The 57,671-nt window shown below is 37.8% G+C and carries 58 protein-coding genes, 1 rRNA gene and 1 pseudogene (1 of these 60 running past the window's edge); 35 read left to right on the top strand and 25 right to left on the bottom strand.

Annotated elements, in window-relative coordinates:
• The 4 genes and pseudogenes from LIX50_RS03890 to LIX50_RS03875 all read left to right on the top strand — a co-directional run.
• Window positions 1-296, top strand: the 3' end of a protein-coding gene (locus tag LIX50_RS03890) for a type I restriction endonuclease subunit R (protein WP_048953773.1). It extends 2,800 nt beyond the left edge of the window; the window shows 296 of its 3,096 coding nt (coding positions 2,801-3,096); the start codon falls outside the window, past its left edge; the stop codon is at window positions 294-296.
• A 57-nt stretch (window positions 297-353) separates the two neighbouring features.
• A pseudogene (locus tag LIX50_RS03885) lies at window positions 354-473 on the top strand (IS1595 family transposase); the annotation flags it as partial.
• Window positions 474-729: 256 nt separating this feature from the next.
• Window positions 730-1,431 carry an MOSC domain-containing protein gene (locus tag LIX50_RS03880; RefSeq protein ID WP_048953771.1) on the top strand — a complete coding sequence of 234 codons (702 nt, stop codon included), beginning with the start codon at window positions 730-732 and terminating at the stop codon, window positions 1,429-1,431.
• Between the two features lie 77 nt (window positions 1,432-1,508).
• A complete protein-coding gene (locus LIX50_RS03875) occupies window positions 1,509-1,652 on the top strand; it encodes a hypothetical protein (protein ID WP_048953769.1) in 144 nt (47 codons plus the stop codon).
• A 79-nt stretch (window positions 1,653-1,731) separates the two neighbouring features.
• Here LIX50_RS03875 and LIX50_RS03870 read toward each other — a convergent pair whose 3' ends face one another.
• The 5 genes from LIX50_RS03870 to LIX50_RS03850 form a co-directional block, all read right to left on the bottom strand.
• Window positions 1,732-2,586 (bottom strand): cysteine ABC transporter substrate-binding protein, encoded by an 855-nt coding sequence (locus LIX50_RS03870; RefSeq protein ID WP_048953767.1) that lies wholly within the window; start codon window positions 2,584-2,586, stop codon window positions 1,732-1,734.
• Window positions 2,570-3,334, bottom strand: a complete 765-nt coding sequence (locus LIX50_RS03865; protein ID WP_046939250.1) for an amino acid ABC transporter ATP-binding protein — start codon at window positions 3,332-3,334, stop codon at window positions 2,570-2,572. Before LIX50_RS03865 ends, LIX50_RS03870 begins: the two co-directional genes overlap by 17 nt.
• Before the next feature lie 9 nt (window positions 3,335-3,343).
• Complete coding sequence (locus LIX50_RS03860) at window positions 3,344-4,012, bottom strand: amino acid ABC transporter permease (RefSeq protein ID WP_226385897.1); 669 nt, start codon at window positions 4,010-4,012, stop codon at window positions 3,344-3,346.
• On the bottom strand, window positions 4,002-4,661 hold the full coding sequence (locus tag LIX50_RS03855; protein ID WP_226385896.1) for an amino acid ABC transporter permease: 660 nt from the start codon (window positions 4,659-4,661) through the stop codon (window positions 4,002-4,004). The genes LIX50_RS03860 and LIX50_RS03855 overlap by 11 nt, the downstream gene beginning before the upstream one ends.
• A gap of 142 nt (window positions 4,662-4,803) precedes the next feature.
• A complete protein-coding gene (locus tag LIX50_RS03850) occupies window positions 4,804-5,835 on the bottom strand; it encodes a branched-chain amino acid aminotransferase (RefSeq protein WP_048953761.1) in 1,032 nt (343 codons plus the stop codon).
• Between the two features lie 475 nt (window positions 5,836-6,310).
• Between LIX50_RS03850 and LIX50_RS03845 the strand changes: the two genes are divergently transcribed.
• The 7 genes from LIX50_RS03845 (at window position 6,311) to cysB (ending at window position 13,224) form a co-directional block, all read left to right on the top strand.
• Window positions 6,311-7,204 (top strand): transcriptional regulator GcvA, encoded by an 894-nt coding sequence (locus tag LIX50_RS03845; RefSeq protein ID WP_005638709.1) that lies wholly within the window; start codon window positions 6,311-6,313, stop codon window positions 7,202-7,204.
• Complete coding sequence (gene rlmM, locus LIX50_RS03840; protein ID WP_048953759.1) at window positions 7,197-8,288, top strand: 23S rRNA (cytidine(2498)-2'-O)-methyltransferase RlmM; 1,092 nt, start codon at window positions 7,197-7,199, stop codon at window positions 8,286-8,288. Before LIX50_RS03845 ends, rlmM begins: the two co-directional genes overlap by 8 nt.
• Before the next feature lie 35 nt (window positions 8,289-8,323).
• Window positions 8,324-9,493, top strand: coding sequence for an ADP-forming succinate--CoA ligase subunit beta (gene sucC, locus LIX50_RS03835; RefSeq protein ID WP_048953758.1), 1,170 nt, complete (start codon window positions 8,324-8,326; stop codon window positions 9,491-9,493).
• Entirely contained in the window at window positions 9,493-10,362 is an 870-nt protein-coding gene (gene sucD, locus LIX50_RS03830; RefSeq protein WP_226385895.1) for a succinate--CoA ligase subunit alpha, read from the top strand. The genes sucC and sucD overlap by 1 nt, the downstream gene beginning before the upstream one ends.
• A gap of 134 nt (window positions 10,363-10,496) precedes the next feature.
• Window positions 10,497-11,120, top strand: a complete 624-nt coding sequence (locus tag LIX50_RS03825; protein WP_048953756.1) for an L-threonylcarbamoyladenylate synthase — start codon at window positions 10,497-10,499, stop codon at window positions 11,118-11,120.
• 47 nt (window positions 11,121-11,167) lie between these two features.
• Window positions 11,168-12,241: a 23S rRNA pseudouridine(2605) synthase RluB gene (rluB, locus tag LIX50_RS03820; protein WP_048953754.1), complete on the top strand. Its 1,074-nt coding sequence runs from the start codon at window positions 11,168-11,170 to the stop codon at window positions 12,239-12,241.
• 11 nt (window positions 12,242-12,252) lie between these two features.
• Window positions 12,253-13,224, top strand: a complete 972-nt coding sequence (gene cysB, locus LIX50_RS03815) for an HTH-type transcriptional regulator CysB (protein ID WP_048953752.1) — start codon at window positions 12,253-12,255, stop codon at window positions 13,222-13,224.
• Window positions 13,225-13,283: 59 nt separating this feature from the next.
• On the opposite strand, the gene LIX50_RS03810 is transcribed toward cysB, so the two are convergent.
• Both LIX50_RS03810 and prmB read right to left on the bottom strand, forming a co-directional pair.
• On the bottom strand, window positions 13,284-14,348 hold the full coding sequence (locus LIX50_RS03810; RefSeq protein ID WP_048953749.1) for an MFS transporter: 1,065 nt from the start codon (window positions 14,346-14,348) through the stop codon (window positions 13,284-13,286).
• Between the two features lie 103 nt (window positions 14,349-14,451).
• Window positions 14,452-15,396, bottom strand: coding sequence for a 50S ribosomal protein L3 N(5)-glutamine methyltransferase (prmB, locus tag LIX50_RS03805; protein ID WP_048953747.1), 945 nt, complete (start codon window positions 15,394-15,396; stop codon window positions 14,452-14,454).
• Window positions 15,397-15,525: 129 nt separating this feature from the next.
• Between prmB and smrB the strand changes: the two genes are divergently transcribed.
• On the top strand, window positions 15,526-16,029 hold the full coding sequence (smrB, locus tag LIX50_RS03800) for an endonuclease SmrB (RefSeq protein ID WP_048953745.1): 504 nt from the start codon (window positions 15,526-15,528) through the stop codon (window positions 16,027-16,029).
• A gap of 80 nt (window positions 16,030-16,109) precedes the next feature.
• Here smrB and tpx read toward each other — a convergent pair whose 3' ends face one another.
• The 3 genes from tpx to serC form a co-directional block, all read right to left on the bottom strand.
• On the bottom strand, window positions 16,110-16,607 hold the full coding sequence (gene tpx / locus LIX50_RS03795; RefSeq protein WP_048953743.1) for a thiol peroxidase: 498 nt from the start codon (window positions 16,605-16,607) through the stop codon (window positions 16,110-16,112).
• 8 nt (window positions 16,608-16,615) lie between these two features.
• Window positions 16,616-17,725, bottom strand: coding sequence for a histidinol-phosphate transaminase (gene hisC / locus LIX50_RS03790; RefSeq protein ID WP_048953741.1), 1,110 nt, complete (start codon window positions 17,723-17,725; stop codon window positions 16,616-16,618).
• Window positions 17,726-17,790: 65 nt separating this feature from the next.
• Complete coding sequence (serC, locus tag LIX50_RS03785) at window positions 17,791-18,873, bottom strand: 3-phosphoserine/phosphohydroxythreonine transaminase (protein ID WP_048953739.1); 1,083 nt, start codon at window positions 18,871-18,873, stop codon at window positions 17,791-17,793.
• Window positions 18,874-19,062: 189 nt separating this feature from the next.
• On the opposite strand from serC, the gene LIX50_RS03780 reads away from it, so the two are divergent.
• Complete coding sequence (locus LIX50_RS03780; RefSeq protein WP_048953738.1) at window positions 19,063-19,410, top strand: DUF496 family protein; 348 nt, start codon at window positions 19,063-19,065, stop codon at window positions 19,408-19,410.
• 41 nt (window positions 19,411-19,451) lie between these two features.
• Here LIX50_RS03780 and LIX50_RS03775 read toward each other — a convergent pair whose 3' ends face one another.
• Window positions 19,452-19,778 (bottom strand): zinc ribbon domain-containing protein YjdM, encoded by a 327-nt coding sequence (locus tag LIX50_RS03775; RefSeq protein WP_048953736.1) that lies wholly within the window; start codon window positions 19,776-19,778, stop codon window positions 19,452-19,454.
• Between the two features lie 115 nt (window positions 19,779-19,893).
• Between LIX50_RS03775 and LIX50_RS03770 the strand changes: the two genes are divergently transcribed.
• Window positions 19,894-20,451, top strand: coding sequence for a YtfJ family protein (locus LIX50_RS03770; RefSeq protein WP_080351569.1), 558 nt, complete (start codon window positions 19,894-19,896; stop codon window positions 20,449-20,451).
• 33 nt (window positions 20,452-20,484) lie between these two features.
• Here the strand turns inward: LIX50_RS03770 and rsmC are convergent, their stop codons facing one another.
• Complete coding sequence (gene rsmC, locus LIX50_RS03765) at window positions 20,485-21,477, bottom strand: 16S rRNA (guanine(1207)-N(2))-methyltransferase RsmC (protein WP_048953734.1); 993 nt, start codon at window positions 21,475-21,477, stop codon at window positions 20,485-20,487.
• Window positions 21,478-21,571: 94 nt separating this feature from the next.
• Between rsmC and LIX50_RS03760 the strand changes: the two genes are divergently transcribed.
• From LIX50_RS03760 to rimI, 3 genes are read left to right on the top strand one after another with little or no spacing between them, the layout of a single operon-like run.
• Complete coding sequence (locus LIX50_RS03760) at window positions 21,572-22,159, top strand: lipoprotein (RefSeq protein ID WP_048953733.1); 588 nt, start codon at window positions 21,572-21,574, stop codon at window positions 22,157-22,159.
• Between the two features lies 1 nt (window position 22,160).
• Entirely contained in the window at window positions 22,161-22,565 is a 405-nt protein-coding gene (gene holD / locus LIX50_RS03755; RefSeq protein WP_048953732.1) for a DNA polymerase III subunit psi, read from the top strand.
• A 2-nt stretch (window positions 22,566-22,567) separates the two neighbouring features.
• Window positions 22,568-23,008: a ribosomal protein S18-alanine N-acetyltransferase gene (gene rimI, locus LIX50_RS03750; RefSeq protein ID WP_048953730.1), complete on the top strand. Its 441-nt coding sequence runs from the start codon at window positions 22,568-22,570 to the stop codon at window positions 23,006-23,008.
• 45 nt (window positions 23,009-23,053) lie between these two features.
• Here the strand turns inward: rimI and fdhE are convergent, their stop codons facing one another.
• The 4 genes from fdhE to fdnG all read right to left on the bottom strand — a co-directional run bounded on the left by fdhE (window position 23,054) and on the right by fdnG (window position 28,764).
• Window positions 23,054-23,962, bottom strand: a complete 909-nt coding sequence (fdhE, locus tag LIX50_RS03745; RefSeq protein WP_048953727.1) for a formate dehydrogenase accessory protein FdhE — start codon at window positions 23,960-23,962, stop codon at window positions 23,054-23,056.
• A 66-nt stretch (window positions 23,963-24,028) separates the two neighbouring features.
• On the bottom strand, window positions 24,029-24,745 hold the full coding sequence (locus tag LIX50_RS03740) for a formate dehydrogenase subunit gamma (RefSeq protein ID WP_048953726.1): 717 nt from the start codon (window positions 24,743-24,745) through the stop codon (window positions 24,029-24,031).
• A complete protein-coding gene (gene fdxH, locus LIX50_RS03735) occupies window positions 24,738-25,676 on the bottom strand; it encodes a formate dehydrogenase subunit beta (protein ID WP_048953725.1) in 939 nt (312 codons plus the stop codon). Before fdxH ends, LIX50_RS03740 begins: the two co-directional genes overlap by 8 nt.
• A gap of 1 nt (window position 25,677) precedes the next feature.
• Window positions 25,678-28,764, bottom strand: a complete 3,087-nt coding sequence (gene fdnG / locus LIX50_RS03730) for a formate dehydrogenase-N subunit alpha (protein WP_152683495.1) — start codon at window positions 28,762-28,764, stop codon at window positions 25,678-25,680.
• A gap of 286 nt (window positions 28,765-29,050) precedes the next feature.
• On the opposite strand from fdnG, the gene fdhD reads away from it, so the two are divergent.
• On the top strand, window positions 29,051-29,863 hold the full coding sequence (gene fdhD / locus LIX50_RS03725) for a formate dehydrogenase accessory sulfurtransferase FdhD (RefSeq protein WP_048953722.1): 813 nt from the start codon (window positions 29,051-29,053) through the stop codon (window positions 29,861-29,863).
• A 62-nt stretch (window positions 29,864-29,925) separates the two neighbouring features.
• Here fdhD and LIX50_RS03720 read toward each other — a convergent pair whose 3' ends face one another.
• The 3 genes from LIX50_RS03720 to LIX50_RS03710 all read right to left on the bottom strand — a co-directional run bounded on the left by LIX50_RS03720 (window position 29,926) and on the right by LIX50_RS03710 (window position 32,608).
• Window positions 29,926-30,963, bottom strand: a complete 1,038-nt coding sequence (locus LIX50_RS03720) for an ABC transporter substrate-binding protein (protein WP_048953720.1) — start codon at window positions 30,961-30,963, stop codon at window positions 29,926-29,928.
• A 92-nt stretch (window positions 30,964-31,055) separates the two neighbouring features.
• Complete coding sequence (locus LIX50_RS03715) at window positions 31,056-31,622, bottom strand: aminotransferase class IV family protein (RefSeq protein WP_048953718.1); 567 nt, start codon at window positions 31,620-31,622, stop codon at window positions 31,056-31,058.
• The gene (locus tag LIX50_RS03710; protein ID WP_005637736.1) at window positions 31,622-32,608 is read right to left on the bottom strand and encodes an aminodeoxychorismate synthase component I; all 987 of its coding nucleotides are present in this window, start codon (window positions 32,606-32,608) and stop codon (window positions 31,622-31,624) included. The genes LIX50_RS03715 and LIX50_RS03710 overlap by 1 nt, the downstream gene beginning before the upstream one ends.
• Window positions 32,609-32,649: 41 nt before the next feature.
• Here LIX50_RS03710 and LIX50_RS03705 point away from each other — a divergent pair, with 41 nt between their 5' ends.
• The 8 genes from LIX50_RS03705 (at window position 32,650) to LIX50_RS03670 (ending at window position 39,970) form a co-directional block, all read left to right on the top strand.
• Window positions 32,650-33,231, top strand: a complete 582-nt coding sequence (locus LIX50_RS03705) for an anthranilate synthase component II (RefSeq protein ID WP_048953717.1) — start codon at window positions 32,650-32,652, stop codon at window positions 33,229-33,231.
• Between the two features lie 83 nt (window positions 33,232-33,314).
• Window positions 33,315-34,469: a methionine adenosyltransferase gene (metK, locus tag LIX50_RS03700; RefSeq protein ID WP_005627231.1), complete on the top strand. Its 1,155-nt coding sequence runs from the start codon at window positions 33,315-33,317 to the stop codon at window positions 34,467-34,469.
• Between the two features lie 65 nt (window positions 34,470-34,534).
• Window positions 34,535-35,050, top strand: a complete 516-nt coding sequence (locus LIX50_RS03695; protein ID WP_048953716.1) for a SprT family zinc-dependent metalloprotease — start codon at window positions 34,535-34,537, stop codon at window positions 35,048-35,050.
• Window positions 35,051-35,100: 50 nt separating this feature from the next.
• Window positions 35,101-35,613 carry an OmpW family outer membrane protein gene (locus LIX50_RS03690; RefSeq protein ID WP_048953715.1) on the top strand — a complete coding sequence of 171 codons (513 nt, stop codon included), beginning with the start codon at window positions 35,101-35,103 and terminating at the stop codon, window positions 35,611-35,613.
• A 211-nt stretch (window positions 35,614-35,824) separates the two neighbouring features.
• A complete protein-coding gene (gene htpG / locus LIX50_RS03685) occupies window positions 35,825-37,705 on the top strand; it encodes a molecular chaperone HtpG (RefSeq protein ID WP_048953713.1) in 1,881 nt (626 codons plus the stop codon).
• A gap of 78 nt (window positions 37,706-37,783) precedes the next feature.
• A complete protein-coding gene (locus LIX50_RS03680) occupies window positions 37,784-38,128 on the top strand; it encodes an ArsC family reductase (protein WP_048953711.1) in 345 nt (114 codons plus the stop codon).
• Between the two features lie 26 nt (window positions 38,129-38,154).
• Window positions 38,155-39,288: a succinyl-diaminopimelate desuccinylase gene (gene dapE, locus LIX50_RS03675; RefSeq protein WP_048953709.1), complete on the top strand. Its 1,134-nt coding sequence runs from the start codon at window positions 38,155-38,157 to the stop codon at window positions 39,286-39,288.
• 1 nt (window position 39,289) lies between these two features.
• Entirely contained in the window at window positions 39,290-39,970 is a 681-nt protein-coding gene (locus tag LIX50_RS03670; RefSeq protein ID WP_048953707.1) for a M15 family metallopeptidase, read from the top strand.
• Between the two features lie 35 nt (window positions 39,971-40,005).
• Here LIX50_RS03670 and fbpC read toward each other — a convergent pair whose 3' ends face one another.
• The 4 genes from fbpC to LIX50_RS03650 form a co-directional block, all read right to left on the bottom strand.
• The gene (gene fbpC, locus LIX50_RS03665) at window positions 40,006-41,076 is read right to left on the bottom strand and encodes a Fe(3+) ABC transporter ATP-binding protein FbpC (protein ID WP_048953705.1); all 1,071 of its coding nucleotides are present in this window, start codon (window positions 41,074-41,076) and stop codon (window positions 40,006-40,008) included.
• Window positions 41,063-42,583 carry an ABC transporter permease gene (locus tag LIX50_RS03660; protein WP_048953704.1) on the bottom strand — a complete coding sequence of 507 codons (1,521 nt, stop codon included), beginning with the start codon at window positions 42,581-42,583 and terminating at the stop codon, window positions 41,063-41,065. The genes fbpC and LIX50_RS03660 overlap by 14 nt, the downstream gene beginning before the upstream one ends.
• A gap of 70 nt (window positions 42,584-42,653) precedes the next feature.
• A complete protein-coding gene (locus tag LIX50_RS03655) occupies window positions 42,654-43,652 on the bottom strand; it encodes an iron ABC transporter substrate-binding protein (protein ID WP_048953703.1) in 999 nt (332 codons plus the stop codon).
• A gap of 175 nt (window positions 43,653-43,827) precedes the next feature.
• Window positions 43,828-45,375, bottom strand: a complete 1,548-nt coding sequence (locus tag LIX50_RS03650) for a class I SAM-dependent methyltransferase (protein ID WP_048953701.1) — start codon at window positions 45,373-45,375, stop codon at window positions 43,828-43,830.
• A gap of 134 nt (window positions 45,376-45,509) precedes the next feature.
• Between LIX50_RS03650 and LIX50_RS03645 the strand changes: the two genes are divergently transcribed.
• The 3 genes from LIX50_RS03645 to LIX50_RS03635 are packed head-to-tail and all read left to right on the top strand — an operon-like array spanning window position 45,510 to window position 47,862.
• Window positions 45,510-46,592: a PhoH family protein gene (locus LIX50_RS03645; protein WP_048953699.1), complete on the top strand. Its 1,083-nt coding sequence runs from the start codon at window positions 45,510-45,512 to the stop codon at window positions 46,590-46,592.
• Window position 46,593: 1 nt separating this feature from the next.
• Window positions 46,594-47,058, top strand: a complete 465-nt coding sequence (gene ybeY / locus LIX50_RS03640) for an rRNA maturation RNase YbeY (protein ID WP_048953697.1) — start codon at window positions 46,594-46,596, stop codon at window positions 47,056-47,058.
• A gap of 18 nt (window positions 47,059-47,076) precedes the next feature.
• Window positions 47,077-47,862 (top strand): Cof-type HAD-IIB family hydrolase, encoded by a 786-nt coding sequence (locus LIX50_RS03635; RefSeq protein ID WP_048953696.1) that lies wholly within the window; start codon window positions 47,077-47,079, stop codon window positions 47,860-47,862.
• A gap of 36 nt (window positions 47,863-47,898) precedes the next feature.
• Here LIX50_RS03635 and LIX50_RS03630 read toward each other — a convergent pair whose 3' ends face one another.
• Window positions 47,899-49,707, bottom strand: coding sequence for an AMP-dependent synthetase/ligase (locus tag LIX50_RS03630; RefSeq protein ID WP_048953695.1), 1,809 nt, complete (start codon window positions 49,705-49,707; stop codon window positions 47,899-47,901).
• 194 nt (window positions 49,708-49,901) lie between these two features.
• The gene (gene gap, locus LIX50_RS03625) at window positions 49,902-50,921 is read right to left on the bottom strand and encodes a type I glyceraldehyde-3-phosphate dehydrogenase (RefSeq protein ID WP_005646416.1); all 1,020 of its coding nucleotides are present in this window, start codon (window positions 50,919-50,921) and stop codon (window positions 49,902-49,904) included.
• A 249-nt stretch (window positions 50,922-51,170) separates the two neighbouring features.
• Here gap and gmk point away from each other — a divergent pair, with 249 nt between their 5' ends.
• The 6 genes from gmk to LIX50_RS03595 all read left to right on the top strand — a co-directional run.
• On the top strand, window positions 51,171-51,836 hold the full coding sequence (gmk, locus tag LIX50_RS03620; protein WP_048953694.1) for a guanylate kinase: 666 nt from the start codon (window positions 51,171-51,173) through the stop codon (window positions 51,834-51,836).
• Window positions 51,837-51,859: 23 nt separating this feature from the next.
• Window positions 51,860-52,126 carry a DNA-directed RNA polymerase subunit omega gene (rpoZ, locus tag LIX50_RS03615; protein WP_005625717.1) on the top strand — a complete coding sequence of 89 codons (267 nt, stop codon included), beginning with the start codon at window positions 51,860-51,862 and terminating at the stop codon, window positions 52,124-52,126.
• Window positions 52,127-52,197: 71 nt separating this feature from the next.
• A complete protein-coding gene (spoT, locus tag LIX50_RS03610; RefSeq protein WP_048953693.1) occupies window positions 52,198-54,312 on the top strand; it encodes a bifunctional GTP diphosphokinase/guanosine-3',5'-bis pyrophosphate 3'-pyrophosphohydrolase in 2,115 nt (704 codons plus the stop codon).
• Window positions 54,309-56,390 (top strand): ATP-dependent DNA helicase RecG, encoded by a 2,082-nt coding sequence (recG, locus tag LIX50_RS03605; protein WP_048953692.1) that lies wholly within the window; start codon window positions 54,309-54,311, stop codon window positions 56,388-56,390. The genes spoT and recG overlap by 4 nt, the downstream gene beginning before the upstream one ends.
• Before the next feature lie 29 nt (window positions 56,391-56,419).
• The gene (murI, locus tag LIX50_RS03600; protein ID WP_048953691.1) at window positions 56,420-57,229 is read left to right on the top strand and encodes a glutamate racemase; all 810 of its coding nucleotides are present in this window, start codon (window positions 56,420-56,422) and stop codon (window positions 57,227-57,229) included.
• A 333-nt stretch (window positions 57,230-57,562) separates the two neighbouring features.
• A 16S ribosomal RNA gene (locus LIX50_RS03595) occupies window positions 57,563-57,671 on the top strand; the annotation flags it as partial.

Raw genomic sequence — 57,671 nt, 5'->3', positions numbered from 1 at the left:
ATAACATTGCCGATAAAGCTGGCATTATTGAGTCATTCTTCCAATTTGCCCAAAAAGAGCAACAACAAGAAGCCAATGAATTGATAAATACCGAAGGACTTAATATTGAAGATGCCAAACGTTATATTAACGTGTCATTACAACGTGGATATGCAAGTGAACAAGGTACAGATTTAAATGAGGCGCTTCCTAAAATGAGCCCACTTAATCCACAATACCTCACTAAAAAACAGAGTGTTTTCCAAAAAATATCCGCATTTGTTGAAAAATTTAAAGGTATTGGGGGAAAAGTTTAAATTTAAGGGGTTGTCCTAGATAACGACTAAAAACTCTATTTAGGCTAAGATAGCCAAATGAGAAAAAGTCTCCTAAGTCAGCATAAACAAAATAAACTTATTGATCTATTTGTGGTAGATATGACAGCTCGAACCGCAATTGTGTTAGCAAATATAAATAAAGCCACTTTAGCTTATGTAAAGGACAAAAGCGCATCAAAAATAGTTTCAACATTATCTTCACTTTCTGTGGTATCGGTATTTTAGTAAAAAAGATACGATGGTTGGTTCAGCATACGGATACCAATGGTAATCAAATAACAATAATAAATCTCTAAAGTAAGTGAAGCGCCCGGCAAATGCTGGGCGCTTTTTTATCCGCAATATGTTAAAGAAATGATAGTTCATGATAAAATTTGGGAATAAGGCTTAGATAAAACTTGGAGTAATATAAATGAGCAAAATTTTAGCCGTGAAAGCCGCCAAAGCGAGCGTGCTCACATTATCTGATGGTAAACAAATTACAACGGCTATTCGTAAACATTCGGTATCGCACATTCGGGTTGAGCGTTTGGGCCCTGTTGGGGATGAAGTCGCGAACGTTAAACATCATGGTGGGGTTGATAAAGCTATTTTTTTCAATGGGCAGAAAAGTTTAGAAAAACTGACCGCACTTTTGGCTTTATCGTATGATTATTTACAAGATTCACGTTTTGGTGAAAATTTTGTGGTGTCTGATTTGGATGAAAATAATGTTTGTATTGGTGATCAGTTTCGTATTGGCGAAGCGTTAATTGAAGTTTGCCAACCTCGCAAGCCGTGTAATACGTTATCTCAAAATACGAACGTACCAGAAACACGAAAAGTGGTGGTGGAAACGGGGTTGGTGGGATGGTATGCGCGTGTATTAGAGGCAGGTGAAATTCATCAAGATGATGAACTAGTATTGGTTAAGCGTCCTTATCCAGCATTAACTGTGATGGCAGTGCATGAACTGCTTTCAAAACCAGCCAATACTTTAAATAAAACCTTTTTAGAACAAACCTTACAGTGCAATGTGTTAGCGGAGGGTTATAAAATCACTTTGCGTAAGCAAGCAGATAAACTGGCTCAAGATTCTTCACAAAGTGCCTTTTTTAATACACCTGAATTTTAATGAGGGTAGAAAGTCAGGCAAAGTTTAAATTTATGCTATAATTTTTCCATCATTCAATTTTCAATAAAGGATAAATCATGAAAAAATGGTTGTTAGTGGTCGCGGCTGCATTGGTTGTTTCAGCTTGTGCGAATAAAGATGTATATTTTAATGGGGCGGAAGGTTCGCATTCTGGAATCAAATTTGATAAAAACACACGTCATTGGGGAATGAATCCATAAAGTGCGGTAGGTTTTAGTCCTATTTTCATTCATAAAAAATAAGCGCTGGTTTCCCAGCGCTTATTTTTATTTGCATTTATTATTTATATTGAACCGCAATATCGCTTTCGCTGACGCTATCACCATAAACTGGCAATAATGTTTTTTCATAGGCTTGTTTTAATACGCCTTCTTTAGAAAGTTTTACAATTTCAGTATTTAACCAATTGAGTAAATCTGGCGCATCTTTGCGTACTGCTGGGGCAATAACATCTTGATCGCCAAAACTTTTTACGCCTACTGTGTAGCCTGGATTTTGTTTTGCCCAAGCAAATAAGAAGGTGTTGTCATTAGAAAGTGCATCACCACGTCCGTCACGTAATGCTTCAAAGGTTTCGGTATTTTGTTCAAATTTAAGTAATTTGATGTTGGGATAATTTTTGGTAAAGAAAATATCCGCGGTAGTCCCTTTATCCACAATCAGGGTTTTATCTTTTAATTGTTCAAGGTTTGTGATGACTTCACCATTTTTAGACACCACGCCAAGTGCAACTTTCATATAAGGGTTCGCAAAATCGACCACTTCTTTACGTGCTGCGGTGACAGTAAAATTCGCTAGAATAATATCTACTTTTTTGGAAAGTAAATATTCAGCGCGATTTGCCGCATCTACAAGCACAAATTCCACTTTATTTTCATCGCCTAATAGATCCTTCGTAATCGCTTTACCGATTTCTACATCAAACCCTTGGCTTTTTCCCTGGGCATCCACATAGCCAAATGGCGGTTTATCACTGAATACGCCAATGCGTACTTTGCCTGCTTGTTTGATTTGTTCAATTGCAGAAGCTTGTTTCGTTTCTTTGACCTGTTCTTTATCGTTACAGGCCGATAATCCAAAAGCAAGTGCTGCCGTGGCAAAAAGTGCGGTTAATTTTTTAAATGTTTTCTTCATAGTTTGTCCCTCTTGGTTCATAGTTTAAGATGTTTAAGAATGTTTTCGCCCGATCCGTGGTCGGATTCGTAAAGAAATCTTCAGGCTTGGCTTGTTCGATGATTTGACCTTTATCCATAAATACAATGCGATGTGCAACTTGACGTGCAAAATTCATTTCATGTGTCACAATCAACATTGTCATGCCATCTTTGGCTAGACCTAAAATAACATCGAGTACTTCGCGTACCATTTCTGGATCCAATGCAGCGGTCACTTCATCAAATAGAATAATTTCAGGATTCATACATAGGGTACGCACAATGGCTATGCGTTGCTTTTGACCACCTGAAAGCTCGCGTGGATAGGCATTTTTACGCTCATATAATCCCACTCGTTTGAGTAATTCATCTGCTTGTTTTTCTGCTTCAGCACGATCGCGTTTTTGTACTTTTAATGGTCCAAGTAGAATGTTGTCGATCACTGATAAATGAGCAAATAATTCATAACTTTGAAACACCATACCAATACGTTGGCGCGCTTTTACCCAACTGATGTCTTTGCCAAGTATGCCTGCATTTTGCAGTAATAATTGACCGCTCTTTATTGGTTCTAAGCCATTTAGTGTGCGTAAAAAAGTGCTTTTCCCACAGCCAGATGGCCCTAAAATTACGACAACTTCCCCTTTTTCAACAGAAAGACTTATTCCTTTTAACGCTTCTACATCGCCATAATTTTTAACAAGATTTTTGATTTCTAATAATGCCATTTTGGTTCCTTAATTTTCCCAACGCGCTTCTAAATAACGAGAAAATAATGAAAGTGGATAACAAATTACAAAATATAAACAGAAAATTACACCGTATATCCAAAGGGCAGCGGACTGATTAGTGAAAAGAGAATGTTCAATAATTTGTTGGCCAACTTTGATAACTTCAACCACACCAATTAACATGGCAAGTGAACTGGTTTTTATCATACGTGTGAATAAGTTAATCATACTTGGTGTCACTCGTTTTAGGCTTTGAGGAAGTAAAATATAAATGAACGTTTGCAAGGGCGTTAAGCCTAGGGCGTAAGCCGATTCAATTTGGTGCTTTTCAATGGAGGTGAGCGCACCACGCACGAGATCCCCCATTTCTGCAGTTTCCCAAAAAATAAAGACAAGAATACAGACGGTGACACTATCTAAATGGATATCAAACCATTTTGCTAATCCAAAATAGGCAAGAAACAACAACACTAATAATGGAATAAGGCGTATAAATTCAAGATAAAAGCCTGTAATTGCTTTGATAATTTTATTTTTACTTGTCATCAGTACGCCTAAAATAATCCCGAAGAAGCAAGCAAAAAATACTGAAATAAATGCAATTTCAGCGGTAATCCAAAGCCCATGGAGTAAGCGGTTTAATTGGTTACCTTGGAATAATAATTCAAGCCCCATATTTTGCTCTCCGAGTACGTTTTTCTAAATAGCGAATCAAAATTGACATCGGTAATAAAATAATTAGATAAAATACAACCAATAAAAATAAGGACTCATTTGTTTTGTAATCCATACCAATGATTTCTTTTGCAATAAACATTAATTCTGCGACAGCAACTGCGCTGATAACGGAGGTTTCTTTCATTAAAAATAAACAGTTTGCTCCAATAGCTGGTATAGAAATGGCAAAGGCTTGAGGTAAAATCACATAGCGGAAAGCTTGAAAAGGTGTTAAACCGATGCTGAGTGCAGATTCTATTTGCCCTTTTGAGACTGCTTCTAATCCCCCGCGAATGGCCTCAGCCATATAGCTCCCACCTAAAAAAGCCAATCCAATTACACCACAAGTGAACCCATCTAATTTAATGCCAACTTTAGATAAGCCGAAATAAAGGAAAAACACTTGAATTAAAAGTGGGGTATTACGAGAAAGCTCAATGTAGCTTTTAACTAGCCAACTTAATGATTTTACTTGGTAAGTACTTATCACTGCACAAATAGTGCCGATAATCAGCGAAAGTAAGATTCCCAAAAAGGAGAGAGCAAGTGTCATTAATGTTGCATCTACAAATCGCGGAAAAACGTTAATGATATAATCCCAGTTCATTTTCTTTTTATGCAAGCATTGTTTGTAAAAAGATAATAAAAGAGATTTTTTATGTTGAGAAAGAATTGAAATGAATGATTTATAGCGAAATGGAATAAGATGAGATAAAGAAAATGCGGTGAAAAGTCACCGCACTTATTTATTATTCTACTTTCACAATCCAGCCTTCAGGCGCTTCGACATCACCGAACTGGATGCCTGTGAGCTCTTCATAAAGGCGACGTGTTATTGGGCCAACTTCAGTTTCAGAATAGAACACATGGAATTTGCCTTTATGTTGGATTCCTCCAACTGGTGAAATGACTGCTGCAGTACCACAGGCACCAGCTTCAGCAAATTGATCTAGCTGATCGATATAAACATCGCCTTCAATTGCTTCCATACCTAAACGCTCTTTTGCGATATGTAAAAGAGAGTATTTGGTGATACTAGGTAAAATAGATTCTGATTTTGGTGTGATGAATTTATTGTCTTTTGTGATCCCAAAGAAGTTTGCCGCACCGACTTCTTCAATTTTAGTGTGAGTCTTTGGATCTAAATAAATGGCATCAGCAAATTTACGTTCTGGCGTACCTTGTTCTGCCGCTAATACGTGTGGAAGAAGGCTTGCAGCGTAGTTACCACCCACTTTTACGCCACCGGTTCCCATAGGCGCTGCACGATCGTATTCGGTGGTAATAAAGTTAGATGGTGTTAAACCACCTTTGAAATAGGCACCAACTGGGCAGCAGAATACAGAGAAAATAAATTCTGGCGCAGCTTTTACACCAATATTTTCACCCACACCAATTAAGAATGGGCGTAAGTATAGAGTTGCACCAGAACCGTAAGGTCCGACCCATTCTTCGTTTGCTTTCACTACTTCTTTACATGCATGGATGAATAATTCTGTTGGCACTTGTGGCATGAGTAAACGATCTGAAGTATGCTGCATGCGTTTTGCATTTTCTTGCGGGCGGAATAAGTTGATTGAGCCGTCTTTGCAACGGTAAGCTTTTAAGCCTTCAAAGCATTGTTGACCATAGTGCAATGCGGTAGAACCTTCGTGAATATGCAACGTATTGTCTGTGGTGAGTTTGCCTTCGTCCCATTTTCCATCTTTCCAGTGAGCGATGAAACGGTAATCTGTTTTGATATAACTAAAACCAAGGTTATTCCAGTCTAAGTCTTTCATTTTGCTTCCTTAATTTATTTTTATGAATGAAATGGGGGTTAATCTACATCATTATTATGGGAATTTGAATCTTAAATTTTCAAAATTGGTTAATTTTTAGAAAATTAACTAATAATTGTGAAATTTGTGAAGTCGATCAGAAAATCAAGATGTAACTGTGATAGAATCAGGAAGAAAAAAACGCCACTCAAGAAGAGTAGCGTTTAACCAATAAGGTTTAAATATACAGGAAGTAAATGAGTAACTTGATTTTGTTACTCAAGTTCGGTTACCCGAACTATATGCAAACACAACATCATACTTAAGTCCGAAACTCATTAACTAGTAAGGAATTACCAATCATTAAGTATGGTTGTATTGTAAGGAAAAAGGGTAGGAAAGGACAAATGACGTTTTTTTATTTGAAGTATTAGAAAAACTAATCCGAATTAAATCTTGTCTATTATAGACAAAAATTTTATGAATGGAAATACTTATGTATAAACGTTTGCCACCGTTGAATTCGCTAAAAGCTTTTGAGTCAGCTGCTCGCTATTTAAGTTTTACTAAAGCGGCAGATGAGCTTTGTGTGACACAAGCAGCAGTTAGTCATCAAATTAAATTATTAGAAGAGTTCTTAGGAATTGAATTATTTAAGCGAAAGAATCGTTCTTTAGAATTAACAGAGCTTGGAAAAGCTTATTTTGTTGATATTAACAAAATTCTGCGCCGCTTAAATGAAGCTACAGAGCGATTATTAACGTTAAAAACGGATCCTCATTTAAATATTAGCGTACCACAAACTTTTGGTATCCAATGGCTCGTGCCACATTTAAGTGAATTTAATCAGCTTTATCCGCAAATTGAGGTTCGTTTAACTGGTGTGGATCAAGATGAAGGCTTGTTAAATAAAGAAATTGATCTTGCTATTTATTATGGTTTGGGTAATTGGCAGAATCTTCAAGTGGATCGTCTTGGCGGAGAAAATTTATTGATTTTAGCCTCGCCCGAATTGCTAGCGGAAAATCCAATTATTCAGCCTGAAGATTTAAAAAAACACACATTAATTCATATTCATACGCGTGATAATTGGCAAGTGATGGCAAATCATTTACAGTTAGATGATTTAAATATTCAGCAAGGGCCGTTATTTAGCCATACATTTATGGCATTACAGGCGGCTATTCATGGGCAAGGCATTGTATTAGCTAATCGCTTATTAGCCTTGCAAGAAATTGAAAATGGCTCATTAAAAGTGGTATTGCCAACCAATTTGCCTGATCCAAAATCATTTTATGTGGTCAATCATCTTGATCGCCTTGATGACCAAAAAATTCAAGCATTCCGTCAGTGGATTATTAACTCAATTAAGCAAGAAGAAAATGAATAAACTCGCATTATATTGTCGCCCAGGTTTTGAGAAAGAAGTCGCCGCAGAGATCACCGATCAAGCAAGTAATTTAGGTGTATTTGGTTTTACACGAGTACAAGATAATTCGGGCTATGTCATTTTTGAATGTTATCAACCTGATGAGGCAGATCGCCTTGCTCGAGACATTCCTTTTAACCGTTTGATTTTTGCTCGTCAGATGATGGTTATTTCCGATTTATTGGAAGATTTAGATCCCGCTGATCGTATTAGTCCCATTGTGGCGGCGTTTGAAGAATTATCGCAACAAGTTAATTTTGCTCAATCTAGTGAGCTTTTTGTTGAAACTGCAGACACAAATGAAGCGAAAGAGCTTTCCACTTTTTGTCGTAAATTTACCGTTCCTTTACGTCAGGCATTGAAAAAACAAGGTTGGCTTTCGGCAAAGGCGACTCAAAAGTGCGGTCAATTTTTACATTGTTTTTTTGTAAAACCGAATTGCTGCTATGTGGGATATTCTTATGTGGGTAATCATTCCCCCCATTTTATGGGAATCCCTCGTTTAAAATTTCCAGCAGATGCGCCGAGCCGCTCTACGTTAAAACTCGAAGAAGCTATTTTGACTTTTATTCCGCGTAAAGAAGAGAATAAACATTTAAATGAAAATATGATTGGCGTTGATTTAGGGGCTTGTCCTGGCGGTTGGACGTATCAATTAGTCAAACGCGGTTTATTTGTTTATGCAGTTGATCACGGAAAAATGGCGGCGAGTTTGCATGATACGGGGCGCATTGAACATTGCGCGGAAGATGGATTTAAATTTCAGCCTCCCAAAAAGAAAAAAGTGGATTGGTTAGTCTGTGATATGGTGGAACAACCAAGCCGTATTTCGTTATTGATTGGTAAATGGTTGTTGAATGGTTGGTGCCGAGAAACGATCTTCAATTTAAAATTACCCATGAAAAAACGTTATCAAGAAGTGATATTATGTTTAGAAAACTTGGCTGTGATGTTGGCTGAGCAGAATTTAAATTTTGATATTCAAGCAAAACATTTATATCACGATCGTGAAGAAATCACGGTACATATAGCATTAAAACCTTGAGTGAATTGTTTTCATAACCCAAAAGGACGTCGCGAATGAATTTACACGAATACCAAGCAAAACAACTATTTGAGCATTATGGATTACCCGTAAAAAATGGGGCAGTCTGTCAATCTGTTGATGAAGTAGATTTGGTACTGGCTCAACTTTCAGGCGATAAGTGGGCGGCGAAATGCCAAGTTCATGCGGGTGGGCGTGGTAAAGCGGGTGGCGTTAAATTAGTGCACGATGTAGAGGAAGCAAGATCTTTTGCAGAAAAATGGCTAGGACAACGTTTAGTCACTTTTCAAACGGATAAATCGGGTCAGCCAGTAAATCAGATTTATTTTGAAGAAACTTGCGATATTGATAAAGAATTTTACTTAAGTGCCGTTGTTGATCGGGCCTCTCAAAAAGTGGTGTTTATTGCTTCCTCTGCGGGTGGAATGAATATTGAAGAAGTCGCGCAAAATTCACCGCACTTGCTCCACAAAGTCACAATTGATCCTTTATTTGGAGGATTGCCTTATCAAGGGCGTGAATTAGCGTTTAAATTAGGATTAAGTGGTGCGCAAAACAAACAGTTTACCGATATTTTTATGGGATTATCTCAGTTGTTTCTAGAAAAAGATCTATCTTTAGTGGAAGTCAATCCGCTTGTTCTAACTAAACAAGGCAATTTGGTTTGTCTCGATGCCAAAATATCAGTTGATGATAACGCTTTATTTCGTCATAAAGATTTATTGGCACTGCAAGATTTAACTCAAAATGATGCTCGTGAAGCAGAAGCTGAAAAATTCCAGTTAAACTATGTGGCTTTAGAGGGCGACATTGGTTGTATGGTAAACGGGGCAGGGCTTGCAATGGGAACAATGGATATTGTGAAACTCTATGGTGGGAAGCCTGCGAATTTTCTTGATGTCGGTGGTGGTGCAACGAAAGAGCGGGTTGCTGAAGCGTTTAAAATCATTTTAACCGATCCTTCAGTGAAGGTAATTTTAGTAAATATTTTTGGTGGCATTGTTCGTTGTGATTTGATTGCTGAAGGCGTGATTGCTGCAGTAAATGAAGTGGGCGTGAGAGTGCCTGTGGTTGTGCGATTAGAAGGAACAAATGCTGAAATCGGTCGCCAAATTTTAGCGGAAAGCGACGTTAATATTCTTACCGCACACAGTTTACAACAAGCCGCAGAATTAGCTGTGAATGCAGCAAAAGGAGAACACTAATGGCGATTTTAATTGATAAAAATACCAAAGTGATTTGCCAAGGTTTTACTGGTGGACAAGGGACTTTTCATTCTGAACAAGCATTAGCCTACGGAACACAATTAGTTGGTGGCGTATCGCCAAATAAAGGTGGAAGCACTCATCTTGGTTTGCCTGTATTTAATACAGTTCGGGAAGCTGTCGAAAATACGGGGGCAACAGCGACAGTCATTTATGTGCCAGCACCATTTTGTAAAGATGCCATAATTGAAGCCATTGATGCAGGAATTAAGTTAATTGTCTGTATTACTGAGGGCATTCCTACATTGGATATGCTTAAGGTGAAACAAAAATTAAATGAAACAGGCGTTGTAATGATTGGGCCAAATTGCCCAGGTGTGATTACGCCTGATGAGTGTAAAATCGGCATCATGCCCGGACACATACATAAAAAAGGCAAAGTGAGTATTGTTTCTCGTTCTGGTACTTTAACGTATGAAGCGGTAAAACAAACTACAGATGAAGGTTTTGGGCAATCGACTTGTGTGGGTATCGGTGGCGATCCTATTCCAGGTTCTAGTTTTATTGATATTCTCGAAAGATTTCAACAAGATCCTGAAACAGAAGCTATTGTGATGATTGGCGAGATCGGCGGTTCCGCAGAGGAAGACGCGGCAACCTTCATCAAAGATAATGTCACTAAACCCGTGGTAGCCTATATTGCGGGTATCACTGCGCCAAAAGGTAAACGGATGGGACATGCTGGTGCCATTATTAGTGGCGGAAAAGGTACTGCCGCAGAAAAAATTACAACGCTTGAAGCCGCAGGTGTGACCTGTGTAAAAAGTCTCGCTGAAATTGGTGCAGCCTTGAGAAAGGTATTAAAATAATTTCAGAAAATTAACCGCACTTTGGTTTGACAAGGCGTAGATTGACTCTCTACGCCTTTATTTTTATATGCTCGCCATTATAAAGTGAGCGCAAAACTGCTATAATCAGCGCATATTTTTTAAGGAAGAAGCACATGAGCCAATTTTTTTATATCCACTCTGAAAATCCACAAGCGCGCTTGATTAATCAAGCCGTAGAGATTTTACAAAAAGGCGGTGTGGTTGTGTATCCGACGGATTCTGGATATGCCTTGGGTTGTATGATGGGTGATAAACATGCAATGGATCGCATTGTAGCAATTCGTAAATTGCCTGAAGGACATAATTTTACGTTGGTGTGTAGTGATTTATCGGAGCTTTCAACTTACGCAACGGTGAGTAATACCGCTTATCGTTTGATTAAAAATAATACGCCTGGGCGTTATACTTTTATTCTTACTGCAACGAAAGAATTACCGCGCCGTTTAATGACATCAAAACGTAAAACCATTGGTTTACGCGTACCAGATAATAAGATTGCTTTAGATTTACTTTCAGCCTTAGGTGAGCCGATTTTATCTTGTTCGTTAATGTTGCCAGGTGAAGAACATACCACGCAATCTGAGCCTGAGGAAATTCGAGATCGTTTGGAGCACCAAGTCGATTTAATTATTCATGGTGGATATTTAGGACAAGAGCCTACAACAGTGGTGGATTTAACGGAAGAATCGCCAGTGATTTTGCGCGAAGGAAGTGGAAGTACTGCTCCTTTTATTTAACTTATAGACGCTTGTGAAAGCGACCTTTCCATTATTTAAGGAAAACAATGAAACCTAGTCAAAAACAAACTCAAAAACAACCGCACTTTTCCAAAGATTCAGCAAAGAAAAGTGATTTTTCAGCTAAAAATGATGGACGTTCAGTGTCTCGTACTGCTCGCGTAGAAACGGCAAATACGAAAAAAAGTGCGGTTAATTCTGACAATAAATTTTTATCTAAGCCAAAAGCGAAACCTGTTGTAAAAGTTTCGAATCAACCTAAAGCAGAGGGCGAAAAATTACAGAAAGTTTTAGCGCGTGCTGGACAAGGCTCTCGTCGTGAAATTGAAACGATGATTGCCGCTGGCCGAGTGAGCGTAGAGGGGAAAATTGCGACTTTAGGCGATCGTATTGACGTACATTCTGGCGTGAAAGTGCGTATTGATGGCCAAATCATTAATCTTAGCCACGCACAGAAAGAAATTTGCCGTGTGTTAATGTATTACAAACCTGAAGGTGAACTTTGTACTCGTAGTGACCCAGAAGGGCGCGCAACCGTGTTTGATCGTTTGCCGCGTTTAACGGGCTCTCGTTGGATTGCAGTGGGGCGTTTAGATATTAATACATCGGGTTTGTTGCTTTTCACTACTGATGGTGAATTAGCAAATCGCTTAATGCACCCAAGTCGTGAAGTTGAACGTGAATATTCTGTGCGTGTATTTGGTCAAGTGGATGATGCAATGTTAGCGCGTTTACGTAAAGGCGTTCAGCTTGAAGATGGCCCTGCTAATTTTAAAGAAATTAAATTTACAGGCGGTGTGGGTATTAACCAATGGTATGACGTAACTTTGATGGAAGGGCGTAACCGTGAGGTTCGCCGTTTGTGGGAATCACAAGGGATTCAAGTCAGCCGCTTGATTCGTATTCGTTACGGCAATATCAAACTGATGAAAGGTTTACCTCGTGGTGGCTGGGAAGAAATGGATCTTGAAAACGTCAATTACTTGCGTGAACTTGTGGGATTACCGGCTGAAACCGAAACGAAATTAGATATTACACAGCCACGTCGTCGTCCAAAATCAGGACAAATTCGTAAAGCGGTAAAACGTTATTCTGAACTTAGCAAACGTTATAAAAAATAAGGACTTTTTTTATGAAAATGCAGCAACTGCGGTATATTGTTGAGATTGTAAATCAACATTTGAGTGTCACAGAAGCCGCGAATGCGCTTTATACCTCTCAGCCCGGTATAAGTAAGCAAGTGCGTCTGTTAGAGGATGAACTTGGACTTGAGATTTTTGAGCGAAATGGCAAACATATTAAGGCAGTAACACCTGCTGGTAAGAAAATTGTTGCCATTGCGCGTGAATTATTAGTGAAAGCCCAGGGTATTCGTGCGGTAGCAGATGAATATACGCAACCTAATCATGGGGTACTACGTATTGCGACAACGAATACGCAGGCTCGTTATATGCTACCTGCAGTTGTTGAACGTTTTTCTAAACAATATCCAGATGTGAGTTTACATATTCATCAAGGTTCACCAACACAAATTCACGATGCGTTAATGTCCGGTGAGGTGGATCTGGCGATTACAACTGAAGCGCCACATTTGTATGATGATTTAATTCAATTACCTTGTTATTGGTGGAACCGTTCCGTTATTGTAAAACCAGATCACCCTTTAGTTAATGCAGAAAAACTAACGATTGAAGCACTAGGAAAATATCCTCTTGTTACTTACACCTTTGGTTTTACAGGCGTATCCGATCTAGATTATGCTTTTAATAGCGCAGGAATATTGCCTAATATTGTATTTACAGCTACTGATGCGGATGTCATTAAGACCTATGTGCGCTTAGGATTAGGTGTGGGTATTATGGCATCAATGGCGCATACTGAGCTTGATAAAGATCTTATTGCAATTGATGCGAGTCATTTATTTCGTGCCAGTATGACAAATATTGCTTTTAAACATAGTACGTTTTTACGTAATTATATGTATGATTTTATGGAATATTTTTCGCCACACTTAACGCGTCCTGTTGTTGAAAAGGCGGAACATTTGCGTGATAACAATGCCGTGAAGCGATTATTTGAAGGCATTGAATTAGAAGTGAAATAATTTTATTTATATGGTGTAAAGTGCGGTTGAAATTTAATAAGAATTTCAACCGCACTTTTTTATACTAAAAATAGAACTGGAATAAGGTTCATCACACCAACTGTCGAGATGGAAAGCAATAATCTTGATGCGCCAAAAATAAAACCACGATTAGTGCCATTATCAACTTTTACTAATAAGTTTGCCATCGCCGTGAGGGCATATACTTCAATGACGGTAAAAATGACGAGATAGGCATAGGCGGAAAATACGGAAAGATAACGTAAGGTGATAAACCAAGGCACGATAATTCCAATAGCCAACAGAGGCGAAACCCATGCCGTTTGTTTGATTGTTAAATTAATTTTTCGGGAAAAATAGCTTTGTAATAGCACGGTGAGTAAGCCATTACCAAATAATGCTATCGGCGAATGTTCAGGCATGCCAAGTTTATTGTTAAATAAAAATGGGAAAATGACAAAGAAAGAGCTCGCAATGGCAAGAGGTAAAAATAGCATTAAATGCACCATGAGAAATTCTTTTGTAATAATTTCTTTGATTTGAGTAAAACGAAACTTCACCAACGTTTGTAAGGTTTGAATTTGATAGAAAGGCTTCACCATTAAGGCGAATAATACGGCTTCCATTGAAAAACAGACCCAAATGAGCAAGTCGATATGTTCGTATTTAATAAATGGAATGACTAAAAGCGGCGCAAACATGGATGACATGGAGGTCACTTTTAGGTATTTTCCTTGCAAGCGCGTTTTTTCTTTGTATTCATCCCCAGCCAACACAAGTAAGCAGGCTTTGGCGTTGGTTCCAAATAAGCAACTACCTAAACCAAAACAAGTGGTCGCAATAAGGAGCAATAAATAATTATCTGCTGCGAGAAAGAAAATATAAGCTATTACATCTAAAAAACAGCCGAGCAACATCATTTTGGCTAAACCATAACGATCGCCCCAAATACCAGCAAGAATGGAAAGGGCTTGGTTTGAGAAAAAGAGCAGTGATAAGGAAAAGGCGATTTCGCTGTTGCTCAATCCTTTACTTTGTAGATAAATCAGAAATACCGTTTGCACAGAAAAAAATGCAAGGGTGGAAAAGAAACGCCGAGTAAGTAAAAGTTTTTGTAAATTCATAGAGTCAAATGATAAAAAAGAAAAGCACGCATTGAATAACGCGCGCCATGAGTTTTATAAGTGCGGTTAAAATTGATATTAAAATTTTACCGCACTTGAAAGATTAAAACAGATCGTGATATTTCACTAAATCTTTACGCTGAATAGCAAATACGCCTAGTCCGCCATTTTTAAGTTCTACCCATTCAAATGGTACATCTGGATATTGCTCAATTAAGCTCACCATGCTATTGCCCACTTCACACACCAACAAGCCATTTTCAGTTAAGTAATCTGGCGCTTGTTTTAAAATTTGTTTGGTAATGTTTAAGCCATCATGGCCAGAACCTAAGGCTAACTCTGGTTCAAAATGGAATTCTTCCGGCATATCGGCGAGATCTTCTTCGTCCACATAAGGTGGATTGGTCACGATAAGATCGTATTTTTGTCCCAAAATATTTTCAAATAAGTTTGATTGAATCGGGAATACGCGATGTTCTAATTGATGGCGTGAAATATTGATCTCCGCGACATTAAGTGCATCAACCGATAAATCGACAGCATCCACTTCTGCATTCGGGAAAGCATAAGCACAAGCAATGGCAATACAGCCACTGCCTGTGCACAGATCGAGAATATGACTCGGTTCTTGTGAAATTAAATCTTCAAAGCGTTCTTGAATTAAAGCACTAATTGGAGAACGCGGAATAATAGTTCGTTCATCGACATAAAATTCATGACCGCAGAACCAAGCACTATTTGTTAAATATGCCACTGGTACGCGTTGTTCGATTCGGGTTAATACAAGTTGAACTAGGGTTTCTTTTTCAGATGGGGTTAATCGACTGTTAAATAATTCAGTAGGTAAATCAATGGGTAAATGTAAGCCACTTAAAACGAGTTGCAGGCTTTCATCCCAAGGATTATCGTGCCCTTGCCCGAAGTAAATATCAGAACGATTGAGAATGCTATACGTCCAACGCAGAAAATCTTGGATGGTTTGCAGTTCGTTTGCAACATTATCTTCCAAGATAGTTGCAACTAATTCTTGGTTATGTGAGGTTTCCATCGCATTTCTCCATAAAAGTGAGTAGAAAAGTTAGCATAAAATTCGGTATGAAAATTTGGCGTAGTTATACCACAGATGAGAATGTAGAACTATGATATGATACGCAAAATTTGAAATTAATGAGAAAAAATGCAAGACGAATTTGATTTATTCCGTGCGGAAACCAAAGGCATTAAGCCAATGAAACAAGATACTTTTGTTGTCCCCCGCCAAAAACGTGATCAGAAAAAAATAGAATTAAAAGAATTACGAGCGAAAGAAGATACATTGTTCTATTTTTCTGATGAATATGAGCCGTTACTGAATGAGCATGATGGTGTTGTGAAATATTTACGTGATGGGGAGGATTCCCATTTATTAAAACAACTTCGTCGTGGAGATTTTTCGCCAGAATTGTTTTTAGATTTGCACGGTTTAACCCGTGAACAAGCTAAGCAAGAATTAGCCGCGCTTTTACTGGCTTGTGAAAATGAACATATTGATTGTGCCAGCATTATGACGGGCTATGGCACCTTTACATTGAAAAAACAAATTCCACGTTGGCTAGTACAACATCCTAAAGTGCGGGCATTACATCAAGCGCCAAGAGAATGGGGCGGTGAGGCGGCAATTTTGATTTTAGTGGATGTGTAAAATATTAAGAAAATTGACCGCTCTTTTATCATATCCCCTAGTTTTTGCAAATAGGGGATATTTTAATTAGCTAATGTAAGTTATAGCACAGCCAAAGCCGCATCATAATTCGGCTCATTTTTAATTTCAGAGACTAATTCGCTGTGTATGACATTATTATTTTCATCAAGAATAATGACTGCACGCGCAGTTAATCCTGCAATTGGACCTGTAGTGATATTAACGCCTAACGTATCATGTACGGATTTATGGCGGAAGGTTGATAGTGTTTGTACATTTTCAATTCCTTCAGCACCGCAAAAGCGTGCTTGTGCAAAAGGGAGATCTGCTGAAATACAGAGTACGACAGTATTTTCTAATGTGGCTGCTCGTTGATTAAATACTCGTACAGACGTTGCACATACACCGGTATCAATACTTGGGAAAATATTAAGAACTTTACGCTTACCAGAAAAATCCCCTAAACTTACATCAGCTAGATCTTTATTTGTAAAGTGCACGTTTTCTACTTTTTCGCCTTTTTGTGGGAAATGGCCTTTTACTTCAATGGGATTACCCATCATTGTTACTTTTGTCATAAAAGCTCCTATTTTATGAGAGGGAGATGTAGCACCTTAGAAAGTGCGGTGAAAAATCGATCATTTTCTTCTGGTAAACCAATACTTATACGAAGATGATTTGGCATTCCATAGCCTGCTATTGGACGAACAATCACACCTTCATGCAATAAGGCATCATAAATTGGTGCGGCAGGTTGTTTAAAATTAATCGTAATAAAATTTCCTTTTGAAGGAATATATTCTAAGTTGTGCTTTTGGCAGAATGTTTCATAGCGAATCATTTCTGAGCGGTTATTTTCCGCCACTTTTTCAACAAAATGATCATCATTCATCACGGCAACTGCTGCCGTTAATGCTAATGCATTACAGTTAAAAGGTTGACGAACACGATTTAATAAATCGGCAATTTCGGGATTAGATACTGCGTAACCGATACGTAATCCAGCCAATCCATAAGCTTTAGAAAGTGAGCGAGAAACAATAAGATTAGGGTATTTTTTTAAAAGACTAAAAGAATCTATGCGTTCTTCTTTTTGGGTAAATTCTGTGTAAGCCTCATCTAACACAACAATGACAGTTGCAGGAATCTGCGCTAAAAAAGCATCGATTTCTTGCTCAGTTAAAAAGTTACCTGTTGGATTGTTTGGATTCGCAATATAAATAAGCTTCGTTTTATCAGAAAGAGCGGCTAAAAATCCGTTTAAATCATGTCCCCAATTTTTAGCAGGAATTTCTTTTGCTACTGCATTAATTGCTTTAGTGACTAGTGGATACACAATAAAGGCATATTGTGAATAAATGATTTCATCATGTTCACTAGCAAAAGTATGGGCAAAGAGTTCCAATAAATCATTTGATCCGTTTCCAAGCGTAATTTGGTTAGGTTGAACACCAAATTTTTGAGCAATAGTTTGTTTGAGTTCAAAACCATTGGCATCGGGATAACGTGTGAGTTGATTTAGTTGTGCATTTATAGCGCGTTTAGCACTTTCGGGAAAGCCAAATGGATTTTCATTTGAGGCGAGTTTAATAATATTTGAAATGCCGAGCTCACGTTCGAGTTCTTCTATTGGCTTTCCTGCTTGGTAAGGTGAAAGGGATTTCACCCCTTGATTGGCGATGTTAATGTACTGCATTGTTTTTATACGTTTTTTTATTCATATTGTGGATATTATAGAAACAGGCGTTAAGCCTGTTCTGATTAGCTATTTTCTGCTTCAAATTTTTTCATAAATTTAATCAGCGCTTCTACCCCTTCTAATGGCATGGCGTTGTAAATAGATGCACGCATTCCTCCAAGGACTTTGTGTCCTTTTAATGCTTGTAAGCCTGCTGCAGTTGATTCAGCTACAAATTTCGCATCGAGTTCAGCATTACCGGTGATAAAAGTCACATTCATAGTTGAGCGATTTTCTTTTGCAACAACATTTCTATATAGTTTGCTTGAATCAATGTAATTATAAAGCGTTTGTGCTTTTAATGTGTTGCGTTTAGCAATAATGTCTAAGCCACCTATTGATTGAATATGTTTAAATACTAGAGAACATAAATACCATGCAAAGGTTGGTGGCGTATTTATCATTGAATCGGCATCACGCTGCACCGCATAGTTCCAAATAGAGGGTGTGTCTTTGCGGGCATGACCGATTAAATCATCACGAATAATGACTAATGTAATCCCTGCTGGGCCAAGATTTTTTTGTGCACCGGCATAAATCACCCCAAATTTGCTGATATCAATTTGGCGAGAGAGGATATTTGATGACATATCTGCAACTAATACAGCATCTCCTATTTTAGGAATATCAAAAATTTCAACTCCACTAATAGTTTCATTCGGACAATAGTGAACATAGTCATATTTTTCCGCAATATTACTAAAATCGAGTTGAGTAATACACGTTTTGCCTCCGTTTTCTACAATTGTAATTTCATCAATTTCTCCGAAATTACGCGCTTCTTTTGCTGCTGTGGCAGACCAATGTCCACTATTTAAATAAAGTGCTTTCCCTTTTTTCCCGATTAAATTCATTGGGATTGCGGCAAATTGACCACGCGCACCACCTTGTAAGAAAAGGATACGGTAGTTATCAGGAATATGATAAATATTACGCAAATCTTTTTCAGCTTGAGTGATAAGCTCCATAAAGTATTTGCCACGATGACTGACTTCCATGACAGATACCCCTTGATCAAGCCAATTTGTGAGCTCACTTTGTGCTTTATGAAGAACTTCTGGGAAAATCATTGCAGGACCTGCACTAAAATTAAAGACTTGTGACATTGTGTTTCCTTATTTTTATGAATGATATTGGTCTCTTTTTATCACTACAAAAGCGGATAATCAACGCTTTTTAAATAAATCCATCAATTTTGGGGAATGTTGTTAAAAGTTATTGGTAAGGTTTTGACGAATAGATGAAAAAAAGCTAAATTAGTGAAGTTCACTTTGTCTATTTAAAAGAGAGTAATTATGGAAAATGTAAATAAGCAATCTTTCCAGGATGTGTTGGAGTATGTCCGAATGTATCGTTTAAAGAATAAGATTAAACGTGATATGGAAGACAACAACCGTAAAATTCGTGATAACCAAAAACGAGTATTATTGTTAGATAATTTGAATCAATATATTCGTGATGATATGAGCATTGAAGAAGTGCGCGGAATTATTGAAAGTATGCGAGATGATTATGAAGGACGAGTGGATGATTACACTATTCGTAATGCAGAGCTTTCAAAGCAGCGTCGAGAAACAAGTGCTAAGATGAAAGAACAGAAAAAAGCACATGCTGAATTGATGAAATCAGGTGGAATGGCTTAAATGATAAACCGATTCTGAATAAGAATCGGTTTATTTTTTTATTAAGCTTTTTTCAAAAACTCAGATTTAAGCATAATTTTGCCACAATCTACGTTGTGATCGCCATTAACTAGGCGAATATTTTTGAATTTTGTTCCTTTTTTCAATACTTCTGATGAGCCTTTTAATTTTAGATCTTTAATGAGTAGCACATCATCACCATCGGTAAGTAAATTACCATTACTATCTTTGACGATGCGTTGATCATCATCAGTTTCAATTTGTTCATTACTATTCCATTCATTACCACAATCAGGGCATACAAAATTAACCGTGTCGTGATAAACGTATTCACTTTGGCATTTTGGACAAGCAGGCATTTGATCCATTGGGTTTTCCTTCTTGGTTAGCATATAATAGGCGCGCGAGTATAGCAAAAAATGTCAAGTTCGCCAAAATAAACAAAGGTGGGCTTTTTTTCGATAAAGTTTTGGGAGAAATTACGTGAAAAAAAATTTTTTAGTGCTGGGATTGGGGTTAGCGATGTTGAGCAGTTCTACGTTTGCACATAATTTACAAATAGATCAATTGTTACCTGCTGTGAAAGTATCTGATTATGGGGAAATTGTGTTAAATGGAAAGGATATTGTATTCCAATCTTGGACATCTTCTACGCTACCGGGAAAAGTGAGAATCGTGCATCATTTAGCGGGAAGAACTTCAGCAAAAGAGAAAAATCAAGCAATGATTGATGCAATTAAGGCGTCACATTTTAATCCTGCAAAATATCAAACAACAACAATTATTAATGCTGATGATGCTATTGTTGGTACAGGAATGTTTGTGAAAAGTAGTGCGGAGAAAGGCAAGGTAGAGAATCCACATAGCCAAGTCGTGTTAGATGATAAAAGTGCGGTAAAAAATGCATGGGCTTTAAATGCCAAAGAAAGTGCGATTATCGTATTAGATAAAAATGGTAAAGTAAAATTTGTAAAGGAAGGCCAGTTGTCTGCCTCTGATATTCAGACAGTGCTTTCATTAGTAAGAGAATTTACTCATTAATGATAAAGGCGGAAAAATCCGCCTTTATTGTAGTTAATTTCTAACTGAATACACTTTAAATTTTCCTGTTTGAGCAACAACTTCGTAATCACCGAAATGTTGTCTAAGTAATTCGGGATAAGGCAAGAATGCATTGGCGACAATGCGTAATTCTCCACCTTGATTGAGATGCCATTTTGCTTGCGTGATGAGTTCTGTTACTGCTCGATAGGCGGTATCAATGCCATCATGGAATGGAGGATTCGAAATAATCAAATCAAATTTTCCTTCTATATCAGAAAAGACATCACTGGCGTAAACCTCGCCTTGTAATTGATTTTCAGAAAGTGTTTTACGCGCTGATTCCAATGCCATCGCATGAATATCAGTCATGGTAATTTGTGCGTTAGGAGCGCGTTTTTTGATCATAGATCCAATTATTCCCGCCCCACAGCCAAGATCAAGTACTTTTCCTTTTATTTTATTATCAATGGTTGAAAGTAACAGTTCAGTGCCCATATCTAATTCCTCAGCACTAAATACCCCAGGTAAACTATATATAGTTAAGTTTTCAAGTGTTGAATGTTGATAGGTTTTCCAGAAATTTTTAAGTTCAAAGTGCGGTTTATTTTGTAGTAAAAAATGATATAAACCGCAACGACGAGCAGAGTCAATTTTCGCTATTTCACCATAGGGTTCTAATGTTTTTTCTACTGAACGCACGCCACAACGATTTTCTCCAATAATTAATATTTCCTGGCCAATAGGCGCCTGAGCTAATAGTTGAAGGAGTTGGAAATTGACTTCTTGTTTGTTTTTAGTCCAATAATAAACGATTAAATCAGTTTGACCTTGAAATTCAACGGAAAAATTGACCGCACTTTGCGTTCTTGCATAGTCAAAATAGCAACTCCAAATTTGGATTGATTGGCATTTAGAGGCTAATGTTTTAGGAAAATTATCAGAAATACCTCCAGCAAATAATACTGATTTACCATCAAAAAATGAAAGATGTCGTTCTAAAACTTGGCTCTCTAGAGAAATCACGCTTTGAATCCTGTGGGTTATTAGTTAAAATTACGCGCTATTTTAGCAAAATTATTAATAAAAATTGATTAAAACTATTTTAGGAAAATCCTTTATGAAAAAAATTCTCTCTGCAGCCTTAATGGCAACATTACTATCTGGATGTCAAGTTCTCGACCTTGTTCAAGGTACGCCTCAAAAGGCATCTAAAGTATCAAAGCCGGTATTAACGCAAGCTCAAACTGAAGTATTACAAAAGTTAGATGCGCAGTTTCAGCGTATTTCAGCTAAAGGCATCGAAATTGAATTCAATGGCGAGAAATATGTGAAACAAACACAAGCAGTAAAAGGTGATGATCCTCGTTTTGTGAGTCTAGCATTAAGTAAAAATAGCGAGGCACGTAAAGCCATATTAAGTGATACATTCTATTTAACTGATGTTTCTCATGAGAAAGCTATTACCGAACGTTATTTTGCAAAAAATAAAGAGACCTGCCAGTTACAGGCTGTGAAATCAGATATTCATGATTATTATGCTTGTGCCAGTGATAAATTTAAACGTTATGTTGCTTTAGTGCATAAAGATAAAAATATAATTGCTTATCGTAGTTATACGTCATACCAAGTTGAACCTACACAGGCTGAAGAACGTGCGATTATTAAGGCATTAGTCGATTATCCATTTGATAGTATTGCTCGTTAATATGAATAGACGCGATCTTCTTTTACAAGAAATGGGCATTTCCCAGTGGACGTTATATCGCCCAGAGGTGCTACAAGGTTCAGTAGGAATTAGTGTTGCGGAGAATATTCGCTTTATCACTGTTTCTGATGAAAATATAAGTGGCTCGCCTTTGTTGGCGGATGTGCTACTCAGCCTTGATCTTAAAAAAGAAGATTGCTTATGTTTGAATTACGATCAAATCCAGCATATCGAATGTAAGCAGCTTATTTGTTATTGGTTATTATCAGAAAATAGCGACCAAATTGACCGCACTTTACCATTTTGCATGCAGGCTGAGCGTGTTTATCGCTCGCCAAGTTGGCAACAATTTCAATCTAATTACCAAGCCAAACGAGAGTTGTGGCAACAAATTCAGCAGCCTTAATTATGTCTATTATTTCTCAAATTGAAGCCAGTGATTTCGACCGATTGTATGAAATCGAGCAGCAAGCACATCTTGTGCCTTGGTCATTTGGTACGTTAAAAAATAATCAAGGGGATCGTTATCTCAATTTAAAATTAATTGAGAATGATCAGATTATCGGTTTTGCTATTTGCCAAATAGTATTGGATGAAGCAACTTTGTTTAATATTGCTATTTTACCGTCCCATCAAGGTAATGGATTGGGGAAATTATTGTTGAATGAGTTAATCGCTCAGTTGAAAGAAAAAGCTGTTCAGACTTTATGGCTAGAAGTCAGAGAGTCTAACCCCGCTCGTTTCTTGTATGAAAAAATTGGTTTTAATGAAGTCGATATTCGAAAAAATTATTATCCAAAACCCAGTGGTGGACGAGAAAATGCCGTAGTAATGGCCTGTTATTTATAGATACAAATGATATAGCCTAGAATGTTTATCCTAGGCTATATTTTTTTATGCTTCTTCTGCAGGAAAAACAAAGGGATTTAATCCGCTGCGTGCAAGACCTTTTTCTTCCATTTCAATATCTAAGAAAATAGAAGCCAAATCGTCGGCTACTGGTTCTACATGAGGATCTTTTTCTTGGAACATGATTTTCAAGTAACTTTCACAGCTGCCACAGGTTTCGGCACGGACAAGTGCGAGCTCTTCATTTAATGACCACATTTCGAGTTTGTCGTGGCTATTACAGTTGGTGCATTGTGCGCGAACTAAATTCCATTCACTTTCACATAAATTACAATGTAAGTAGCGTAAACCTTGTGATGTACCAATTTGTACAATACTCGCGACAGGTAATGAGCCACAAACAGGGCAGTGATGGAGATTTTCAGTATTTTGCAGTTGGCTATTATGTGGAATTTGTTGAGTGAGTTGTAACCAATAGAGGGACAGGGCTGCCCAAATAAAAACAGACTTATCGCTACTTACTAAGTTAAATTCTTGAGTAAGAAGTTTAGTTGCCATATCTTCTAATTCTGAAGATGATGCTTTTTCAAGCTGTTCAATGGTTGCTAATACTTGTTCATTAGCTTTAGGTTTTATTTCGTGAATAATTTCTGCGAGATATTCTCTCCAAATATTATTTCGTTGAAAAGTTTTTGCATTTAAGGGCTCAATTTCATTTAACTGTTTAAATGGATGAGCAGGTAAAGGATTTTTTTCTAATGTAGAAAGTTGGCTTTCTACAATATCTGCAGCAAAATTTAAGTAATCGCTTAGTGGATGATCTTTCGCTAAATCACGCAGACGTTTTGCACGACGCTGGTAAAGGTTTTTAGGATTCGCAAATAAAACAGGTGGAACATCATAAGCGTTCTTTTTTTGTTTAATTTCATCCTCTGAAAGAATTTTAATACTCATAAGATACTCTTGATTGTCACTAATAAAAAGTGCGGTTATTTAACCGCACTTTTTCATACTAGGGGGTTATTTTCCAAAGCCTTTAAATAATACTTTGGTTTTCCCACCTTTGTCATTTTTTTCGTTAATAAGGTCATTCTCTAGTGCTTCTAACACCTCTTCACGATACCATTTTGGATGGTGTTTTTTCGCCCAGCGAACAGTTACCCATCCTTCAACAATACCACGAATAGAGCCCTTGATCCAAAATGCCATATACATATGTACTAGGATGCCAGTGAATAGCATGAAAGCACTTAATGAGTGAAGCAAAATTGCAATACGCAATACTGGAATTGAGAAGTAATGTGAGAAGTATTGGCGCCACATAATGATGCCTGTTACTAATAATGTCACCATAGCTAAATTTAATGTCCAAAATAACATTTTTTGGCCAAAGTTATATTTACCATTATCAGCTACAGCATGCTCGTTACCTTTTAATACTTCTAATATGCCTTTTGCCCAGCGAATATCATTTTTTTCTGGAATATTGTGATCCCAGTATAATAAAGCTAAGTAAATAAAAGCAAAGAACATTAATATCCCAGTGAACGGGTGAACTGCACGTGCAATTTGTGGTGTTCCCAAAATTTCTGTTAACCACGCAAAATCTGGGAAGAAAAAGGCAACCCCAGTGAACATTGTCATAAAAAAGCAAATTACCAACATCCAGTGGCTGATACGCGCAGGCGTTCTATGGCGGATAACGCGAGTATCGTTGCTAATTTCAATTTTACTCATGGTTTTCCCCCTTAGTTGATTTTTCTTCTTCAAATTCGTGGTGATGATCTTCCACATCTTCTTCTACATTTGGACCAACAGTTAAGTAGTGTGCGATTTCTGCAAGGGCTAACCCCCCCATTGCCACTGCCGCAACTGGTTTTAACACATCTTTCCATAAAGTAACGCTTGGATCAATGCTTGGGTTTTTAGGAAGACCTGAATAAAGTTCCGGTTTATCCGCATGATGTAATACATACATTACATGCGTACCTCCAACACCTTCAGGATCGTAAAGTCCCGCATTTTCATAACCACGTGCTTTTAATTCAGCAATGCGTTGTTCTGCGTATACTTTCATTTCTTCCTTAGAACCGAAACGAATTGCACCAGTTGGACAGGTTTTCACGCAAGCAGGCTCTTGACCTACAGATACGCGATCCACGCAAAGGGTACATTTGTATACTCGATTATCTTCAGGGTTCATTCGAGGAATATTGAATGGACATCCTGCAATACAATAGCCACAACCAATACATTTATCAGATTGGAAATCTACAATACCATTGGCGTATTGGATGATTGCGCCTGGTGATGGACAAGCTTTCAAACAGCCTGGTTCAGCACAGTGCATACAACCATCTTTACGAATTAACCATTCTAAACGATCGTTTTCTTCTACTTCGTTAAAACGCATTACTGTCCATGCTTTTGCATTGAGATCAACAGGGTTATCATAGATCCCTACACACTGAGCATTGACATCAGAGCGGATATCATTCCACTCTGAACAGCCTACCTGACAAGCTTTACAGCCAATACAGGTAGTAACATCGATTAATTTTGCGACTTCAACTTTATGATCTCGCGCGTGTGGTGCAGGTGTTAAGCCTGAAGTTGCGGAGATTTTAATAACGTCTTGCGTTTGAACGCCTTGAGCAGTTCCTGCCATATTATGCCTCCCCAACTTTTTCAATATTCACCAAGAATGTTTTGTATTCTGGTGTTTGCGTGTTTGCTTCACCCCAAGACGGTGTTAAGGTATTAGTAGCAAATCCACGATTACCTTTACCATTTAAGGCTTTCATATTCCAGTGAATTGGAAGACCTACATGGTGTACGGTACGTCCATCAATTTCTAGATCTTTAAGACGTTTTGTAACCACAGCAACAGCTTTAATATAGCCACGACGAGAAGTAATTTTTACCATATCGCCTTTTTGGATGCCTTTTTCTGCCGCTAATTTTTCACCGATTTCCACAAATTGTTGTGGTTGTGCGATGATATTTAATGCAGATTGTGCAGTCCAACTATGGAAGTGTTCCGTTAATCGGTAAGTTGTTGCCACGAATGGGAACTCTTTATTTGAACCGATAAATTCTTTATCTTCAGGATAAATACGTACTGTAGGATCACTTACCACTGCAGCGTGTAATGGGTTAGTATCTATTGGGCTTTCAACTGGCTCATAGTGTTCAGGCATTGGACCATTTGCAATTTTATCAACTGCAAATAAACGACCTACACCTTCAGCAGACATAATAAATGGTCCTGTATCAGAACCTGGTGGTTGTGTACCATAGTCTGCTACATCATGCCAGTTCCAGTTTTTACCATTCCATTTGATTAATTGGCGGTTTTTATCCCAAGGATTACCATTGATATCTAATGATGCACGGCTATAAAGTACACGACGGTTTGCAGGCCATGCAAAGCCCCAACCAATGGTGCAACCTAGACCTGATGGGTCTGAGTTATCACGATTTGCGGTTTGGTTACCTTTTTCAGTCCATTGACCAACGTATAACCAGTTACCTGATGTTGTTGTACCATCATCACGTAAATGTGCAAATCCATTGAGTAATTGGCCTTTTTTGTACATCAAGTTACCGTTTGGATCATAAAGATCTTCAAGCGCATAACCATTTAATTCTTTGGCTAATTCTACCGCACTTGGTGAGTGTGGTTGAGCATAGTCCCAAGTCATTGCTTCAAAGGATTCAATACCGCGACCACCTTCTTTTTGATAAAGATGATGCATTTCTTCACGAATCATTGAAAGAATTTCAACGTCTGGTAATGCTTCACCTGGCTGATCGCAACCCTTCCAGTGCCATTGCGCCCAACGTCCTGAGTTTACAATTGAACCATCTTCTTCTGCGAAACAGGTTGTTGGTAGGCGGAAGACTTCAGTTTGAATTTCTGAAGAATTCACGTTGTTTGATTCACCAAAGTTTTTCCAGAATTCAGAGGATTCAGTTTGAAGCGGATCCATCACGATTAAGAATTTTAACTTACTCATTCCTGCAACAGTTTTGTTTTTGTTCGGTAATGAGTTTAACACGTTAAAGCCTTGTAAAATCCAACCGTGTAATTTGCCGTCATTCATCAATTTAACGTGGGTAATCGGGTCATATAAGCGATCTGCTTTTGGTAAGAAATCAAAACCCCAACCATTTTCTTTGGTTGCTTTATCACCGTAGAAGGTTTTCATCATACTAACAAAGAATTTTGAGGTATGACGATAATAGTTCACTTGGTTTGGAACAATATCTTTTGGTGTAATCGCGTTAATGTATTGCTCGTAAGAGGTATCTTTATCGTTTGGTAAACGCATGTAACCAGGTAAAGACATTGGCAATAGGCCCATATCTGTTGTACCTTGCACATTGGAGTGACCACGTAATGCATTAATACCACCACCAGGCATACCCATATTACCTAAAAGTAATTGGATCATCGCCATTGAACGAATATTTTGTGTACCGATTGAATGCTCGGTAAAGCCTAACGCATATAGATGCGTCATCGTTTTATTTGGTGCAGAGGTTTTACCAATTTCTTCACAGATTTGTAAGAAGAGTTTTTGTTTTACACCTGTAATGCGTTCAACCATTTCCGGGGTATAACGAGAAACATGCTCTTTTAAGATATTAATGACACAACGAGGGTGTTGTAATGTCATATCACGTTTAGCCTGTCCGTTCTCATCAAACTGATAGTTCCATTTAGATTTATCGTAGTTACGTTTTTCTTCGTTGTAACCTACAAATAAACCGTCCTCAAATTTGAAACCTTCATCAATTAAGAATGAGGCATTAGTATAGTGTTTAACGTATTCGTGTTGAATTTGGTTTGTTTCCAATAAGTAACGGATGACACCCATTAAAAATGCGATATCTGAACCAGAACGAATTGGCGCATGTAAATCTGCAACAGAGGCTGTACGGTTAAAGCGTGGATCGATAACGATAAGTTTCGCACCGTTTTTCTTTGCTTCAATTGCCCAACGGAAGCCAACAGGGTGAGCTTCTGCAGGGTTACCGCCTTGAACAATGATAAGGTTGGCATTTTTAATATCAACCCAGTTATTTGTCATCGCACCGCGACCAAATGATGGAGCAAGACTTGCTACCGTTGGTCCGTGTCAAGTATTCGCTTGGTTACACATCGGTACCATACCCAACATCCGCACCCATTTATGAGTCAGTAGTGCGGCTTCGTTGCTTATGGCTGATGCAGTCATAATACCTGTAGTTGTCCAACGGTTCACGGTTTTGCCACTTGCATCTTTTTCAACGAAGTTAGCATCACGATCGTCTTTCAGTAAGCGAGCAATGCGTTTAATTGCATCTTGCCAAGAAATTCGTTCCCATTTATCAGAACCAGGTGCACGATATTGAGGATATAAAGAACGGCTTTCACTATTTACATAGTCTAATGCACCAGCACCTTTAGGGCAAAGTGCACCACGACTTACTGGATGATCTGGATCACCTTCAAGGTGAAATAATTTAGAACGAGTATTTGTGCTGGTGTGGCCACTTAATGTATCAGCAGGTTTTCCAGTGCTATATAACAACATACCGCAGCTTACGGCACAATATGTACAGGTGTTACGAGATTCGAATGCGCGTAATAATTTATATTCACGCGGTGCAGCCAATGCACTTGTAGGCGCAAAGCCCAACATTGCGGCTGAAGTTCCCGCCATACCACCTGCACAGACCTTAAAGAATTTTCTTCTTGAGATCTGCATAATCACTCCTTTACATTAACAGTGAGCGTTAATGTGTTTTAGATTTTTAGATAGTAAAAAATTCGCTTAGATAATTTGATTGATTTCGATAAAATAGCCTTATCGAAAGGTAACATAAAAAGGCGATAGCAAAAAACACCAATTTAAGCGGGCCTAAGGATAACGATTTTTTAACCATAAATCTATAATCAAATTACATTAGATTGCTAAAAATAAGTGATCTAGATCATAAAAATGAAACAAATTTAACAAAATTGTTACATGCGTGTAATGGATATAACAAGAAATGAACTGGCTTTTACGACACTCAATCTATTTGTTTAGAACAAATAAAAAAGAAGAAAAAATTACCGCACTTTTAACCGAGAAAGAGGATGATCTTGCTGTTGAAATCCCCGTTTCTCTTGTTTATAACGATATTTCTCATGCCGTGATGATGTGCTCACCAAAGAATTTAGAAGATTTTGCATTGGGGTTTTCTCTAACAGAGGGAATTATTGATAAACCTTCTGATATTTATGGTATTGACGTGATAGAAGCCTGTAATGGTATAGAAGTTCAAATTGAACTTTCTAGTCGAAAATTTATGGCATTAAAAGAACATCGTCGAAACCTTACTGGGAGAACTGGTTGTGGTATTTGTGGTACAGAGCAGCTTAATCAAGTTTATAAACACTTCCCAAAATTAGAGCAAACCTTTCAGTTTGATATTAATCGGTTAGATAGTTGCTTAACTACATTACAAATTCATCAACAACTTGCTCAACAAACAGGAGCGACACACGCTTGTGCTTTTTTTGATTTACAAGGCAATATGCTTGCAATTCGTGAGGATGTAGGGCGACATGTTGCACTAGATAAGCTACTTGGTTGGTATGCAAAAACTGATAAACCTCAGGGATTTATTTTAGCCTCTAGTCGCGCGAGTTATGAAATGGTTCAAAAAACAATAGCTTGCGGTATAGAGATGTTAATGACAATTTCTGCGGCTACAGATTTGGCGGTGAAAATGGCGAATGAGCATAATTTAACCCTAATTGGGTTTGCGAGAGAAGGGCGGGGGAATATTTACTGTGGTAAAGTGCGGTTGAAATTTTAGTTAATATAAAACAGGAAATAGGGTAATGTACCTCTTCTATTTCCTGTTTTGTTTAGGGATATTTAACCTCTTTCTTTAATGTCTGATATCCATTGTTGAATCAAGCGTTTACCTTCTTTATCAGATCCAAATTTTATAAAATTCATATCTATAAGCTTAAGTTTGTCTGCAGGTGTAAAGCCTGGTGCTGGTTGGGCATAAATATTGGTTGGTAACTGATAAGAATCGCCAAATCGCCAAGGGATTTCTTGAGCTTCTTTGCTTAACACGAAATCAATAAATAATTTTGCATTATCTAAATTACGCGCCCCTTTAATAATGCTTGCAGCCCCTAATGCGTATCCAACACCTTCACAAGGTAAAACACCTTCAACGGGTGCGCCTTTATTCTTTTCTTTAGCATAATTGAGCATGAAACCTATATCAATTGCGACATCACCCGTTGCCAAATAACTAGTTGCGAGCCCACTTTTTGTATATTGGGAAACATTGTGATCCAAGGCTTTTAAGTAATCATTCGTTTTCTCTTCACCCCATAGAGAAATGAGCGTGCTTAATAACGAATAACCGGTTCCTGAAACACGTGGGTCTGCGTATTGAATTTCATTTTTGAATTCAGGTTTGGTTAAATCGGCGAAACATTTTGGTGGCGTAATCCCCAATGAGGCTAGTTTTTTAGTGTTAATGCCAATTCCCATTTCCATTAGGTAAATAACAGATGTGAAATCACCGCGCTGAGCCATTAAGGATTTGAATTTGGGCATAATCTGTTTTTGTATTGGGGAGCGGTATTTTTCAAGCAAGTTCAACTCGGCTGCTTGTAAATGCGGTTCAATAGTGCCCCCATACCAAACATCTGCTTGAGGATTTTCTTTTTCAGACTTGATTTTACCTAAAATGGTCCCTGTGCTATTACGAATGAACTGTGTTTCTATTTGATATTTTTGAGCAAATGCTTTTGTCACTTGTTCACAAGTTGTATTTTGAACACTGCAATAGACGGTAAGTTTACCTGCAGCTTGAGCGGTAGAGGTAGCACTTAGTACAGCTAGTCCAAGAAGTAAAGTGAGTTTTAATGATGTTTGGAGAGGTTGTGCCATATTTTTCCTTATGATTATAGTGTCATGTTAAGCCAAGTCGCTAGGCAATATAAAATTTTAAAAAAATTTTGTAAAGAGAGGTAATACCCGTTTTAGAGCGTATTCATTGCATTAATAATTTTAATTTCATCAAATTTGACAATATCTTCTTGGAATATTGTGCGTTCTTGAATTTTCCCCTCTTGTAATAATTTTTCTCGTTGTGTGCCTAAAAGCAATGGGGTGTCTGGTGTGTACCATTTTTTTCCTTGGCGAAAAATTAAATTACCAATGGAACAATCTGTCACTTTTCCATTTTTGATAATAATAATTTCATCACAAGTGCCTCGTTGAGCAAACAATGTATTAATTAAACTGCGATCAGCATATTTCAAGCAATATTCGATATCGTCATCAATTACAGGTTGAAAAGTCCGGTAAATTTTTCGATGATATTCAAAATATTGAATTTGTGTGGTTTCGGCATTGTAATCAATGCGGCAGCGAACTAATCGATTTTGTAAGGGCGCGGGCAGTTGAATGAGTGAAAAAAGATTAAAAATTTTCACCGCACTTTTGCCATAATATTCACGCAAACTACGTTCATATCGCGCTTGGTGTAAATCGATATTTTGAATTTTCCCGTTTTCAATACAAAGGGTTTCAAATAGAGGATACATTAATCAGCACCTTCAATCGGTAAATAGACTTTTTCTAACAATTCTTCATATTCATCTTGCACATTGCTATGAATGGTAATACCGCCTCCGCTATGAAAATAGAATTTTTCATCTAGTTGGGAAATAAATCGAATTGCCACCGCACTTTGTAGTGTTTTACCATCAAATATGCCAAAGATTCCTGTGTAATAACCGCGTTTTTGTTTTTCTGCTTGCTGAATAATTTGTAGGGTTTTTTCTTTTGGTGCGCCACTAATAGACCCAGCGGGCAAGAGTTTCGCTAAAATATCCCCAATTTGATTTTGCCAGTTTTTATTCAATTTTCCGTAAATTTCAGAACTGGTTTGCAGTATTTCACCTTTTTGTGTTTTGATGCGATCGATATAACGAAATTTTTTTACCTGAATATTTTCTGCCACCATGGATAAATCATTACGCATCAAATCAACAATCGTGTAATGTTCGCGTTGTTCTTTTTCATTTGTGAGTAACTGATTTTCTGCATCGGGAAGAGACGCATTAATTGTCCCTTTCATGGGATAAGTAAAAATGCGGTTGTCATGAATATTGACAAAACATTCTGGTGAGAAGCAAACAAATTGATCTTGTAACCACAATTTATAAGGCGCATTGGTTTGATTAAAAATCTGTTCAAGTGACAGATTACCTGAAATTTCAGTGGGGCAGGTGAGATTCAATAAATAAGAATTGCCTTTTTGCAATTCACTTTGAACAAGTTCAAAACCTTGTTGATAATGCGAGAAGGGCATTGGATGTTTGGTAAAATTAAGAGGGAGAGATTGTGGATAAATTGTGCAATTTCTTTTCCCTAAAATATCAAAGTAAATGCCTTGTTGTGTAGAATTTTCGAGAGGACAAATCAATGGTTTTTCTTTTTCAAAATCAATGAGAAAGAAAAATGGCATGCGTTGTTTGCCATAATTATTAGCCTGTTCAATAAAATGTTGCATTGTGCTTTGTGTCATTTTGCGTAAAATTGCCCGATTATAACGAATGCCGAGCGGTTATGAAATTACTCATCATTAATAATCACGATTCTTTTACTTTTAACTTGGTGGATTTAATTCGAAAATTAAATGTGCCTTATGATGTTTTAAATGTGGAAGATTTAAAAGAAAGTACAGCGGAAAAATATAGTCATATATTGATTTCACCGGGGCCAGATGTACCACAAGTTTATCCACAACTTTTTTCCATGTTGGAAAAATATCATCAGAAAAAATCTATTTTAGGTGTGTGTTTAGGGCATCAAACCTTATGTGAATTTTTTGGTGGTACATTGTATAACTTACAGAAAGTCCGTCATGGCCAGAAACGAATTTTAAAAGTGCGGTCAAATTCTCCATTATTTTTTAGCCTTCCAAGCGAATTTAATATCGGGCTATATCATTCTTGGGGCGTACAGAAAAAAGATTTTCCTAGTTGCCTAGAAGTTACCGCACTTTGTGATGAAGGCGTGGTCATGGCTATACAGCATAAATCTTTACCAATTTATGGCATTCAGTTTCACCCAGAGTCTTATATGTCAGACTTCGGTGAGCAAATTTTGCGTAATTGGTTGAATATTCCTGCTGCGATTAATCAATAATAGCGCTTGCTTATTAAGCTAAAATACGTATTATAGACGTCTATACGTCAATACATCCAAATTTAAAGAAAAAGAGAGAAAATATGTCTAGCTATTTATTTACATCTGAATCTGTATCTGAAGGGCATCCAGATAAAATTGCCGATCAAATTTCTGATGCGGTACTTGATGAAATCCTAAAACAAGATCCAAAAGCACGAGTAGCTTGTGAGACCTATGTAAAAACCGGTATGGCATTGGTGGGTGGTGAAATTACAACATCAGCATGGGTCGATATTGAGAATTTAACACGTAAAGTGATTTGTGATATTGGTTATGAACATTCTGAAATGGGTTTTGATGGTCATTCTTGTGCGGTGCTTAATGCAATTGGTAAACAATCTGCAGATATTAATCAAGGTGTTGATCGTGAAAATCCATTAGATCAAGGCGCAGGCGATCAAGGTATTATGTTTGGTTATGCTACCAATGAAACGGATGTATTAATGCCAGCTGCTATTACTTATGCACATCGTTTAATGGAAAAACAAGCTGAAGTGCGTAAAAGCGGTAAATTAGCATGGTTACGCCCAGATGCTAAAAGCCAAGTAACATTAAAATATGAAGATAATAAAATTGTTGGTGTGGATGCGGTTGTGCTTTCTACTCAACATTCCGAAGAAGTTAGCCAAAAAGACTTACACGAAGGTGTGATGGAAGAAATTATCAAACCTGTATTACCAAGTGAATGGCTTTCTAAAGAAACAAAATTCTTCATTAATCCGACTGGCCGTTTTGTTATTGGTGGACCGATGGGGGATTGTGGTTTAACTGGTCGTAAAATTATCGTGGATACTTACGGTGGTGCTGCTCGTCACGGTGGTGGCGCATTCTCAGGAAAAGATCCATCTAAAGTTGACCGTTCAGCAGCTTATGCGGCACGTTATGTCGCAAAAAATATTGTTGCAGCTGGTTTGGCAGATCGTTGTGAAATCCAACTTTCTTATGCGATTGGTGTGGCTGATCCAACATCTATCATGGTCGAAACCTTTGGAACTGGAAAAGTTGCGAATGAATTATTAGTGTCGTTAGTTCGTGAATTCTTTGATTTACGCCCTTATGGCTTAATTAAAATGTTAGATTTAATTCAACCAATCTATCGTGAAACAGCAGCTTATGGTCATTTCGGTCGTGAGCAATTCCCTTGGGAAAAAGTGGATCGTGCAGCAGAATTACGTGTTGCAGCGGGATTAAAATAATCTTATTTTTTAATTTAGTAAATTATATAAAAGCCGCTTATCTAGCGGTTTTTTCTTTTTCAATCATGGCATCAATAGAGCAAATTCCATTTCGTCATTTAAAAATGCAAGTGCAACGTAAATTGAATCAGTCTTTGCAGCTTGCAGAGGTTTATTTTAAGCGAAAATTTATAATGCCTGAGGTAAATTATGAGTTACGTGGAATAAAGGCTGGAGTGGCTTACCTACAAAAAAATGAAATAAAATTTAACCGCACTTTGTTATTAGAAAATGTGGATGAATTTATTCGACAAGTCGTGCCACATGAGCTTGCGCATTTGATTGTGTATCAAATATTCGGTCGTGTAAAACCACATGGGCGGGAATGGCAGCTTGTAATGAATGAAATTTTTAAGCTTCCTGCGGATACTTGTCATCAATTTGATATAAAAAATGTGCAAGGGAAAACTTTTGAATATAGATGTGCGTGCCAACCACATTTTCTAAGTATTCGCCGTCATAATAGAATAGTAAGAGAAAAGATTGAATATTTATGTAGAAAATGTAAGGGAAAATTAGTTTTTGTCGATGAAACAGAATAATTTTTGTGATATATTTTTCCAGTTTATTCAATAAATAAAGGAGTTATCCAATGAAAAAATCTTTATTAGCCGTTATTGTTGGGGCATTTGCCTTTGCTTCTGCTGCAAATGCGAATATCTATGCTGAAGGCGATATCGGTTTATCTCAAACTCAAGCAAACGGTAGCAATAATACTCGAGTTGAACCTCGTGTAGCGGTTGGTTATAAATTAGGAAATACACGTGTCGCAGGTGATTATACTCATCACGGAAAAGTTGATGGTGCGAAAATTCACGGTTTAGGTGCATCAGTATTATATGATTTTGACACGAATTCTAAAGTTGAACCTTATGTAGGCGCTCGTGTTGCAGCTAACCAATTCAAATATGATAATCGAGCTAACCAAGTATATAAAAGTTCTTCTGAAACTAAAATTGGTTATGGTGTTGTAGCAGGTGCTAAATATAAATTAGATGGTAACTGGTATGCAAATGGCGGTGTTGAATACAATCGTCTAGGTAGTTTTGATAATACTAAAGTTAATAACTATGGTGCAAAAGTTGGTGTGGGTTACGGATTCTAATTTTTAGAGTACCCAAATCTCTTTAAGAAAACACTTTTGGTTTAACGGTGATTACTTATGGTGATCACCGTTATTCATTTCTAGATATTTTAGGAAAATGTTTGAATAAAATACGGTGAAAATTCACCGCACTTTGCTTTTCCCCTTGAAATCTTTCTTTTTATTCTTATATCTGTGACGTTCAATTTTTATCTTTATGAAGGAAAAAATTATGTCACAAAATCAAGAAACTCGCGGCTTCCAATCTGAAGTCAAACAACTACTCCAATTAATGATTCATTCTTTGTATTCCAACAAAGAGATTTTTTTACGTGAATTAATTTCTAATGCCTCTGATGCGGCAGATAAATTACGCTTTAAAGCACTTTCCAACCCTGCTTTATATGAAGGTGATGGCGACTTGCGTGTGCGTGTTAGCTTTGATGCGGATAAAGGAACAATCACGATTAGTGATAACGGCATTGGTATGACTCGCGAGCAAGTAATCGATCATTTGGGTACGATTGCAAAATCAGGAACAAAAGAATTTTTAACCGCACTTGGCCAAGACCAAGCAAAAAATAGCCAACTTATTGGGCAATTTGGTGTGGGGTTTTATTCAGCTTTTATTGTGGCAGATAAAGTGACTGTAAAAACCAGAGCAGCTGGCGAAGATGCTGATAAAGCGGTACTTTGGGAATCTGCGGGTGAAGGCGAATATTCTGTGGCGGATATTGAGAAAAAATCCCGTGGCACCGATGTGATTTTACATTTACGCGAAGATGAAAAAGAATTTTTAAACGAATGGCGTTTGCGTGAAATTATCGGTAAATATTCTGACCATATTGGCTTGCCAGTGGAAATGCTAACGAAAGAATATGATGATGAAGGCAAAGAGTGCGGTGAAAAATGGGAGAAAATTAATAAATCCGATGCACTTTGGACGCGTTCTAAAAATGATGTTTCCGATGAGGAATACAAAGAGTTTTATAAACACTTAAGCCATGATTTTGCAGATCCTGTGACTTGGGCGCATAACAAAGTTGAAGGAAATCAAGCATATACTAGTTTGCTTTATGTGCCAGCTAAAGCACCTTGGGATTTATTTAATCGCGAACATAAACACGGCTTAAAACTTTATGTTCAACGCGTATTTATTATGGATGATGCTGAGCAATTTATGCCGAATTATCTCCGTTTTATGCGTGGTTTAATCGATAGCAATGACTTGCCATTAAATGTGTCTCGTGAAATTTTGCAAGATAACAAAATTACGGCTGCATTACGCAAAGCATTAACTAAGCGTTCATTACAAATGCTAGAAAAATTAGCAAAAGATGATGCAGAAAAATATCTTCAATTCTGGAAAGAGTTTGGTTTAGTCTTGAAAGAAGGCCTAGCAGAAGATTTTGCTAACAAAGAAATTGTCGCGAAGTTATTGCGTTTTGCTTCAACGCATAATGATAGCAGCGAGCAAACTGTGTCTTTAGAAGATTACATCTCGCGTATGAAAGAGGGGCAAAAAGCTATCTATTACATTACAGCGGACAGCTATGTTGCAGCGAAAAATAGCCCGCACTTGGAATTATTCAATAAAAAAGGCATTGAGGTTTTATTGCTTTCCGATCGTATTGATGAATGGATGTTAAGCTATTTAACTGAATTCGATGGTAAACAATTACAAAGTATCACGAAAGCTGATTTGGATTTAGGCGATTTAGCGGATAAAGAATCTGAAACACAAAAACAACAAGATGAAGCCTTTGGTAGTTTTATTGAGCGTGTGAAAAACTTGCTTGGCGAACGTGTGAAAACGGTGCGTTTAACTCACAATTTAACAGATACACCTGCGGTGGTTTCTACGGATAATGATCAAATGACGACCCAAATGGCGAAATTGTTTGCAGCCGCAGGGCAACCTGTACCAGAAGTAAAATACACCTTTGAACTTAATCCAGAACACCATTTAGTGAAAAAAGTGGCTGATATTGCCGATGAAACAGAATTTGCTGATTGGGTGGAATTGTTGCTTGAACAAGCTATGTTAGCAGAGCGAGGATCTTTGGAAAACCCAGCTGTGTTTATTAAACGTATCAATAAGTTGTTAGGTTAATTCATTTGAGATGAAGTAGTATAAGGGTTAAAATCCTCAGTTTGATTAGATTGAGGATTTTTCTTTTTTAGGTGAAATATGATTACAGTTTACGGCATTAAAAATTGCGATACAGTAAAAAAAGCGTTGAAATGGCTAGCGGATCACAATATTGAACACAAACTTCACGACTACCGTGTTGATGGGGTAGATTTGAATTTCTTAACCCAAGCGGAAGCTCAATTTGGCTGGGATGTATTGGTGAATAAACGTAGTACAACCTGGCGTAATTTGGATGAACAAGTTAAAAATTCCCTTGATAAAACGACCGCACTTTCCGTGCTAGCTGAGAATCCAACCTTAATTAAACGCCCAATTATTTTACAAGATGGGAAGGCTTTAATTGGTTTTAATGAGAAGGAATATCAGGCTGCTTTTGCCTAAAGTGGGTTATTTTCTTAGGAGTTTTTATGAGAGAAAAAGTGATTTCGTTGGCGCAAGATTTAATTCGTCGCCCATCTATTAGCCCGAATGACGAAGGCTGTCAGCAAATTATTGCCGAACGCTTAGAAAAGTTAGGTTTTCAAATTGAATGGATGCCTTTTAATGATACGTTGAATTTGTGGGCAAAACACGGAGCGGGTGAGCCTGTTATTGCTTTTGCGGGACATACGGATGTTGTGCCTACTGGCGATGAAAATCAGTGGTCGTATTCTCCGTTTTCTGCTGAGATTATTGATGGAATGCTTTATGGCCGTGGTGCGGCGGATATGAAAGGATCCCTTTCAGCAATGATTGTGGCGGCAGAAGAATACGTAAAAGTGAATCCTAACCATAAAGGCACCATTGCATTATTGATTACGTCTGACGAAGAGGCAGCTGCAAAAGACGGCACCGTGCGAGTGGTTGAGACTTTAATGGCGCGTGATGAAAAAATTACTTATTGTATGGTTGGTGAGCCATCGAGTGCTAAAAACTTAGGCGATGTTGTCAAAAATGGTCGCCGCGGCTCAATTACAGGAAATCTTTATGTTCAGGGGATTCAAGGGCACGTGGCATATCCTCATTTAGCTGAAAATCCAATCCATAAAGCAGCGCCATTTTTGCAAGAATTAACAACTTACCAATGGGATGAAGGTAATGAGTTTTTCCCTCCAACAAGCCTACAAATTGCTAACATTCATGCGGGGACTGGAAGTAATAATGTGATTCCAGGCGAGTTATATATTCAGTTCAATTTGCGTTATTGCACAGAAGTAACAGATGAAATCATTAAGCAAAAAGTAGCTGAAATGCTAGAAAAACATAATTTGAAATATCGTATTGAATGGAATTTATCAGGTAAACCGTTTTTAACAAAACCAGGTAAATTATTAGATTCGATAACCTCCGCTATTGAGGAAACTACAGGCATAAAGCCAAAGGCTGAAACAGGTGGTGGTACATCAGACGGTCGTTTTATTGCATTGATGGGCGCTGAAGTGGTGGAATTTGGTCCACTTAACGCAACAATTCATAAAGTAAATGAATGTGTCAGTGTAGAAGATCTTGGCAAGTGCGGTGAGATTTATCACAAAATGTTAGTGAATTTATTGGATAGCTAAAATGAAATTAACGCCAGAAATGCTTACAGGAAAGTCTCGTGAGCATTTAGTCAATTTACCCGCAAATCATTCATCAAATCATTTTTTGCAAACGCAAGCGGTGAACGCATTTCAAGGGCTGCAAAAAAGTGCGGCAAAAAATGGCTTTAATTTACAGCCAGCGAGCAGTTTTCGTGATTTTGAACGCCAACAGCTTATTTGGAATAGTAAATTTAAGGGCGAGAGAAAAGTCCATGATGACACAGGCAAAGCATTAGAGTTGAGCCAATTAGATGACTGGCAAAAATGTCAGGCGATTTTACGTTGGTCTGCATTGCCAGGGGCTAGCCGTCATCATTGGGGAACGGAAGTGGATATTTTCGATCCTGATCTTTTGCCACAGGGGCAATCTTTACAACTGGAGCCTTGGGAATATGAAAAAGGCGGCTACTTCTTTGAATTGAGTGAGTTTCTTACTGAAAATTTACCGCACTTTGATTTTGCTTTGCCTTTTATGAATATGCAGTCCAATAAGAAAGTGGGGCGGGAGCCTTGGCATATCAGTTATTTGCCGTTAGCTGAATTGGCAAGTCAGCAATTTTCTCCAGACATTTTGCAACAGGCATGGAAAGAGGAAAATATTTTAGGCGCAGACTGTTTAATATCAAATCTTGAACAAATTTTTTCTGAATATATTGTTTAAAAATAAAGCCTTATCGTGAAGATAAGGCTTTATTCTTAGGCGTAAAAAAGCCCTTTTCCATGTAAATAAATTGGTAGCTCATCGCCAATAGATAAATCAGGGGAAATGATGTTCTCAATCCATATTGCGTAGCCATTAATTTCAATTTGAATAGCAGTAATTTTCCCTTTAAATTCGATTTGTTTCACTTGCCCTTTGAAAAGTGCGGTTGGATTTTCCAATGTTTTAAACAGGCTAAATTGTTCTGGACGAAGTAAAATCTTACCTTGTTTCAGCGAGATAGGTTTGTTTTTTAGAGGAATATTACCTAATTGGCATTGAGCTGTGTTTTCATCAATCAGATTCGCCGATAGCACGATGTTGTCACCAATAAAACTTGCAGTTTCAATATGATTAGGCGACCAATAAAGTGTACGAGGCGTGTCGATTTGTAAAATTTTCCCTTGTTGGATAACCGCGATTTTATCCGCATAACGTAATGCTTCATCACGATCATGGGTGACGAAAATCGCTGATGCACCACTTTGACGTAGTGCTTTTAGCATATCATGACGAATTTGCTGGCGAAGATGTTCATCTAAGGCACTAAAAGGTTCGTCTAATAAAATCAGTTCTGGATTCGGCGCCAATGCTCGAGCTAGCGCCACACGTTGTTGTTGTCCGCCTGAGAGTTGGTGAGGAAAACGTTCCGCCAGTTTACTAATTCCAGTGAGTTGCATTGCCTGCTCAATCCGCATTTTCTCTTCATCCGTTTTCCCTTTTCCATTCCCCAATCCGTAAGCAATGTTGCGATAGACATTTAAGTGAGGGAAAAGCACACCTTCTTGCACCACGTAACCTAAATGGCGCTGTTGCGTTGGCACATTCGCATTCTCGCCAAAAATTAACCGCTCTTTTAGCCAAATTTCGCCTGTATTGGGTTGTTCAAATCCGGCAATTGCGCGTAATAAGGTTGTTTTTCCACAACCAGAAGCGCCAAGCAAAAAGAGGATTTCACCTCGTTGTAAGGTAAAGGAAATATCGTGAAGAACTTGTTGTTCATTAAAAAATTTATTGAGATTTTTAACAGTTAATAACGGATTATTTATCATTTTATTTAAATGCATATTTTTTCAATAAAAATACAGGAATCCCTGAAAAGAGAACGAGCATTAAGGCATAAGGCGTTGCCGCAGCGTATTGCGCATCACTGGTATATTCCCAAACGGCAATCGAAAGGGTTTTGATGTCGTTTGGCGTGAGCAAAAGTGTTGCAGTAAGCTCTTTCATTAAATTCAAAAATACTAGAGAGAATGCCGCCGCAATGCCTGGTAGCATTGCGGGTAATGTTAAAGTTCGGAAAATATAGAATGGGCTTCGTCCTAGGCTTTGTCCGACTTTCTCAATATTATCAGATAGTTGCTCAAGTGAGGCTCTAAGTGTGGTTTGTGCCATTGGTAAATAGAGCATAAAGTAAGCCACGATGATAACTAAAAAGGTTTGATATAAGCTGTTGGCATAGTTGATCGTAAAGTAGATCAGCGATAATGCGATAACTAAGCCAGGTACGGCATGTAATAGGTAAGGTAATCGATCAATCCAAACGGTTAATTTGCTACGATAGCGTACAGCTGCCCAAACCAATGGCAAAGCACAAACTACGGTAAGCAATGCGCCTAGTCCTGAAATGATAAATGAATTACTGAATGCCGATAAAAATTCTGAAAAATCACCCGCACTTTCGAGTGAAGTTCCCACAATAAGCCAGTAAATTAACATAATCACAGGCACACCAATGCTTAAGATGAATATGCTAGAGAAAAATCCGAAGGTTAAACATTGTTTGCCAAAGGAAAGTGTCTTTACTGGATAAGGACGAGTGACACCTTTTCCACTGTTGTAAAGTGTTTGTTTACCGCGGAAGAATGTTTCTCCCAGCACAATAATGCTACAAATTGCCATTAATACAGCGGAAAGTAGTGCTGCGGTGCTGTTATTAAAAGACATTTCATATTCTTGGAAAATAGCTGTGGTGAATGTTTGGTAATTCAAAATAGAAACCGCTCCGAAGTCCACGAGCATATGTAATGCTATTAGTAACAAACTGCTACCAATTGCCGGTTTTAATTGCGGGAAAATAGCGTGCCAAAATGTGTAAGCTTGGCTTTTCCCGAGTGAAAGGCTTACTTCTTCAAGAGAGCGATCTAGTCGTTTAAGTGTGGCTGAAATAGGCAAGTAAGCGAGTGGGAAAGAGCTTAATGTCATGATGCCAATTGTTCCCCAAAAACCTTCGACTCGAAAGGTGAGGCTGATCCAAGTAAAACAGCTCACAAAGGCTGGAATACAAAGTGGCAAACTCATCGCCACTTCAAAAAATGATTTGCCGAAAAAACGATAGCGTTCAAGTAAAAATGCACAAAGCGTACCGAGAGAAATGGAACCAATGGTTACACAGACCATGAGAAGCATTGTGTTGCTGAGTAATTCCGCCATTCTCGGGCGAATAAGAAGCTCAAGGCTACGATCTAATCCGACTTCAATCGCACGGAAAAGAATATACAGAAATGGTAATAAGAGCGGTAAACCAATAAGTAAAATAATGATGGTGAGCCAAAGTGGGGGAGTTCGGGTCAAAAGATAATCCTTTATAGGTGGCAACTGTATCTTCACTTTTGGTGAAAATACAGTTGCGACGTTAGCGGGCTTATTTTAAACCTGCTTCTTCAATTAATTTATTTGCTTGTTCTTTATCTTGAGCAGTAGTTGCTGAAACTACTGGCGCTTGCAATTTAGCATAAGGTTCCATATTGAATGGAGAAGTCACATCTGTACGTAATGGATATTCTGCACGTACAGCAACTAAGGCTTCTTGACCTTTTTTGCTTGCTAAGAAGTCCACGAATTTTTTCGCTTCTTCTTTATTTTTAGATGATTTTAAGATTGCAGCACCAGAGTAAGTCACTAACGCACCAGGGTCTTTATGACGAATAAAGTACAAACGAGTTTTTAAGTTTTCTGCGCCTTTTTCTTTTGCTAATGCATACCAGTAGTAGTTATTAATTAAGGCTGCAGGCACTTCGCCATTTTCAACAGCTTGCAATGCAACACTGTTTTTCGCGTAAAGTTTACCATTTTCTTTTAAGCCTTTTAACCAATTAAGCGCAACTTTCTCGCCTTTTAGTTTAACAATAGCGACAACTTGTTCTAAGAATGCACCAGAGGTTGGTACATAACCGATTTTATCTTTCCATTTTGGTGTCGCGTAATCAAGTACTGATTTTTCCATATCTTTTTCAGATAATTTAGTGTGATCATAAACTACAACACGAGAACGACCACTTAATGCGATCCAATCTTTTTTAGGTGCCACTGGTACACCTTGGTGAGAAGTTTGTTTGATCGTATTGGCTGAAAGTGGTTCTAATAAACCCGCTTCAGAAAGTGTGGCAAATGGAGATGTCTGTTCTGAATAGAATACATCGGCTGGGCTTTTATCGCCTTCTTCTTTAAGTTGACCAGCTAACTGTTCGCTTTTAGCACTATTTAAAGTGACTTTAATGCCGGTTTCTTGCGTAAATGCATCAGCTACGGCTTTTGCTGCTTCTTTATGTTGGCCGTTGTAAACGGTAATGTCGGCAAAGCTACTTGCTGAGAATGTAAGTGCGGCGGCGAGTGTCGCAATTTTGAATGATTTTAATGTCATTGAAAACTCCTTGTTTTTGAGAATAGATCTTAATTTATATTGAATTGGCTTCATTCTATTTCTAAAATTCAATAAATGCAAATAGTTTTCAATTTGAGTTTTGCGATTGGGACAAAAAAAGGAGATCTAATCGATCTCCCTTAGAATGTTACTTGCTTTCAATTTTACTTTTTGCTTATAGTGTAGCAGGTTGAATGTAACCTAAGTCTGCTAATACTGTACAAATAGAATTACATAATCCTGAACAATCAAACCCTTCATCAATGAGTTTCTCGTTATTGTTCATATCTTTGTAGCCATTTTCAATTAAATATGCTTTGAGTGACGAATTAAGCGTTGCTTTAGTTGTTGGTTTTTCCATTTGAGACATCATATATAGATGGAGTTCATTTAAATTTTCAACTCCTCCATTATACATATTACCTGCACCGATATATTGATTTGCACCTTCTAATAAAGTTTTTACATATTGAGTAAATCGTTTTGGTATGTAGGTTTTGTTATCTTCAAATGTATATGTTTGATAAGGTGTGAGAAAAACATTGATATATCCTAGAACTATAGCTAGCAATACAGAAGAGTAAATTTTATCCTCTGTGAGGTTTGCAAATTCTTTATGTTCAGCAACGTAATCAATTAATGATTGAGTCGTGAAATTATCTACTTGATAGATAAAGTATTCAAGTAATTTTTCTACATCTTGATTATTGAATATATTAGCTAGATTATTTTCTCTACCTTTATTAGTGAAGGTTAATTTATCCAATAAACTTATATCTATATTTTCAGTGCGGTTAATTTTATCTTGTAAATGAGCATGGCATAGTAAACTTCTTCTAAATGCTACATCGTAAAGATAATCAAGGCATTGCTCACGTGCAACATAATCTGTTTCGGATAATTGATTGATCATGTCACGTAGATGTTGTGGCATCCAAGAAATATATGAAAGTTGAAAATCTGTATCACCAATATAAGCCAATTGATGCTGATGTAGACTATCAACAAATTGATTCAAATAGAGAGGGTGGTTGTGATATTCAAGATATTCATGGGCTACGTAATGATCACCTTTTGTTTGAATATCATCAAAGTTTTCAATTCGTTTTTGATTTTTTACTTTTTCAGATTCAATCGATTTAATTGCATCAGAGAATAATTGAACAACGGCTTTGCCACGACGAGTTTGTTCAGAGAGCGGTAAATCCTGAGTGTATTTATTGGCATAGAGCATAATATCCCGTGCAACTTCGCGGCTTTTCCAACCGGGATAGGTGTTGTAAGAAATATAAGCAATACCGTTGGGGGTTAAATTCTCACGGCAAACCTCAAGAATTTTATCTTTAACATTATCAGGTACCCAAGAATAAATACCATGTACGATGATGTAGTCAAACATACCAAATTCAGGCGTAATATCGAGAATATTTTTTGTTTCTAAATGAACGTTTGTTAATCCCATTGATTTGATGATTTCATTACCTTGAGTAATTTGACTATCTGCTAAATCAATGCCTAGAAATTCAGTATCTGGATAATAAACAGCTTGAGAAATTAAGTTTCCACCAAAAGAAGAACCTAATTCTAATACTTTAGCACCTTTGAGTGCTGGTGGTGTTAATCCCCATAATGTTGCATTCCCTTCCAAAAGCGCAATGCTCGTATAAGAAAAGGGTCTTGAGTAGTATCTAAGTTCGTCGTAAGGGTTATTTTGTTCAGTCATAATATATCCAGCTTGTCACATAGTTAAGAATGCATATTATAGAGAGGATATGGGGGAAAACAAAGTGATGATTATTTCCCATGAAGTGGTAATTACGCTAGAATAACCGCAATTTTCACCAGCTTAGTATCCCCATGCTTTCATTTATTCTCGAACCTCAAGATAACGCACGTTTGCAATCTTTATGCGGTGCATTTGATGATCATCTAAAACTTATCGAAAAAGAATTTAATCTTGTCATTGCTCGTCATAATTTTACTTTCAATATTGATACTACGGAAGAGGATCAAAAACCTCATCATGCAAAATTGATAAAAAGTGCGGTGAAATTAATCCAAGATTTATATGTAGAAACTGCGCCCGTAAAAGGTAAAGTGAAAGAGTTAGATTTGGAAGATGTGCATATGGCTTTGCAAGAAAGCCGTATGCTATCTCAAGTTGAACCGAACCGTGCTGAAAATAATGTTTTCAGTACAACGATTAAAACTAAACGAGGTGTGATTAAACCTCGAGGTGAAAATCAAGTTCAATATTTGCATAATATTTTAACTCACGATATTAGTTTTGGTATTGGCCCAGCAGGAACGGGGAAAACATTCTTAGCGGTTGCTGCGGCAGTTGAAGCCTTAGAGCGTCAAGAAATTCGTCGCGTTTTACTTACTCGCCCTGCGGTGGAAGCGGGCGAAAAGCTAGGTTTTTTACCAGGGGATTTAGGTCAGAAAATTGAACCTTATTTACGTCCGCTTTATGATGCCTTGTTTGAAATGTTAGGTTTTGAGCGTGTGCAAAAATTAATGGAACGTAATGTTATTGAAATTGCCCCTTTGGCTTATATGCGAGGGCGTACACTCAATGATAGTTTTATTATTTTAGATGAAAGCCAAAACACAACAGTTGAGCAAATGAAAATGTTTTTAACCCGCATTGGTTTTAATTCTAAAGCCGTGATTACGGGCGATATTACGCAAATTGACTTACCTCGTAGCACAAAATCTGGTTTACGTCATGCCATTGAAGTGTTGGAAAAAGTACCAGAATTAAGTTTTAACTATTTTGATAGTAAAGATATTGTGCGCCATCCGGTGGTGGCTAAAGTGGTGCAAGCATACGAAGAATGGGAAGTACAAGATGAAATTCGTCGCAAAGAATTATCGGAGCTTCGTAAAGCCGAACGTGAAAAAGAGCGGTCAGAAATTGAAAAGAATTTAGGAGAGTAAAATGGGAAGTATATTCGTTGATCTTCAAATTGCCACAGAAAATATAGACGGTTTACCAACAGAAGAACAGATTGTGCAGTGGGCAACAGCTGCTGTTCAACCAGAAGGGGATGAAGTTGAAATGACGGTTCGTATTGTGGATGAAGCCGAAAGCCACGAATTAAATTTAACTTATCGTGGCAAGGATCGCCCGACTAACGTGCTTTCATTTCCGTTTGAATGCCCCGATGAGGTGGAGTTGCCGTTGCTAGGGGATCTCGTTATTTGTCGTCAAGTCGTGGAACGAGAAGCTGCAGAACAAGAGAAACCATTAATGTCGCATTGGGCGCATATGGTCGTGCATGGTAGCTTACATTTACTCGGTTATGATCATATTGAAGACAATGAAGCGGAAGAAATGGAAAGTTTAGAAACTCAAATTATGCAAGGATTAGGTTTTGATGATCCTTATCTAGCAGAGAAATAATCTTTATTCGGAGTAATGATGTATAAAGCGGTATTTAGTGATTTTGATGGCACGTTATTAACCTCTCAACATACTATTTCCCCTCGCACTGTTGCGGCAATTAAGCGTTTAACGGAGAATGGTATTCCTTTTGTGCCAATTTCGGCGCGTTCTCCTCTAGGTATTTTGCCTTATTGGAAACAGCTTGAAACGAACAATGTACTTGTTGCATTTAGTGGTGCGCTTATTTTGAATCAATATCTTGAACCGATTTATAGCGTACAAATTGATCCAAAAGATATTTTAGACATTAATACCGTTTTGGCTGATCATCCGTTGCTTGGTGTGAATTATTATACAAATAATGATTGCCATGCTCGTGAAGTAGAAAATAAATGGGTGATTTATGAACGCAGTGTCACCAAAATTGAGATTCATCCTTTTGATGAAGTGGCAACACGTTCGCCACATAAAATTCAAATTATTGGAGAAGCACAAGAAATCATCGAGATTGAAATTATTTTAAAGGAAAAATTTCCATACCTGAGTATTTGTCGTTCTCATGCTAACTTTTTAGAGGTTATGCACAAGAGTGCAACCAAAGGAAGTGCGGTGCGTTTTTTGGAAGATTATTTTGGCGTACAAACCCATGAAGTGATTGCGTTTGGTGATAATTTTAATGATTTGGATATGCTAGAACATGCGGGGCTTGGGGTGGCAATGGGAAATGCACCTGATGAAATTAAACAAGCTGCAAATGTAGTCACCGCGACCAATAATGAAGATGGGCTAGCATTAATTTTGGAAGAAAAATTTCCTGAATAATTGGCAAGAAAAAGGCTCTCAACGAGAGCCTTTTAGTTATAAATTTTTTGATTCTTTTGAATTATACATATCTTCAATTTGCTTACGATAACGTTCTAAAATCACTTTTCTACGTAATTTTAATGTTGGTGTAATTTCACCCAATTTAATGCTAAATGCTTGAGAAAGTAACGTGAATTTTTTTACTTGCTCGAAATGAGCCAGTTCTTTTTGCACCGTATTAATACGCTGTTCAAACATTTTTAGAATTTCAGAATTTTTTAATAATTCTAAACGGTCATGATATTTAATATTGAGCTGTTTAGCGTACTCTTCCAAACTATCAAAGCAAGGCACAATAAGTGCAGATACATATTTTTTCGCATCGGCGATGATCGCAATTTGTTCGATAAATTTATCTTTACCGATTTTGCTTTCGATATATTGTGGCGCGATATATTTACCATTTGAGGTTTTCATTAATTCTTTGATACGATCGGTAATAAATAAATTCCCTTGTTCGTCAAATTCTCCTGCATCGCCAGTTTTTAAGAAACCATCTTCTGTGAAGGCTTTAGATGTTTCTTCTGGCTTCTTGTAATAGCCTTTCATCACCATTCCGCCACGCACGAGGATTTCATTATTTTCCCCAATTTTAACTTCCGCTTTTGGCATGAGTGTGCCGATTGAATTTGGGTTAAATTGGCAATCATGCCAGCAAGAAACGGTTGCAGTTGTTTCTGTCATGCCATAGCCTAATTTGATATTGATGCCAATAGCATGGAAAAATAGCCCAATAGCCGGTTCTAATTTAGCTCCTCCGCAAGGCATCATTTTTATACGCCCACCCAATAATTGGCGAAGTTTTGAGAGCACTAATTTATCTGCTAAAGCAAATTGTTTCTTCAATAAGAATGGAATTGCTTTGTTATTCGCACGTAAATCAAAATGTTTTTGTCCCACGGAAATTGCCCAATGGAACATTATTTGGCGAAGTTTTGGGGCTTTTTGAACTTTATCCAATACGGCGGCATAAATTTTTTCGTAAAAACGTGGGACGGCACACATTAAGGTTGGGCGAATTTCCGTTAAAGCTGACCGCACTTGATTGGTGTCTTCTAAATAGCAAAGTATTGCACCTCTATGAAGAATATAAGCCGCCCAGGCTCGTTCAAAAATATGAGAGAACGGTAAGAAAGAAAGCGAAATATCCTGCTCTGTCACATTAAGTGAAAGATCATGTGTTTCTAATTGATAAGCGAGATTAGCGTAATCTAACATGACACCTTTAGGCTCTCCCGTGGTGCCTGAGGTATAAATAATCGTAAATAAATCCGATAATTGTTTTTGGTTTAAGCGTTGGGTTAGTTCGTCTTGTTGGGCATTTGAACCTGTTTCAATAAAACTTTCCCAAGTGCAAGAAAGAGGATCTTGTTGTAATTGAATTGTAGATTTCATTGCCACGATTTTTTGTAATTCTGGACAATGATGAGCGATTTCTAATGCTTGATCGTATTGCTCTTGATCGCCGACGAATAGAATTTTTACATCGGCGTGATTTAGGATAAATTCGGCTTGCTGGGCTGTATTGGTTGCGTAAATAGGTACTGTAATTGCTCGAATTTGTAAGGTCGCAATGTCAGCGATTGTCCAACGTTCCATATTATGGGCAAAAATGGCGATTTTATCTTGCACGTCAATATTGTGAGCAAGCAATGCACGAGAAAGTTGATTGAGTTGTTCTTGAAAATTTTTCCAAGAGATGTCTCTCCACAAGCCGTGTTCTTTATAGCGAAGTGCGGTCATATTTGCACGAGTTTTGGCTTGTTGTTGAATACGATGAACAAAATGGAGATCGAGATTCATATTAACCCTATTTTTTGAATTCATTGAGCGAACAGTTGTGCGCTAATATAATCTTAAATAGGAATAAAAGCTAGAAGAATATTGATTGTTTTAAATTATTTTTAGTGATCCCTTGTTCATTTTTAGATCGTAAACTAAATTATTAGATAATAAAAAACCGCTCCGAAGAGCGGTTAATTTTTTCAAAGTTTTAATTAGCCTTTGTAGTTGTAAATGTGAGCTACTAAGTCTAATACTTTATTTGAGTAACCAGTTTCGTTATCGTACCAAGATACTAATTTAACGAAAGAATCAGTTAATGCGATACCAGCGTCTGCATCAAATACAGAAGTTAACGCACAACCGTTGAAGTCAGTAGAAACAACTGCATCTTCAGTGTAACCTAATACGCCTTTTAATTCGCCATTGAAAGTTTTACCTTCAGCTGCATCTTTGATTGCTTGTTTGATAGCATCATAAGAAGCTGGTTTTTCAAGATTAACAGTTAAATCAACAACAGATACGTTTGGAGTTGGAACACGGAAAGCCATACCAGTTAATTTACCGTTTAATGCAGGTAATACTTTACCTACTGCTTTTGCTGCACCTGTTGAAGATGGAATGATGTTTTGTGATGCACCGCGGCCGCCGCGCCAGTCTTTAGCTGATGGGCCATCTACAGTTTTTTGAGTTGCAGTTGTTGCGTGAACAGTGGTCATTAAACCATCTTTGATACCGAAAGTTTCATGAACAACACGTGCTAAAGGAGCTAAACAGTTTGTTGTACAAGATGCGTTAGACACGATATCTTGACCTGCGTATGCGTTGAAGTTTACACCACGAACGAACATTGGGGTTGCATCTTTAGATGGGCCAGTTAATACAACTTTTTTCGCGCCTGCAGTGATATGTTTACGAGCAGTTTCATCAGTTAAGAATAAACCAGTCGCTTCAACAGCGATATCAACACCGATTGCACCCCAGTTTAAGTTTGCTGGATCACGTTCTGCAGTTACACGGATAGTTTTACCATTAACCACTAAGTTACCATCTTTCACTTCAACAGTGCCATCGAAACGACCGTGAGTTGAATCATATTTCAACATATAAGCCATGTATTCAACGTCGATTAAGTCGTTAATACCTACAACTTCGATGTCATCACGGTGTTGTGCTGCACGGAATACGATACGACCGATACGGCCGAAACCATTGATACCAATTTTAATTGCCATAAGATTTTCACCTTTTATTTAAGTTAAACAAATCTGTTTGCTTTGAGTAATACTGCTCACTCAGTAAGACAGCGCACAGAGTATAGCACGAGCATTTTTATAAAACTATAAACCCTACTACTTTTTTGTGATCTATATCAAATCATCATTAGAATCAAAAAGTACCGAAAAAATCACCGCACTTTTGATGATTTTTTATAGAGAAATCTGCATAATAGACTGAAATTGTTAGAGAAGGTTAAATGTTCTATGTCTCAAGGTAATCTTTATATTTTGTCTGCACCAAGTGGTGCGGGAAAATCTTCATTAATTTCAGCGTTATTGGCATCAGATAGCTCAACTCAAAAAATGGTTTCTGTGTCACATACGACCCGTGCCCCACGCCCAGGTGAAGTTGAAGGTGTACACTATTATTTTGTATCAAAAGAAGAGTTTGAATCACTCATTGAGCAAGATTTATTTCTAGAATATGCCAAAGTTTTTGGTGGAAATTATTATGGAACCTCTTTACCTGCGATTGAAGAAAATTTAGCAAAAGGTATTGATGTATTTTTAGATATTGATTGGCAAGGCGCTCAACAAATCCGTAAAAAAGTGCCTTCGGTAAAAAGCATTTTTATTTTACCGCCTTCATTGCCAGAGTTAGAACGTCGTTTAATTGGTCGTGGGCAAGATAGTGAAGAGGTTATCGCTGAACGAATGTCAAAAGCGATAAGTGAAATTTCGCATTATGACGAATATGATTATGTCATTGTGAATGATGATTTTGAGAAAGCATTAAAAGATTTGCAAAGTATTTTGCAATCGGAACGCTTAACAAAAGCTTATCAACAAAAACAAAATGCAATGTTAATTCAACAGCTACTAGTAAAAGAGGGTGAAATTGAGTATTATAACACCCTTTCAATAGAGTAATTTTTGACAAATCGGAGTAAATTATGGCTCGTGTTACTGTGCAAGATGCAGTAGAAAAAATTGGTAACCGTTTTGATTTAATTTTAACGGCTGCGCGTCGTGCAAGACAATTACAACTTAACCAAAGTGCGCCGTTAGTGCCAGAAGATAATGACAAACCAACAGTAATCGCATTACGTGAAATCGAAAAAGGTTTGATTAATCAAGATATTATGGATGCACAAGAATTCCAAGAAATGGCGAAAGTGCAAGAAACGGAAGAAGCAGCTGTTGCATTAATTACAGAATAATCTTTTAAAAGTGCGGTAAAAATCACGATATTTTAACCGCACTTTCTCTTTCAATAATAAGTAGGTCTCCTTTGGAACTGTTTGCGGATTTAGATCGAATTATTCAAGGGTATTTGCCCGCAGATAAAATTGAACTCATTAAGCGTGCGTTTGTGATTGCAAGAGATGCGCACGAGGGACAATTTCGCTCCAGCGGCGAACCTTACATTACCCATCCTGTGGCGGTAGCCTCCATTATTGCTCAACTACACTTAGATCACGAAGCGGTAATGGCAGCGCTTTTGCACGATGTTATTGAAGATACACCTTATACGGAAGAACAACTGAAAGAAGAGTTTGGTGCCAGTGTAGCTGAAATTGTAGATGGTGTATCAAAACTCGATAAGTTGAAATTCCGTACTCGCCAAGAAGCACAAGTCGAGAATTTTCGCAAAATGATTTTGGCGATGACGCGTGATATTCGTGTTGTGTTAATCAAGCTTGCAGACCGCACGCATAATATGCGCACGCTTGGTTCGTTACGACCAGATAAACGCCGCCGTATTGCGAAAGAAACGCTTGAAATCTATTGTCCGCTTGCTCATCGTTTAGGTATTGAGCATATCAAAAATGAATTAGAAGACTTATCTTTTCAAGCAATGCATCCACACCGTTATGAGGTGTTAAAAAAACTCATTGATGTGGCGCGTAGTAATCGGCAAGATTTAATCGAACGAATTTCACAAGAGATTAAAGTGCGGTTAGAAAACGCAGGCATTTTTGCCCGAGTGTGGGGGCGTGAAAAACACCTTTACAAAATCTATCAAAAAATGCGCATAAAGGATCAAGAATTCCATTCTATTATGGATATTTATGCGTTCCGTGTGATTGTAAAAAATGTGGATGATTGTTATCGCGTTTTGGGGCAAATGCATAATCTTTATAAGCCACGTCCTGGTCGAGTAAAGGATTATATTGCCGTACCTAAAGCAAATGGCTATCAATCTTTGCAAACTTCAATGATTGGGCCGAAAGGTGTTCCTGTAGAAGTTCATATTCATACTGAAGATATGGAACAAGTCGCCGAAATGGGCATTACTGCGCATTGGGTTTATAAAGAAAATGGTAAAAACGACAGTACAACCGCACAAATCCGCGCGCAGCGCTGGCTGCAAAGTTTGGTCGAAATTCAACAAAGTGTAGGTAATTCGTTTGAGTTTATTGAAAATGTAAAATCAGAGTTTTTCCCGAAAGAAATTTATGTTTTTACCCCAAAAGGTCGAATTGTTGAATTGCCAATGGGCGCAACGGCAGTGGATTTCGCTTATGCTGTGCATTCAGATGTGGGGAATACTTGTGTTGGCGTGACTGTTGAGCATAAACCTTATCCGCTTTCACAAGCTCTTGAGTCTGGTCAAACGGTAAATATCATCACCGATCCAAATGCGCATCCTGAAGCCGCATGGTTAAATTTCGTGGTAACTGCTCGTGCGAAAACACGGATTCGCCATTATCTCAAACAGCGTTGTGAAGAGGATGCGGTGAAATTAGGTGAAGTTGAACTTAATGCAGCATTACAGCCTCATAATTTAGGTGATTTTTCTATTCAACAAATTAGAACTGTATTAGATGCTTTATCGCTTTCTTCTTTAGATGAATTATTACGAGAAATTGGTTTAGGTAATCAGTCTGCCTCCATCATTGCGCATCAATTTGTGGGCGTGCCATTAGAATCTTCTAATATTCAGAATTTTGAATTTGAATCAAAAATACTCACTATTGCACCAATGCAAGTTGGTAAAACACGATTTGCTCAATGTTGTCATCCAATCCCTGGTGATCCTATTGTGGGATGTTGTACACAAGAAAACACAGTAGTGGTACACCATCAACATTGTGCAAGTTTGAAAAATGCTTGTCGTCAATCGCTGGCTAAATGGGATAATGTTCAAAGTGCGGTGAATTTTGAGGCAGAATTACAAATAGAAATATTGAATGAGCAGAATGCCTTGCTTAGTTTAATGACCGCAATTTCTGCGAGCGAAAGTAGTCTTCAAAATATTTGGACGGAAGAATTAGAGAACAATTTATTGCTTGTGATTTTGCAGGTTTGTGTAAAAGATATCAAACACCTTGCCAATATCGTTCATCGCATTAAAGGCATCACTGGCGTCGTTAATGTCAAACGCAATATTAATGAGCTATGAGCCTTGAACTTCTTGATGCCGTACCTTTGACCAGCCTCTCTGGTGTTGGTGCGGCCATTTCTAATAAACTGGCTAAAATCGGCATTCATAACCTGCAAGATTTACTCTTTCATTTACCTATTCGCTATGAAGATCGTACGCGAATTACGCCAATCGCTAATCTTCGTTCCGAACAATATTTTACCATTGAAGGAATTGTACAAACCTGTGAAGTCGCTTTTGGCCGTCGTCCGATTTTATCGGTTAGTCTGTCAGACGGTACATCGAAAATTATGTTACGTTTTTTCAATTTTAATGCGGGAATGCGTAATAGTTTTCAAGTAGGTGTGCGAGTAAAGGCCTTTGGAGAGGTAAAACGTGGGCGTCACATGCCAGAAATTCATCATCCAGAATATCAAATTGTGAGAGATAATGCGCCCATAGTATTGGAAGAAACCTTAACGCCGATTTATTCCACGACGGAAGGACTCAAACAAAATTCATTACGAAAATTAACGGATCAGGCTTTGGCATTGCTAGACAAAGTTCAGATTGCAGAAATTTTGCCTAATGAATTTAATCCACATCGGTATAGCTTAAAAGAAGCATTGCGATTATTGCATCGTCCGCCGCCGGATATTTCATTAGAAATGTTAGAGCAAGGTAAGCATCCTGCACAACAGCGTTTAATCTTTGAAGAGCTTCTGGCGCATAATCTTGCTATGCAAAAAGTGCGGTTAGGAACGCAGCAATTTTCTGCCTTACCGCTACATTATCAAACAGATTTGAAACAGCGATTTTTAGCCACCTTGCCATTTCAACCCACTAATGCGCAAAAGCGAGTCGTGTCGGATATTGAACAAGATCTTATCAAGGATTATCCGATGATGCGCTTAGTGCAAGGGGATGTGGGATCGGGAAAAACATTGGTTGCCGCATTGGCTGCTTTAACTGCAATTGATAACGGCAAACAAGTCGCCTTAATGGCGCCAACAGAAATTCTTGCAGAACAGCATGCAAATAATTTTCGACGTTGGTTTGAGCCTTTCGGTATTGAAGTTGGTTGGTTAGCTGGTAAAGTAAAAGGAAAATCAAGACAAGCAGAGCTTGAAAAAATCAAAACTGGTGCCGTGCAAATGGTGGTGGGGACGCATGCTTTATTCCAAGAAGAAGTCGAGTTTTCCGATCTAGCATTGGTGATTATTGATGAACAACACCGTTTTGGTGTGCATCAACGATTAATGTTGCGTGAGAAAGGCGAAAAAGCGGGATTTTATCCCCATCAGTTAATTATGACGGCCACGCCGATTCCAAGAACGTTGGCAATGACCGTATATGCAGATTTGGATACATCAATTATTGATGAATTGCCTCCAGGACGTACGCCGATAACAACCGTAGTGGTTTCTGAAGAACGTCGTGCTGAAATTGTAATGCGTGTAAAAAACGCTTGTGTTAATGAAAAACGCCAAGCATATTGGGTGTGTACGTTAATTGATGAATCAGAGGTTTTAGAAGCTCAAGCTGCTGAGGCGATTTGGGAAGATCTAACTCAGGCCTTACCTATGTTAAGTATTGGGTTAGTGCACGGGCGCATGAAACCACAAGAAAAACAAGATGTCATGATGCGTTTTAAAAATGCAGAATTGGATTTATTGGTAGCAACGACAGTAATCGAAGTGGGTGTTGATGTTCCGAATGCTAGTTTGATGATTATCGAAAATGCAGAGCGTTTAGGTTTATCGCAACTTCATCAGTTACGAGGGCGTGTCGGTCGAGGCAGCACGGCTTCTTTTTGTGTACTAATGTATAAACCTCCGCTCGGTAAAGTTTCGCAAAAACGCTTGCAAGTGCTACGAGATAGCCAAGATGGGTTTGTTATTTCTGAAAAAGACTTAGAAATTCGCGGGCCTGGTGAAGTGCTTGGAACAAAACAAACGGGCATCGCTGAATTGCGAGTAGCAAATTTAATGCGAGATAGAAAAATGATACCAACGGTGCAATTTTATGCGAAATCACTTATCCAAAAATACCCAGATTTAGCAGAAAGTCTGATTCGTCGTTGGTTAAATAATAAAGAGATTTACTCGAACGCTTAAAAGTGCGGTCAATTTTCAAAGAGTTTTAAATGGATAAAAAAGAAAAACGCCCAACTGTGCTCTTTTTTGATTCTGGAGTGGGTGGGTTTAGCGTATATCGCGAAGCCAAAAAATTATTACCAAATTGGCACTATCTCTATTGTTTTGATAATGCAGGTTTCCCTTATTCAGAACGCAAAGAAGAAAGTATTATTCACCGCACTTTAGCGGTTTGCCAACTTATTAATCAACGTTATCCATTAGATGCAATCGTGATAGCTTGCAATACAGCGAGTACAGTTGTGCTTCCGCCTTTGCGAGCTGCTTTTGATATTCCTATCGTTGGGACTGTACCCGCTATTAAACCTGCATCAGAAATGACAAAGACAAAACATATTGGTTTATTAGCTACAAAGGGTACGGTAAAACGTCACTATGTCGATGAGTTGATTGATAAATTTGCGCAGGATTGTATTGTTGAGAGATTGGGAAGCACAAAATTAGTAGAAATTGCAGAGCAAAAAATTCGTGGTTATTCCGTTGATCTAATTAGTTTAAAAGATGAGTTATCTCCGTGGGCAGACATGGCAGATTTGGATACATTAGTTTTAGGTTGTACTCACTTTCCACTCATCAAAGATGAAATTCAGTTGTGCTTGCCACAAATTAAATATTTTATGGATCCTGGAGCGGCGATTGCTAAGCGGATAAAATATTTGCTCGATGGTAAAAGTATACGTGCTCAAGGTGAAAAACATAATCAAATGTTTTGTACCGACCATTTTTCTGAAGAATCTCAATTTAAAAAAGCTTTACACCTATGGGGATTTGAATCTTTAGATGTAATAAAAATAGACTAAAATTGATGTCAAATAGACCTTTTTGTATTAACTTTATCCAAAAGAACATTTTTTTAAATATTTTTACCAAAAAGTACTTGCAAGGGATTTGAAAATCCCTATAATGCACCGCACACAACGACGCACTGTTGTGAAGTTTTTAAGTTTCCAAGTGCGTCGTTGTTTTTTGCTCTTTAACAATATATCAGACAATCTGTGTGGGCACTTGTTGATTGACTTGTTTTAAAATATTTTTAATTTTGAAGTCTTAATAGGTGCTTAACTGAAAATTCATAATTACTTTTTAAGTAGTGTTTTATTTATAGCTAAGCAGTTTATTGAGCGATTGAACTTGAATTGAAGAGTTTGATCATGGCTCAGATTGAACGCTGGCGGCAGGCTTAACACATGCAAGTCGAACGGTAGCAGGAGAAAGCTTGCTTTCTTGCTGACGAGTGGCGGA

The organism is Haemophilus sp. Marseille-P9675, from assembly GCF_916862695.1.
Lineage (GTDB): Bacteria > Pseudomonadota > Gammaproteobacteria > Enterobacterales > Pasteurellaceae > Haemophilus > Haemophilus haemolyticus_K.
The sequence above is the reverse complement of the archived record's forward strand: the minus strand, read 5'-3'. Positions and strand labels throughout refer to the sequence as shown.

Bases quoted from the DNA above. Each gene is read 5' to 3' on its own strand.
- LIX50_RS03880 (WP_048953771.1), top strand. From the start codon at position 730: ATGAGCAAAATTTTAGCCGTGAAAGCCGCCAAAGCGAGCGTGCTCACA.
- LIX50_RS03875 (WP_048953769.1), top strand. From the start codon at position 1,509: ATGAAAAAATGGTTGTTAGTGGTCGCGGCTGCATTGGTTGTTTCAGCT.
- LIX50_RS03870 (WP_048953767.1), bottom strand. From the start codon at position 2,586: ATGAAGAAAACATTTAAAAAATTAACCGCACTTTTTGCCACGGCAGCA.
- LIX50_RS03865 (WP_046939250.1), bottom strand. From the start codon at position 3,334: ATGGCATTATTAGAAATCAAAAATCTTGTTAAAAATTATGGCGATGTA.
- LIX50_RS03860 (WP_226385897.1), bottom strand. From the start codon at position 4,012: ATGGGGCTTGAATTATTATTCCAAGGTAACCAATTAAACCGCTTACTC.
- LIX50_RS03855 (WP_226385896.1), bottom strand. From the start codon at position 4,661: ATGAACTGGGATTATATCATTAACGTTTTTCCGCGATTTGTAGATGCA.
- LIX50_RS03850 (WP_048953761.1), bottom strand. From the start codon at position 5,835: ATGAAAGACTTAGACTGGAATAACCTTGGTTTTAGTTATATCAAAACA.
- LIX50_RS03845 (WP_005638709.1), top strand. From the start codon at position 6,311: ATGTATAAACGTTTGCCACCGTTGAATTCGCTAAAAGCTTTTGAGTCA.
- rlmM (WP_048953759.1), top strand. From the start codon at position 7,197: ATGAATAAACTCGCATTATATTGTCGCCCAGGTTTTGAGAAAGAAGTC.
- sucC (WP_048953758.1), top strand. From the start codon at position 8,324: ATGAATTTACACGAATACCAAGCAAAACAACTATTTGAGCATTATGGA.
- sucD (WP_226385895.1), top strand. From the start codon at position 9,493: ATGGCGATTTTAATTGATAAAAATACCAAAGTGATTTGCCAAGGTTTT.
- LIX50_RS03825 (WP_048953756.1), top strand. From the start codon at position 10,497: ATGAGCCAATTTTTTTATATCCACTCTGAAAATCCACAAGCGCGCTTG.
- rluB (WP_048953754.1), top strand. From the start codon at position 11,168: ATGAAACCTAGTCAAAAACAAACTCAAAAACAACCGCACTTTTCCAAA.
- cysB (WP_048953752.1), top strand. From the start codon at position 12,253: ATGAAAATGCAGCAACTGCGGTATATTGTTGAGATTGTAAATCAACAT.
- LIX50_RS03810 (WP_048953749.1), bottom strand. From the start codon at position 14,348: ATGAATTTACAAAAACTTTTACTTACTCGGCGTTTCTTTTCCACCCTT.
- prmB (WP_048953747.1), bottom strand. From the start codon at position 15,396: ATGGAAACCTCACATAACCAAGAATTAGTTGCAACTATCTTGGAAGAT.
- smrB (WP_048953745.1), top strand. From the start codon at position 15,526: ATGCAAGACGAATTTGATTTATTCCGTGCGGAAACCAAAGGCATTAAG.
- tpx (WP_048953743.1), bottom strand. From the start codon at position 16,607: ATGACAAAAGTAACAATGATGGGTAATCCCATTGAAGTAAAAGGCCAT.
- hisC (WP_048953741.1), bottom strand. From the start codon at position 17,725: ATGCAGTACATTAACATCGCCAATCAAGGGGTGAAATCCCTTTCACCT.
- serC (WP_048953739.1), bottom strand. From the start codon at position 18,873: ATGTCACAAGTCTTTAATTTTAGTGCAGGTCCTGCAATGATTTTCCCA.
- LIX50_RS03780 (WP_048953738.1), top strand. From the start codon at position 19,063: ATGGAAAATGTAAATAAGCAATCTTTCCAGGATGTGTTGGAGTATGTC.
- LIX50_RS03775 (WP_048953736.1), bottom strand. From the start codon at position 19,778: ATGGATCAAATGCCTGCTTGTCCAAAATGCCAAAGTGAATACGTTTAT.
- LIX50_RS03760 (WP_048953733.1), top strand. From the start codon at position 21,572: ATGAAAAAAATTCTCTCTGCAGCCTTAATGGCAACATTACTATCTGGA.
- holD (WP_048953732.1), top strand. From the start codon at position 22,161: ATGAATAGACGCGATCTTCTTTTACAAGAAATGGGCATTTCCCAGTGG.
- rimI (WP_048953730.1), top strand. From the start codon at position 22,568: ATGTCTATTATTTCTCAAATTGAAGCCAGTGATTTCGACCGATTGTAT.
- fdhE (WP_048953727.1), bottom strand. From the start codon at position 23,962: ATGAGTATTAAAATTCTTTCAGAGGATGAAATTAAACAAAAAAAGAAC.
- LIX50_RS03740 (WP_048953726.1), bottom strand. From the start codon at position 24,745: ATGAGTAAAATTGAAATTAGCAACGATACTCGCGTTATCCGCCATAGA.
- fdxH (WP_048953725.1), bottom strand. From the start codon at position 25,676: ATGGCAGGAACTGCTCAAGGCGTTCAAACGCAAGACGTTATTAAAATC.
- fdhD (WP_048953722.1), top strand. From the start codon at position 29,051: ATGAACTGGCTTTTACGACACTCAATCTATTTGTTTAGAACAAATAAA.
- LIX50_RS03720 (WP_048953720.1), bottom strand. From the start codon at position 30,963: ATGGCACAACCTCTCCAAACATCATTAAAACTCACTTTACTTCTTGGA.
- LIX50_RS03715 (WP_048953718.1), bottom strand. From the start codon at position 31,622: ATGTATCCTCTATTTGAAACCCTTTGTATTGAAAACGGGAAAATTCAA.
- LIX50_RS03710 (WP_005637736.1), bottom strand. From the start codon at position 32,608: ATGACACAAAGCACAATGCAACATTTTATTGAACAGGCTAATAATTAT.
- LIX50_RS03705 (WP_048953717.1), top strand. From the start codon at position 32,650: ATGAAATTACTCATCATTAATAATCACGATTCTTTTACTTTTAACTTG.
- metK (WP_005627231.1), top strand. From the start codon at position 33,315: ATGTCTAGCTATTTATTTACATCTGAATCTGTATCTGAAGGGCATCCA.
- LIX50_RS03695 (WP_048953716.1), top strand. From the start codon at position 34,535: ATGGCATCAATAGAGCAAATTCCATTTCGTCATTTAAAAATGCAAGTG.
- LIX50_RS03690 (WP_048953715.1), top strand. From the start codon at position 35,101: ATGAAAAAATCTTTATTAGCCGTTATTGTTGGGGCATTTGCCTTTGCT.
- htpG (WP_048953713.1), top strand. From the start codon at position 35,825: ATGTCACAAAATCAAGAAACTCGCGGCTTCCAATCTGAAGTCAAACAA.
- LIX50_RS03680 (WP_048953711.1), top strand. From the start codon at position 37,784: ATGATTACAGTTTACGGCATTAAAAATTGCGATACAGTAAAAAAAGCG.
- dapE (WP_048953709.1), top strand. From the start codon at position 38,155: ATGAGAGAAAAAGTGATTTCGTTGGCGCAAGATTTAATTCGTCGCCCA.
- LIX50_RS03670 (WP_048953707.1), top strand. From the start codon at position 39,290: ATGAAATTAACGCCAGAAATGCTTACAGGAAAGTCTCGTGAGCATTTA.
- fbpC (WP_048953705.1), bottom strand. From the start codon at position 41,076: ATGCATTTAAATAAAATGATAAATAATCCGTTATTAACTGTTAAAAAT.
- LIX50_RS03655 (WP_048953703.1), bottom strand. From the start codon at position 43,652: ATGACATTAAAATCATTCAAAATTGCGACACTCGCCGCCGCACTTACA.
- LIX50_RS03650 (WP_048953701.1), bottom strand. From the start codon at position 45,375: ATGACTGAACAAAATAACCCTTACGACGAACTTAGATACTACTCAAGA.
- LIX50_RS03645 (WP_048953699.1), top strand. From the start codon at position 45,510: ATGCTTTCATTTATTCTCGAACCTCAAGATAACGCACGTTTGCAATCT.
- ybeY (WP_048953697.1), top strand. From the start codon at position 46,594: ATGGGAAGTATATTCGTTGATCTTCAAATTGCCACAGAAAATATAGAC.
- LIX50_RS03635 (WP_048953696.1), top strand. From the start codon at position 47,077: ATGTATAAAGCGGTATTTAGTGATTTTGATGGCACGTTATTAACCTCT.
- LIX50_RS03630 (WP_048953695.1), bottom strand. From the start codon at position 49,707: ATGAATCTCGATCTCCATTTTGTTCATCGTATTCAACAACAAGCCAAA.
- gap (WP_005646416.1), bottom strand. From the start codon at position 50,921: ATGGCAATTAAAATTGGTATCAATGGTTTCGGCCGTATCGGTCGTATC.
- gmk (WP_048953694.1), top strand. From the start codon at position 51,171: ATGTCTCAAGGTAATCTTTATATTTTGTCTGCACCAAGTGGTGCGGGA.
- rpoZ (WP_005625717.1), top strand. From the start codon at position 51,860: ATGGCTCGTGTTACTGTGCAAGATGCAGTAGAAAAAATTGGTAACCGT.
- recG (WP_048953692.1), top strand. From the start codon at position 54,309: ATGAGCCTTGAACTTCTTGATGCCGTACCTTTGACCAGCCTCTCTGGT.
- murI (WP_048953691.1), top strand. From the start codon at position 56,420: ATGGATAAAAAAGAAAAACGCCCAACTGTGCTCTTTTTTGATTCTGGA.